The sequence below is a fragment of the Simplicispira sp. 125 genome (assembly GCF_003096555.1).
GTDB lineage: Bacteria > Pseudomonadota > Gammaproteobacteria > Burkholderiales > Burkholderiaceae_C > Simplicispira.
This window is the reverse complement of sequence record NZ_QEKM01000001.1, coordinates 3,808,353-3,865,282: the sequence shown is the minus strand read 5'-3', so window position 1 is coordinate 3,865,282 and position 56,930 is coordinate 3,808,353. Positions and strand designations below refer to the sequence as shown.

51 protein-coding genes, 2 pseudogenes and 1 riboswitch (2 of these 54 cut by a window edge) are annotated in these 56,930 nt (G+C 63.7%); of the genes and pseudogenes, 14 read left to right on the top strand and 39 right to left on the bottom strand.

Going from position 1 to position 56,930, the window contains the following annotated elements:
* On the bottom strand, positions 1–365 hold the 5' portion of the coding sequence (locus tag C8D04_RS18055; RefSeq protein ID WP_116005907.1) for a response regulator transcription factor. Its footprint begins 319 nt before the window's first position; the window shows 365 of its 684 coding nt (coding positions 1–365); the start codon lies at positions 363–365; its stop codon lies off the left edge, out of view.
* Between the two features lie 234 nt (positions 366–599).
* Between C8D04_RS18055 and C8D04_RS18050 the strand changes: the two genes are divergently transcribed.
* Complete coding sequence (locus C8D04_RS18050; protein ID WP_158550268.1) at positions 600–2,384, top strand: alpha/beta fold hydrolase; 1,785 nt, start codon at positions 600–602, stop codon at positions 2,382–2,384.
* Positions 2,385–2,417: 33 nt separating this feature from the next.
* Positions 2,418–4,511 carry a clostripain-related cysteine peptidase gene (locus tag C8D04_RS18045; protein ID WP_116002942.1) on the top strand — a complete coding sequence of 698 codons (2,094 nt, stop codon included), beginning with the start codon at positions 2,418–2,420 and terminating at the stop codon, positions 4,509–4,511.
* A 984-nt stretch (positions 4,512–5,495) separates the two neighbouring features.
* Here the strand turns inward: C8D04_RS18045 and C8D04_RS18035 are convergent.
* From C8D04_RS18035 to C8D04_RS17965, 15 genes and pseudogenes are all read right to left on the bottom strand, one after another.
* A pseudogene (locus tag C8D04_RS18035) lies at positions 5,496–5,747 on the bottom strand (DDE-type integrase/transposase/recombinase); the annotation flags it as partial.
* Positions 5,748–6,088: 341 nt separating this feature from the next.
* Positions 6,089–7,699 (bottom strand): AMP-binding protein, encoded by a 1,611-nt coding sequence (locus C8D04_RS18030; RefSeq protein ID WP_116002941.1) that lies wholly within the window; start codon positions 7,697–7,699, stop codon positions 6,089–6,091.
* Positions 7,700–7,714: 15 nt separating this feature from the next.
* On the bottom strand, positions 7,715–8,953 hold the full coding sequence (locus C8D04_RS18025; protein WP_116005905.1) for a thiolase family protein: 1,239 nt from the start codon (positions 8,951–8,953) through the stop codon (positions 7,715–7,717).
* Positions 8,954–9,030: 77 nt separating this feature from the next.
* Positions 9,031–10,080, bottom strand: a complete 1,050-nt coding sequence (locus C8D04_RS18020) for an MBL fold metallo-hydrolase (RefSeq protein ID WP_116002940.1) — start codon at positions 10,078–10,080, stop codon at positions 9,031–9,033.
* A gap of 23 nt (positions 10,081–10,103) precedes the next feature.
* A complete protein-coding gene (locus C8D04_RS18015) occupies positions 10,104–10,937 on the bottom strand; it encodes an SDR family NAD(P)-dependent oxidoreductase (RefSeq protein WP_116002939.1) in 834 nt (277 codons plus the stop codon).
* A gap of 15 nt (positions 10,938–10,952) precedes the next feature.
* Positions 10,953–12,554, bottom strand: a complete 1,602-nt coding sequence (locus C8D04_RS18010) for an AMP-binding protein (protein ID WP_116002938.1) — start codon at positions 12,552–12,554, stop codon at positions 10,953–10,955.
* A gap of 43 nt (positions 12,555–12,597) precedes the next feature.
* Positions 12,598–13,212, bottom strand: coding sequence for a carboxymuconolactone decarboxylase family protein (locus C8D04_RS18005; protein WP_243405769.1), 615 nt, complete (start codon positions 13,210–13,212; stop codon positions 12,598–12,600).
* 17 nt (positions 13,213–13,229) lie between these two features.
* A complete protein-coding gene (locus tag C8D04_RS18000) occupies positions 13,230–13,937 on the bottom strand; it encodes an ABC transporter ATP-binding protein (RefSeq protein WP_116002936.1) in 708 nt (235 codons plus the stop codon).
* Positions 13,934–14,686: an ABC transporter ATP-binding protein gene (locus C8D04_RS17995; RefSeq protein WP_116002935.1), complete on the bottom strand. Its 753-nt coding sequence runs from the start codon at positions 14,684–14,686 to the stop codon at positions 13,934–13,936. Before C8D04_RS17995 ends, C8D04_RS18000 begins: the two co-directional genes overlap by 4 nt.
* Positions 14,683–15,651, bottom strand: a complete 969-nt coding sequence (locus tag C8D04_RS17990) for a branched-chain amino acid ABC transporter permease (RefSeq protein ID WP_116002934.1) — start codon at positions 15,649–15,651, stop codon at positions 14,683–14,685. The genes C8D04_RS17995 and C8D04_RS17990 overlap by 4 nt, the downstream gene beginning before the upstream one ends.
* Entirely contained in the window at positions 15,648–16,505 is an 858-nt protein-coding gene (locus tag C8D04_RS17985; RefSeq protein ID WP_116002933.1) for a branched-chain amino acid ABC transporter permease, read from the bottom strand. The genes C8D04_RS17990 and C8D04_RS17985 overlap by 4 nt, the downstream gene beginning before the upstream one ends.
* A 70-nt stretch (positions 16,506–16,575) precedes the next feature.
* Positions 16,576–17,772: an ABC transporter substrate-binding protein gene (locus C8D04_RS17980; protein ID WP_116002932.1), complete on the bottom strand. Its 1,197-nt coding sequence runs from the start codon at positions 17,770–17,772 to the stop codon at positions 16,576–16,578.
* A 37-nt stretch (positions 17,773–17,809) separates the two neighbouring features.
* The gene (locus C8D04_RS17975; protein ID WP_116002931.1) at positions 17,810–18,619 is read right to left on the bottom strand and encodes an SDR family NAD(P)-dependent oxidoreductase; all 810 of its coding nucleotides are present in this window, start codon (positions 18,617–18,619) and stop codon (positions 17,810–17,812) included.
* A gap of 10 nt (positions 18,620–18,629) precedes the next feature.
* Positions 18,630–19,817 carry a lipid-transfer protein gene (locus C8D04_RS17970; protein WP_116002930.1) on the bottom strand — a complete coding sequence of 396 codons (1,188 nt, stop codon included), beginning with the start codon at positions 19,815–19,817 and terminating at the stop codon, positions 18,630–18,632.
* Positions 19,818–19,872: 55 nt separating this feature from the next.
* On the bottom strand, positions 19,873–21,438 hold the full coding sequence (locus C8D04_RS17965; RefSeq protein ID WP_116002929.1) for an AMP-binding protein: 1,566 nt from the start codon (positions 21,436–21,438) through the stop codon (positions 19,873–19,875).
* A 216-nt stretch (positions 21,439–21,654) separates the two neighbouring features.
* Here C8D04_RS17965 and C8D04_RS17960 point away from each other — a divergent pair, with 216 nt between their 5' ends.
* Entirely contained in the window at positions 21,655–22,341 is a 687-nt protein-coding gene (locus C8D04_RS17960) for a TetR family transcriptional regulator (protein ID WP_116002928.1), read from the top strand.
* A gap of 373 nt (positions 22,342–22,714) precedes the next feature.
* On the opposite strand, the gene glmS is transcribed toward C8D04_RS17960, so the two are convergent.
* The gene (glmS, locus tag C8D04_RS17955) at positions 22,715–24,640 is read right to left on the bottom strand and encodes a glutamine--fructose-6-phosphate transaminase (isomerizing) (RefSeq protein WP_116002927.1); all 1,926 of its coding nucleotides are present in this window, start codon (positions 24,638–24,640) and stop codon (positions 22,715–22,717) included.
* A gap of 136 nt (positions 24,641–24,776) precedes the next feature.
* Between glmS and C8D04_RS17950 the strand changes: the two genes are divergently transcribed.
* The 4 genes from C8D04_RS17950 (at position 24,777) to C8D04_RS17935 (ending at position 27,899) form a co-directional block, all read left to right on the top strand.
* On the top strand, positions 24,777–25,265 hold the full coding sequence (locus C8D04_RS17950; protein ID WP_116005904.1) for an Lrp/AsnC family transcriptional regulator: 489 nt from the start codon (positions 24,777–24,779) through the stop codon (positions 25,263–25,265).
* Between the two features lie 94 nt (positions 25,266–25,359).
* Positions 25,360–26,343, top strand: a complete 984-nt coding sequence (locus C8D04_RS17945) for a J domain-containing protein (RefSeq protein ID WP_116002926.1) — start codon at positions 25,360–25,362, stop codon at positions 26,341–26,343.
* Positions 26,344–26,345: 2 nt separating this feature from the next.
* The gene (locus C8D04_RS17940) at positions 26,346–26,702 is read left to right on the top strand and encodes a chaperone modulator CbpM (RefSeq protein ID WP_116002925.1); all 357 of its coding nucleotides are present in this window, start codon (positions 26,346–26,348) and stop codon (positions 26,700–26,702) included.
* A gap of 63 nt (positions 26,703–26,765) precedes the next feature.
* Positions 26,766–27,899, top strand: coding sequence for a diguanylate cyclase (locus tag C8D04_RS17935; RefSeq protein ID WP_116005903.1), 1,134 nt, complete (start codon positions 26,766–26,768; stop codon positions 27,897–27,899).
* A gap of 62 nt (positions 27,900–27,961) precedes the next feature.
* On the opposite strand, the gene C8D04_RS17930 is transcribed toward C8D04_RS17935, so the two are convergent.
* Positions 27,962–28,795, bottom strand: coding sequence for an ATP-binding protein (locus tag C8D04_RS17930; protein WP_116002924.1), 834 nt, complete (start codon positions 28,793–28,795; stop codon positions 27,962–27,964).
* On the bottom strand, positions 28,792–30,231 hold the full coding sequence (gene glmU, locus C8D04_RS17925; protein ID WP_116002923.1) for a bifunctional UDP-N-acetylglucosamine diphosphorylase/glucosamine-1-phosphate N-acetyltransferase GlmU: 1,440 nt from the start codon (positions 30,229–30,231) through the stop codon (positions 28,792–28,794). The genes C8D04_RS17930 and glmU overlap by 4 nt, the downstream gene beginning before the upstream one ends.
* A gap of 125 nt (positions 30,232–30,356) precedes the next feature.
* Here glmU and C8D04_RS17920 point away from each other — a divergent pair, with 125 nt between their 5' ends.
* Positions 30,357–31,346: a LysR substrate-binding domain-containing protein gene (locus C8D04_RS17920; protein ID WP_116002922.1), complete on the top strand. Its 990-nt coding sequence runs from the start codon at positions 30,357–30,359 to the stop codon at positions 31,344–31,346.
* A 60-nt stretch (positions 31,347–31,406) separates the two neighbouring features.
* Here C8D04_RS17920 and tyrS read toward each other — a convergent pair whose 3' ends face one another.
* Complete coding sequence (tyrS, locus tag C8D04_RS17915; protein ID WP_116002921.1) at positions 31,407–32,642, bottom strand: tyrosine--tRNA ligase; 1,236 nt, start codon at positions 32,640–32,642, stop codon at positions 31,407–31,409.
* A 193-nt stretch (positions 32,643–32,835) separates the two neighbouring features.
* On the opposite strand from tyrS, the gene C8D04_RS17910 reads away from it, so the two are divergent.
* Both C8D04_RS17910 and C8D04_RS17905 read left to right on the top strand, forming a co-directional pair.
* On the top strand, positions 32,836–34,197 hold the full coding sequence (locus tag C8D04_RS17910; protein ID WP_116002920.1) for a M23 family metallopeptidase: 1,362 nt from the start codon (positions 32,836–32,838) through the stop codon (positions 34,195–34,197).
* 53 nt (positions 34,198–34,250) lie between these two features.
* Positions 34,251–35,360: an anhydro-N-acetylmuramic acid kinase gene (locus C8D04_RS17905; protein WP_116002919.1), complete on the top strand. Its 1,110-nt coding sequence runs from the start codon at positions 34,251–34,253 to the stop codon at positions 35,358–35,360.
* A gap of 55 nt (positions 35,361–35,415) precedes the next feature.
* Here the strand turns inward: C8D04_RS17905 and erpA are convergent, their stop codons facing one another.
* From erpA to C8D04_RS17870, 7 genes and pseudogenes are all read right to left on the bottom strand, one after another.
* Complete coding sequence (gene erpA, locus C8D04_RS17900; protein WP_116002918.1) at positions 35,416–35,778, bottom strand: iron-sulfur cluster insertion protein ErpA; 363 nt, start codon at positions 35,776–35,778, stop codon at positions 35,416–35,418.
* A 58-nt stretch (positions 35,779–35,836) separates the two neighbouring features.
* On the bottom strand, positions 35,837–36,235 hold the full coding sequence (locus C8D04_RS17895; RefSeq protein WP_116002917.1) for a polymer-forming cytoskeletal protein: 399 nt from the start codon (positions 36,233–36,235) through the stop codon (positions 35,837–35,839).
* Between the two features lie 52 nt (positions 36,236–36,287).
* The gene (locus tag C8D04_RS17890; RefSeq protein ID WP_116002916.1) at positions 36,288–37,016 is read right to left on the bottom strand and encodes a DUF6776 family protein; all 729 of its coding nucleotides are present in this window, start codon (positions 37,014–37,016) and stop codon (positions 36,288–36,290) included.
* 176 nt (positions 37,017–37,192) lie between these two features.
* Entirely contained in the window at positions 37,193–37,585 is a 393-nt protein-coding gene (rpsI, locus tag C8D04_RS17885; RefSeq protein ID WP_116002915.1) for a 30S ribosomal protein S9, read from the bottom strand.
* 11 nt (positions 37,586–37,596) lie between these two features.
* Entirely contained in the window at positions 37,597–38,025 is a 429-nt protein-coding gene (gene rplM / locus C8D04_RS17880) for a 50S ribosomal protein L13 (RefSeq protein WP_116002914.1), read from the bottom strand.
* A gap of 310 nt (positions 38,026–38,335) precedes the next feature.
* Positions 38,336–38,551: pseudogene (locus tag C8D04_RS19070) on the bottom strand (LysR family transcriptional regulator); the annotation flags it as partial.
* A gap of 14 nt (positions 38,552–38,565) precedes the next feature.
* Positions 38,566–40,542 (bottom strand): serine/threonine-protein kinase, encoded by a 1,977-nt coding sequence (locus tag C8D04_RS17870; protein ID WP_116002913.1) that lies wholly within the window; start codon positions 40,540–40,542, stop codon positions 38,566–38,568.
* Positions 40,543–40,771: 229 nt separating this feature from the next.
* Between C8D04_RS17870 and rlmJ the strand changes: the two genes are divergently transcribed.
* The gene (gene rlmJ, locus C8D04_RS17865; protein WP_116002912.1) at positions 40,772–41,665 is read left to right on the top strand and encodes a 23S rRNA (adenine(2030)-N(6))-methyltransferase RlmJ; all 894 of its coding nucleotides are present in this window, start codon (positions 40,772–40,774) and stop codon (positions 41,663–41,665) included.
* A gap of 31 nt (positions 41,666–41,696) precedes the next feature.
* Here the strand turns inward: rlmJ and C8D04_RS17860 are convergent, their stop codons facing one another.
* The 5 genes from C8D04_RS17860 to C8D04_RS17840 form a co-directional block, all read right to left on the bottom strand.
* Entirely contained in the window at positions 41,697–42,290 is a 594-nt protein-coding gene (locus tag C8D04_RS17860; RefSeq protein ID WP_233521054.1) for a hypothetical protein, read from the bottom strand.
* 48 nt (positions 42,291–42,338) lie between these two features.
* On the bottom strand, positions 42,339–43,196 hold the full coding sequence (gene metF, locus C8D04_RS17855; RefSeq protein WP_116002908.1) for a methylenetetrahydrofolate reductase [NAD(P)H]: 858 nt from the start codon (positions 43,194–43,196) through the stop codon (positions 42,339–42,341).
* Entirely contained in the window at positions 43,193–44,188 is a 996-nt protein-coding gene (locus tag C8D04_RS17850) for a TlyA family RNA methyltransferase (protein ID WP_116002906.1), read from the bottom strand. Before C8D04_RS17850 ends, metF begins: the two co-directional genes overlap by 4 nt.
* Before the next feature lie 70 nt (positions 44,189–44,258).
* A complete protein-coding gene (gene ahcY / locus C8D04_RS17845) occupies positions 44,259–45,695 on the bottom strand; it encodes an adenosylhomocysteinase (RefSeq protein WP_116002904.1) in 1,437 nt (478 codons plus the stop codon).
* Between the two features lie 65 nt (positions 45,696–45,760).
* Positions 45,761–45,842, bottom strand: a riboswitch (S-adenosyl-L-homocysteine riboswitch).
* A gap of 38 nt (positions 45,843–45,880) precedes the next feature.
* Positions 45,881–47,116 (bottom strand): MFS transporter, encoded by a 1,236-nt coding sequence (locus tag C8D04_RS17840; protein ID WP_116002902.1) that lies wholly within the window; start codon positions 47,114–47,116, stop codon positions 45,881–45,883.
* Between the two features lie 178 nt (positions 47,117–47,294).
* Between C8D04_RS17840 and C8D04_RS17835 the strand changes: the two genes are divergently transcribed.
* Both C8D04_RS17835 and C8D04_RS17830 read left to right on the top strand, forming a co-directional pair.
* Complete coding sequence (locus C8D04_RS17835; protein ID WP_116005901.1) at positions 47,295–48,923, top strand: peptide chain release factor 3; 1,629 nt, start codon at positions 47,295–47,297, stop codon at positions 48,921–48,923.
* Positions 48,913–49,761 (top strand): HAD-IIB family hydrolase, encoded by an 849-nt coding sequence (locus tag C8D04_RS17830; protein WP_243405768.1) that lies wholly within the window; start codon positions 48,913–48,915, stop codon positions 49,759–49,761. The genes C8D04_RS17835 and C8D04_RS17830 overlap by 11 nt, the downstream gene beginning before the upstream one ends.
* 20 nt (positions 49,762–49,781) lie before the next feature.
* On the opposite strand, the gene C8D04_RS17825 is transcribed toward C8D04_RS17830, so the two are convergent.
* A complete protein-coding gene (locus C8D04_RS17825; protein ID WP_116002900.1) occupies positions 49,782–50,990 on the bottom strand; it encodes a GGDEF domain-containing protein in 1,209 nt (402 codons plus the stop codon).
* Between the two features lie 44 nt (positions 50,991–51,034).
* Entirely contained in the window at positions 51,035–51,466 is a 432-nt protein-coding gene (locus C8D04_RS17820; protein ID WP_116005899.1) for an Lrp/AsnC family transcriptional regulator, read from the bottom strand.
* Positions 51,467–51,601: 135 nt separating this feature from the next.
* Here C8D04_RS17820 and C8D04_RS17815 point away from each other — a divergent pair, with 135 nt between their 5' ends.
* Complete coding sequence (locus C8D04_RS17815) at positions 51,602–52,591, top strand: arginine deiminase-related protein (RefSeq protein WP_116002898.1); 990 nt, start codon at positions 51,602–51,604, stop codon at positions 52,589–52,591.
* A gap of 340 nt (positions 52,592–52,931) precedes the next feature.
* Here the strand turns inward: C8D04_RS17815 and C8D04_RS17810 are convergent, their stop codons facing one another.
* The 5 genes in view from C8D04_RS17810 to C8D04_RS17790 are tightly spaced (at most 16 nt apart) and all read right to left on the bottom strand, a layout consistent with a single transcriptional unit that may run on beyond the window.
* The gene (locus C8D04_RS17810) at positions 52,932–53,567 is read right to left on the bottom strand and encodes a hypothetical protein (RefSeq protein WP_233521053.1); all 636 of its coding nucleotides are present in this window, start codon (positions 53,565–53,567) and stop codon (positions 52,932–52,934) included.
* A complete protein-coding gene (locus C8D04_RS17805; protein WP_116002896.1) occupies positions 53,564–54,202 on the bottom strand; it encodes an SCO family protein in 639 nt (212 codons plus the stop codon). Before C8D04_RS17805 ends, C8D04_RS17810 begins: the two co-directional genes overlap by 4 nt.
* Before the next feature lie 7 nt (positions 54,203–54,209).
* Entirely contained in the window at positions 54,210–54,821 is a 612-nt protein-coding gene (locus tag C8D04_RS17800; protein ID WP_116002894.1) for a cytochrome c, read from the bottom strand.
* Positions 54,822–54,837: 16 nt separating this feature from the next.
* Positions 54,838–55,476, bottom strand: coding sequence for a cbb3-type cytochrome c oxidase subunit II (locus tag C8D04_RS17795; RefSeq protein ID WP_116002893.1), 639 nt, complete (start codon positions 55,474–55,476; stop codon positions 54,838–54,840).
* Positions 55,466–56,930: the 3' portion of a cbb3-type cytochrome c oxidase subunit I gene (locus tag C8D04_RS17790; protein WP_116002891.1), read on the bottom strand. 191 nt of this gene lie beyond the right edge of the window; the window shows 1,465 of its 1,656 coding nt (coding positions 192–1,656); its start codon lies beyond the right edge, outside the window; its stop codon occupies positions 55,466–55,468. Before C8D04_RS17790 ends, C8D04_RS17795 begins: the two co-directional genes overlap by 11 nt.

Below are 56,930 nucleotides of genomic sequence, written 5' to 3'. Positions count from 1 at the left end.
ACCTCCATGTCGTCGCGCTCCTTGAGCACATACCCGGTGGCCCCTGCACGCAGCGCGCCCAAAATGGCCTCTTCCGAACTCCAGGCCGACACCACCAGGATGCCCACGCCGGGGTCATCGGCGCGCAATTGCACGATCAACTCGCGCCCATCGCCGTCGGGCAAATGTAAATCCACCAGCACCAGCGCCATGGGTTGCTGCGCCAGGCAGGAGCGCGCCTCGGCCAGCGTGGCGGCGAACAACAGCGCGTCTGGCGGGTAGCCCAGCGCGCTCAGCACCCCGCGCAGGCGCTGCTGCAAGAGCGGCTCATCTTCCACCACCAGCACAGGTGCGGGCAGGATGGGATCGTTGGCGGGGGGAGACATGGTGCTGGCAACCAAAGAGAAACAAGCGCGATGGTAGGCCAGCGGGCCGCCCCCGCGTATCCCTGAGATTGGGTAATTTGCGCATACACCCCCAAATTACCCAATCTCAGGGATACCGCAGCCGGTCACAAGTCCCTACGATTCTTCGCCATGCACACCCATCTTTTGAGGTGTTTTTTGGCCTCTGGCGCTTTACTGCAAAGCGCTGGCTGCTATCAAAAAAGGAATCCGCCGGTGCCCTCCCCCATCGCTCCCCACCCCGCCCGCTGGCTTGCAACCACGGCTCTGGCTGCTGCCCTCACTGCCTGCGGCGGCGGCGGCTCGCCCGACCCACTGAACGAATACCGCACGCAGACCGTGCAATGGGCCGAATGCGACCCCACCATTCTGGGCAGGCCCATGGACGGCCTCGACATCCAGCCGCCCGCCGGGCGGCTGCAGTGCGCCCAGGTGCGTGCGCCGATGGTCTGGAGCGAGCCCCAGCGCGGCGATGTCTCCCTGGCGGTCATGCGCATGGCGGCAGGCCGGACCGAGGCGCGGCGCGGCGTGCTTTTCTTCAACCCCGGCGGGCCGGGCGGCGACGGGCTTTCCATGACGTTGCATCTGTGGGCTGCGTTCGCGGACAGCAATCCCGCCAGTTCCCAGGGCGCACAGCAGTTGCGGCTGCTGGATGAATACGACATGGTGGGCTTCTCGCCGCGCGGCGTGGGGGCCAGCACACGGCTGTCCTGTGCCACCAACGAGCTGACGCGCTTCGTGGACTACAGCGCGGCAGGGTGGGACACGCCCGAGAACATCGCCAACGTGCACTACAACGGCCGCAAGCAGGCCGAAGCCTGCGCGCGCAACCCCGTCACGCCGTACATCAACACCGACGCCACCGCACGCGACATGGATCTGCTTCGCGGCCTGCTGGGCGACGAGAAGCTCAACTATCTGGGCTACTCCTACGGCACCTGGCTCGGTGCGTGGTACGCCAGCCTGTTCCCTGAAAAGGTGAGCCGCATGGTGCTGGACAGCGCGACGGACTTCAGCGCCTCCATGGAGCAAATGCTGCACGGGCAGCCGCCCGCGCGCCAGCGCCTGTTCGACGAGGTGCTGGCACCCTACGCCGCGCGCCACCCAGACGCCTTCCGCCTGGGAGCCACCGAGACTGAGGTGCGCACAGTCATGCCCCGCCTCGCGCCCCGCGTGCAGGCTGTCTTGGGCGGACCCTTGAGTCGGCTGAGCTACAGCCGCGGCAGCGCTGTCGGATACCTGAGCCACATCGCGGCGGCCCAGGGGCTGGACGCAGCGCTGCTCAGCGTGCCGGATGCAGCGGATGCCGATGCGGTGCATGACGCGCTGGCGCTGCACGCCTTCGCCCCCGGCAATGAGCCGCGCGACGTGCTACTGCGCGAGACGGCATGGAAACTCTATGACAACTACCGTAGCACCTGGCTGGAGCCTGAGGCGGAAAGCATCCGGCTCGACGACGCCACCGGCGTTGCGGTCCGCTGCAACGACACGCCCAGCACGACGGACCTGTCGGAGTGGATCGCCAAGGTGCGCCGCATCGCCCGGCAGGCGCCCATGCACTTCGGCGGGCTGCTGGCGCTGGATGCCTGCGCGTTCTGGGGCGGCCCCTCGGTGCGCAAGCCCGATCCGGCGGCCATGCAGCAGCTCCCGGTGCTGTTCGTGCAGTCGCAGTACGACGGGGCCACCAACACCGACGACGCCAACCGCTTCTTCGCCCAGTTGCCCGGTGCCCGCCGCGTGTACGTGGCGGGTGACTTTCAGCACGGCGTTTACCCCTACAGCGACGCCTGCGTGGACCCCAAGGTGACCGCCCACCTGCTGGGCGAAACGCCCGCGCCGCGCGAAACCACGTGCCAGGGCCAGCCGTTGCAGGGCGAAGAGCCCACCGCAGACGCCATGCCCAAGGCCGAGGCGGCGGACAGTCCGCCCCCGGTTTACAAGAACCCCGAGAAGGCGCGTGCGCTCATCGACCGCTTCAAGCGCGGCCTGGTACCGCACTGATCACTTTTTCACCCTATCGCACCAAGGAAAACCATGCACAACCTCTCACGCCGCCACATGCTTGGCACCGCCGCCGCCCTGCTCGCTGGAGGGCTTGCCGCCTGCGGCGGCAGTGGCCCCGACTCCAGCGCGCCGCTCAGCACCACGCTGCTCGTTTACCTGCTGGGCTCCGACCTGGAGAGTGGCGGCGACTTGGGCACCAGCAACCTGCTGGAGATGCTGGCCGCGAAGGGCTCGACGCACACCCGCATCGTCATCACCACGGGAGGGGCCGACAAGGTCGACCCGGCGGGTCTCGTCACCAGCTGGAAAACCGTCAAGCGCTTCGAACTGGCGGAAGGCAAACTCAAGGAGCTGGCAGACCTCGGTGCGCAGAACATGGATTCAGGCAGCACGCTGCAAGACTTTGTGACGTGGGGCGTGCGTACTTACCCAGCCGACCGCACCATGCTGATGATGTGGGACCACGGCGGGGGTTACTACGGCTTTGGCAACGACGAAAACTTCCCTGACGACGGCGAGCCGATGATGCGAATGCACGTCATGGCCGCGGCGCTGCAAGGTGCAAAGGCCGCCACAGGGGTCACGCTCGACTATATCGGCTTCGACGCATGCCTGATGGCCACGCTGGAAGTTGCCAAGATACTCCAGCCCTATGCCCGCTACCTGGGTGCATCGCAGGAGCTGGAGCCCGGCTTGGGCTGGGACTGGACGACTGTGGTCGAGACTGCATCCCGCCAGCCCGCTCCCAGCATCCCGGAATTTGGCCGGGCGGCAGCCATTGCTTACCACGATAAGCAGATGCGCAGCAGCCCCGGCGGCAGCTTGGTGCCTTTTTCGTCAGACAACGTCACCTTTAGCATCATTGACCTGGCGCGCATTCCTGCCTTGCTGGAGCGGCTGGACGAATGGGCCCGTGCGGTACACGCCTACCACGACAGCGCCCCCAAGCTGGCCAAGGCAGGCAGCGCAGGCATCTTCTGGCCGCCCATGTTCAAGCGGCCCCGGCAAATGGCCAAGAGCATCAGTACGACCACAGCAAGCGCAGCCGTCGCAGAGGACGAAACCGTCGAACGCTGGAAGCAGGTCGCCATGGCACGTCTGAGCACCCTTGCCTTCGGGGGAAGTCCGAACATGAAGGAAGCCCTCGACCTGGTGGACCTGGGGCAGTTTGCCGCGCTGCTATTCGACCAGGGCATTGCCGCCGGCCCGCAAGCCGCCCTGCAGCAGGCGCTGCAAGACGCTGTTCTGTTCAACATCACCGGCTCCAAGGCCCGCAGGGCTCAAGGCCTGAGCATTTTCTTCCCTCTGGGCCAGCGCACCGCACAGCAGCGCGTCGTATATGACACATTCCGCATGCCCGCCGGGTACATAGGTTTGGTGGACCGCCATACGCAACAAGCGCAGCAAATGCCTTCGGTTATTTATGTAGCGCCGCTCCAAGCCGATGGCGAACTCATCGCAGGCGAAGTCGCCTCTCGGTATGGTGTGCAGCTGGCCGATCTGATGCAGGTGCAGTCCGTAAATGCCAACGTGGTCAAAGTCACGGGAACCACGCCCCTTGTCGTCTCCGGCGAGGGCAAGCTCGGCAAGGGCTACGGCACGGTCTATTTCAGTACGGATGCATGGTTGCAGCTCGACGGCCAGCCCCTGCTGCTCTACACCCTGAGCGTGCAAACGGCCGAAGACGGCGACCTTGAATCAGCGATGCTCGGCGCACCCGTGCGCCTGCAAAGCCGCACGGGCAACAGCGCTGCGCGCATCGTACTGCTGCTGATCCAATGTGAGCCCGACCCGGACACGGAAGAGCCGAAGTGCACCATCATCGGCGCGCGCGATATCGACCTGGACGACCCCGACAAACAGCCCGATCGCGTGGACCACCACCTCTACGCAGGTGACACGGTGGAGCCGCTCCACCTCCTCTACGACGTGCAGACCCAGGAACCCGTGCAGGAGCCCGGCGGCGGCCTGGCCATCACCTTCGGCAGGCCCATTACCCTGACGCCGGATAGTGCCCTGCGCTCAGAGCCGCTGGCCGCTGGCACGCACACGCTGATCCTGAGCGTGACCGACCTGGCCGACGGGGTGGGCTTCTCGCAGCCACTGAACGTCACCATGTCGTAAATCAAAAAACGACATTGCGCTGTTCCTACGGCGATATGAAGGGCATCCGAACAGCATCGCGTTTCAGGGCGCAAAAATTGCGGACTGGAACGTGCAGAAGCGGGAGCGCTGACGAACTGGACAGTGTTCGTGGCCAACCCGCAGCGGGAACGACAGATTCTCCTGGGCGGAAGACCGCATTGATGAAATTCGGGAAAAGCTCAGATCGGATGAACACGCGCTCGACGTCTTCGATACGCGTCTGGCCCAGCTCGGCTGGCACGAAGGACTTCGGCAGACTGGCGCTCTTCTCAGATTCAACTTTCGCGATGTCTACGTGTTTGAGGTAGCCGGGGCATTTTCGCGACTCCCGGATGGCTACGTACCACCGCTGGGCGTTACGAGCATCAAGTACAGCATCAACCTTTGCAACCTACCATCTCTCGATGTCACGGATGTTCGGCACATTCTCAATGTATGACTGACGCGCACCCCCATACACGCTGAGATGTTCAGTGAATGTGTTGCATCGACCGGTTGTGATCGTAAAAATTAACCCTGTAAAAATTCCTCTCGTGAGGCTTAACTTTTCCTATTCTGTAAAAACTTGCGCCTCAGTCAAATTGGGTAGAGAGCAAAAAATAAAAGCTGTAAAACTGCCATAGCAGACTGGATGTTGACATTCCTCCCCGGCCCGCACGCCCATCAAGGTCGACATCAAGCCGCATTCCATGGAGCAATTTGGAGTTGGAGTTGACCCGGTTCCGTGGACACATCATTCTTTGTGTTCAAGAAGTCGCAAATGTCCAAAGTACGACCGCCGTACCCGGCGCAATTTCGCCAGCAAATGGTCGAGCACGTGCGATGAGTTCGCCTTCCAGACTGGCGAAGAAGCTCTCGGCCATCGCATCGCTGCTCGACAGGTCAACTGTCGTATCCAACTCCCAGGTCAGCCCATAAAAACCTTCACGATTGAAGGTGTTGCGACGACCGGTTGAATCCGCCCTGACTGCCCTGGTCCGAATGGTGGATGACGCCCTTGGGTTTGCGCTGCTCAAGCGCCATGTTCAAGGCCGCCAGCACCAGGTCGGCGGTCATGCGCTCACCCATGGCCCAGCCCACCACACAGCGGCTCCAGACATCGATGACCACAGCCAGATAGAGGAAACCCATCCAGGTCGGCACATAGGTCATGTCGGCCACCCACAGCTGGTTCGGGCCAGTGGCGTGGAAGCGGCGATTGACCAGGTCATTGGCCGGGGTCTAACGTTTGTCGCGACGGGTGGTGACAGTGAAGCCTCTGCGCTTGCTGATGCCGTGGATAACTTCACCACCAACGCCTGGCCTGCGCGAAGATACAAAACAGGCCCGCAACCCAATTCGGGGTGGGGGGTCACTAAGCCTGTGACATCGTCGTTGCCGAACTCATGGCCAGCAATATCTTCAGCACTCCCGCAGGATGACCTTTGCAATCACGAAACCATGCAAGTCTGGCTGCCGGCTCGGGGGGCGTGAAATATGCGGGTAGCGTGCTTACCAACAATGCGTTACCGGTGCCCGCATGGACCCCATGGGCTGAGCGGAAAGGTTCCCGGGTCTTAAACCCCCGTCATACGCCGATGCACGCTCTGCGGCTCGCGCTCGAACGCCTCCATCAGGAAGCGGTCCTGCGGCTTCTCGGATGCCGTCTTGGGGATTTGGGTCAGCACCTGGATGAAGCCAGGCACCATGCCGGCCTCCAGGTGCTCACGGCACACGTCGAAGAGCTGCTGCGCGTCGAAGGTCGCCGCATCCTTGGGTACTACCGCGGCGACGACTTCCTTTTCACCTGGCGCGAGCTGCGTGCTGGCGATGCCGTAGACGTACACATCATCGACCACGCCAGATTCGGCGATCGCCTTCTCGATGAAGGCGGTGGCGATGAACTCGCCGTTGCGCCGGATGCCGCTGCCCTGGCGGTAGTCGAAATACAGCCAGCCATCCTGGTCTGCGTGCACCACGTCGCCCATGTGCAGCCAGCCGCCAGCGCACTTGCGCTGCGAGGCCTCGGAGTTGCCGAAATATTCCACGACAAAGGGCGCGCCGCTGGCGTGGCGCATCAGCAGCTCGCCTTGCTGGCCGGGGGGCACGTCGTTGCCGGCCTCGTTCACGATGCGGTGTTGCAGCAGAGACGGGGGCTTGCCGATGCTGCCCACAGGACCCTGGCCAAAGTGGTTGAAGCTCATCCCGCCTTCGGCCGCGCCGTAGAACTCCACGATCTGTACACCAAAGCGCTGGGAAAACTCGCGCCAGATGGCCGCAGGCATACCGGACGAGACGACAAAGCGCACGGGATTGTCGGCATCGTTGGCCTTGGGCGGTTCTGCGTAGACCGCCGTCGTCATGCCCCCCAGCAGCGTGAAGCTGGTGGCGCCGTATTGGCGCGTGATGTCCCACAGGCGCGATTTGGTGAAGCGCCGCGACAGCACACAGCGCAGGCGGCAGGCCAGGGCCGACCCCAGGGTGACGAGCTGGGCGTTGGCGTGCGTAAGCGACAGGCCCGAATAGAGCACGTCGTCCGCGCGGTAACCGAAAAGGCTCTGGGCAAGCTGCACGGTTTGGCAATAGCGTCGGTGCGTCATCACGATGCCCTTGGGGTCGCCTGTGGTGCCGGAAGTGAATATCAGCTCCAGCGCCGCGTCCGGGTCGGTGGTGAGAATGGGCAGGTCGGGCACATGCACTGGTGCCATCGCCTGCCAGTCAGCTACGCCGTCCCAGGCGGAAAGCGGCCGTTCGCCCTCGTCGGTGGCAAAGGCCATGGCCCAGCGCACGGCGGGCAGGCGCGCGTGCAGCGGTTGCAGGTGGGGCAAGGCGTAGTCGGCAGCAAAGACAGCGCTGCACTGGCTGTTGGTCAGCATGAAGTGCAGCTTGTCGCCCTTGGTGCGCGGATCGATGGGCACTACCGTGGCGCCCACGATTCCCGCCGCCACCATGGCCTCGACGAACTCGGCATGGTTGGCCATCAGCAGAGCCACGCGCTCACCGGGGACGATGCCCAGGTCCAGCATGGCCTGTGCCATGCGCCGGCCGTTGTCCCAGAGCTGGCGGTAGCTGCGCACATCGTCGGGGCGCACGTCACCGCCTTCGATGGTCAGCACGTTGAATTCCGGTAGCTCGGCCGCGCGGTTGGCGACCATGCCAGCGAAGACGTTGTCGGGGTAAAGGCTCATGCCATGGCCTCCTGTTCAACGGCCCAGCAGCGTGAGGCAGGCCACGGCCTCTTCGATGCCGGCCAGCCCGCCGCCGTTTTCCGCCAGCGCGATGCGCACGCCCGGTGCTTGGCGTGCCCCAGCTTCGCCGCGCAGTTGCGTCACCAGCTCAAACACCTGGCCCAGCCCGGTTGCACCAATCGGGTGGCCCTTGCTTTCGAGCCCCCCGGATGGGTTGATGGGGATCCGTCCGCCGAGGCTCGTTTCGCCGCGCTCTGCCGCCGTGCCGCCGTGCCCCATGGGCACCAGGCCCAGCAGCTCGGACTGAAGGACTTCGCCAATCGCCGTAGCGTCATGCACCTCGGCCACGCCCACGTCCTTGGGCGATACGCCGGCCTGCTCGTACAGGCGCTGCACGCCTTTGCGCACGAGATGGTTTTCCAGATCGCTCGCGGCCCGCTCGCTGCCGGTTTGCAGCACGCAGGCCAGCACGCGCACGGCACGGCGTGCATCGCCTTGCAGGCGCTTGAGGCCTGCGGCGTTGCAGACAATGGCCGCCGCCGCACCATCACTCACCGGCGAGCACATGGGCAATGTGAGCGGGTAGCTGATGGGCGGCGCAGCCAGCACCTGTGTCACGCTCATCGCGTCGCGGTACTGTGCCAGCGGGTTGTGCGCCGAGTGCCCATGGTTCTTGGCAGCCACCGCCGCGAACTGCTGCTGCGTGGTGCCGAATTCGCGCATGTGCATGCGGCCCATGGCGGCGTAAATGTCCATGAACAGGCTGTAGGGGCGAGGCGACTGGCTGCCCGGTGGGGGCGTGATGCCTGCACCCATGGCCAGCAGGCGCTCTTTGCCGGCTTCGGTGTCATGCACGTCCCAGGCGCCGTCGAAGGCCGCGAACATGCGGGCCTTGTCGTCGATGCACATCTTCTCCGCGCCCACGGCGAGCACGATGTCGGACGCGCCGCTGCGCACGTGCTGCACGGCCAGGTGCAGCGCCGTGCTGGCACTGGCGCAAGCGTTCTCCACATTGACGACGGGAATGCCCTGCACCCCCATGGCGCGCAGCGCGAGCTGCCCGCGCACCATGTGCTGGCCCTCCATGTGGCCCTGCGTGGCGTTGGAAAAATAGGCGGCCTGCAGTTGCCCGGCGTCACAGCCGGCATCCTGCAGCGCTGCAGTGACGGCCTGGCGTGTGAGGTCTTTGACGCTCCATTGCGGGTGTCGGCCGAACAGCGTCATGCCGACGCCAGCGATGTAGATTGCTTCCACGGGGTGCTCCCAGGTCAATAGAAATGATCAGCCCTGCCATGTCCGGCGTTCCGTGCAGCCGGAGGAGGGCGCAGTCTTCACTTCAGCGCGTACCACGCGACGCCATTTCCATCCACGGTGCAATCCACGGCACGTTCTGCGATGAGGTAGTTCATGCAAGCCACGGCTTCCCCCGTGGCGAGACTCAGTTGCTGTTCATCCTTCTCGCCGATGGAGCGGTGAAACAGGGCGGGGAATACGTCCACGATCCGCTGCGGTCCACCCTGCAACTGCTGGCGCAGCCGCACCAGCGCCTGGGTCTGGTTGGCCTTGAGCGCGTGCAGGCGTTCGTGCAGTCCGTAAAAGGGTTCGTTGTGGGAGGGCAGCACCAGCACATCGGCGGGCACCATCTGCAGCAGCTTTTCCAGCGATTCGTACCACTCCTTGAGCGGGTTGGCCTGGGGTTCGCTGGCGAACACCGAAACGTTGGACGAAATCCGCGGCAGCACCTGATCGCCCGCGATCAGCAGCTTCAGGTCCGGGCAGTAAAGGCTGATATGTTCCGGCGAGTGGCCACTGGTGGTGACCGCCTGCCAGGTATGCGTGCCCAATGAAATCTGTTCTCCATCTTGCAGGCGTCGGAAGCTCTCTGGCAGTGCGTGGATGTGCTTGCCAAAACTGCCGAAGCGGCTGCGATAGCTTTCGATAGCAGCCTCGGACCAGCCGGCGCGCCGACAGAACAGCACGCCGTCGGGCGGTGCCTCACGGCTCGTGTCGGCGTGCATGACGCGGCAGGTGAGGTATTCAAGGCGGCTCATGTAGAGCGGTACACCGGCGCGGCGCGTGAACCAACCCGCGAGGCCGATGTGGTCGGGGTGCATGTGCGTGGCGTACACACCCTGCAGCGGGCGCGCCAGCGGCCCCTGGGCCATGAGTGCCAGCCATGCTGCCACGGTGCCGGGGTCGTTCAGACCGGTGTCCACCAGCACCCAGCCATCGTGCGTTTCGATGGCCCAGACGTTGATGTGGTCCAGCCGGAATGGCATGGACAGCCGGATCCAGTGCACGCCAGGGGCGATTTCCGCCGCATGACCTGGAGCAGGTGGCTCGAAAGGGTACTGTAGTGCGGTGGTTTCGGGCTTCGACATACGAAAAAAGCTGGTGTGAAGGTTCAAATGCCCGTGAGTCCACCCGTGCACAGCACGGTCTGGCCACTCACGTAGTCGGACTCGGGAATGCAGAACAGGTAGGCCGCACCGGCAGCCTCCTGCGGCGTACCAGCCCTGCCCAGCGGGATGCTGCGCTCCATCATGGCCATCAGATCCGGGTTCACGCCCACCTTGATCTCGCGCCCCTCGACCTCGATGGTGGCGTTCCCGTCCGAGGTGGCCTCGGTCGCGCGGGTCTTGATGAGGCCATAGGCCACGCAATTGACCGTCGTATTCAAGCGGCCCCATTCCTTGGCCAGTGTCATGGTCAAGCCCATGATGCCGGCCTTGGCGGCGGAGTAGTTGGCCTGGCCGGCATTGCCGAAGACGCCTGAAACCGAGGAAATATTGACCACCTTGCGCACTACGCGGCGGCCTGCCGCTGAATCGGCATGGCTCAGCGCTCGAATCACCGGCTGAGCCGCCCGCAGAATGCGGAACGGCGCGGTCAGGTGTACGTCGATCATCGCCTCCCACTGTTCGTCGCTCATCTTCTGGATGACGTTGTCCCAGGTGTAGCCAGCGTTGTTGATGAGGATGTCCAGCCCGTCGAACGTCTCGGTGGCGGTGCTGATGAGCCGATCGGCGAAACCGGCATCAGTCACATTGCCGCAGCAGGCCACTGCCTCGCCCCCCAGCGCGAGAATTTCCTGGCGCACGGCTTCGGCGGGCGCATCGTCAAGGTCGTTGAGGACAAGCCTGGCACCTTCGCTCGCAAGCTTGATGGCCATCGCACGGCCGATGCCCCGCCCTGAGCCGGTGACCACAGCCACCTTGCCACGCAACTTTTCCGTCATCGTGTGCTCTCGTGTTTACTGGGGGGGCGCCGCTTCGGCATCGTAGGCGTCGGCGCTGCCTTGCTGGCGCAGGATGGCGCGCTGGATCTTGCCAGTCGCCGTTTTTGGCAGGCTATCCATTTGGCGCAGGTAGCGTGGCTTGGCAAAGCGCGGCAGTTGCGCGCTGGCCTGGCGGACGATGTCCGCCATGTCCAGCGTCGCACCTTCGCTGGGCACCAGGGCCAGCATCACCTCATCTTCGCCGCCCGCACCCTGCGCCGGTACGGCATAGGCCGCCACTTCGTGGATGCCGGGCAACTGTCCGACCACAGCTTCAACTTCAGTGGCCGAGATGTTTTCGCCCCGGCGACGGATGCAGTCCTTGATGCGGTCCACGAAGGTGATGAGTCCTTGCGCGTCCCGTATGCCCGCGTCCCCGGTATGGAACCAGAGGTTGCGCCATGCTTCGACCGTCTTTTCCGGAACGTTCAGGTAGCCTGCCATGAAGCCGAAAGGCACCTTGGGCCGCACCAGGATTTCGCCGGTCTGCCCGGCTGGCACAGGCGCATCGGTGTCGGGGTCGGCAATGCAGATTTCGTAACGGTCCTCGTGCGCCCAGCCTGCGGCATTCGGTGCGGAATGCCCAAGCCGGCCCCAGATGGGAATGCCAACCTCGGTCATGCCAAATCCGGACAGGACGTCTTTCACACCAAAGCGTTCGCGGAACACGGCTTCGTGCTGGGCGGGGTTGGGGCCGCTCATGCAGGCGCGCAGGTTGTGGTTCCGGTCCTGCGCCGTGGGCGGCTGGTTGATGACGAACATGGCCGTTGTGCCCAGGTGGTGGGTCAGCGTGGCGCCGGTTGCACGGATGTCGGCGAGCCAGGTGCTGGCGCTGAAGCGCTGCTTCAGGAAAGCCGGGATGCGCGCCAGCACCGTGGTTCCCAGTTGCATGAACAGGCCATTGGCGTGGAACAGGGGAAGGCAGATGTAGTACTTGTCGTGCGCAGCGACCTCCATGCTGCGCATGGCACCCAGGCCGAACATGGCGCAGTGGCAGTGCGGCATCAGCACGCCTTTGCTTGGCCCGGTGGTTCCGGACGTGTACATGATGCAAAAGATGTCCTGGGGCTGCGGCGCAGGGCCCTTCCAGGGGGGGCTGACCTCGTTGTCCAACCAGGCCACGTGGCGCCAGCGACCGGGCACGGTGGCATGACCCTCGCCCAATACGATCAGGGTCTTGAGATGGGGCAGTTCATCAGCCTGGCTGACAATATGTTCGACCAGTGCTGCGTCCACCACGATGGTTGCCAGTTGGCAATCGTTCAACTGGTGACGCAGGAACGAAGAGCGCAGCTCGGTGTTGAGCATCACTGCAGTAGAGCGCAGGTAACCAATGCCGAACACGGTGGTCGCCATGGCGCAACTGTTGGACATGAAAACGCCCACACGTTCTTCAGGCTGTACACCCAACTGGTGCAGGAAGCCGGCAAAACGCTGACTGTCCGTGAAGGCATGTCCCACGGTGAGGGCGCTGCCCTGGCTGTCGTGCAGCCAGGGCGTGTCGGGTTGGCTGGCGGCCCATTCGCTCAATGCATCGGTGAGCGTGCAGGCGTGGGGTTCATGGATGCGGCTGTACATGGTCCAGATCCTCAGTGGCATGAAATGTCAACGCACAGCATGATCAAACGTCCAATTGCTGGAGCCAGGGGAGATGGGCCATTGCCTCCGCAGGCTCTGGCTCCAGCTCCGACCCCATGAGGCCATTCCAGCGGTTGAACCAGCCGGCCATGGCCACGCAGGACACGATCTCCACGATTTCCTCTTCAGAGAAGACCTGCTTGGCCTGCTCCATAGCCCGTGCCGGTTCGCGCACCGGCAGGCACCCCCCGGCGGTGGCGATGGCCAGCGCCTTTCGTTCCTGTTCCGTGTACCGGGGATCGTTCTGGTACGACGGCAACGCGGCCAGCTTGTCCCAGTCAACGCCCAGGTGGTTGGCAGCATGTACGAGGTGCGTTGTCGTATAGCGGCAGCGCGCACCACGTGCGGCTTCCGCCGCGATCAGAAAGCGCAGGGATTGCGGTAGCAGGCCATCGCCACGCAGTGTCACGCCCAGCAGCTTGAGCAGCGCTGGCACCACACCAGGCTTGCGTGCCATGGTCAGCAGCGCGTTGGGACGGTAACCGACGAAATTCACCAGATCCTCGAGTACCGGATCTTGGGAGCGGGGGTCGCTTTCATGCAGCGGTGCGATGCGTGCGCAGGTGTTGGCGTTCATGGAAGTGTCTGTGTTGGGCATGCGTTGAGCATGTCGGGTCATGTTGCGGAACCTGTCGTGATGAGGCCTTCGACATGGGCGCGCTGGGCATTGAGCTCCTGCGCCGTGCCAGACCAGGCGACCTGGCCGTGGTCCAGCACGTACTGGCGGTGGGCCAGCTTCATGGGAACCTTAAGGTTCTGCTCCACCAGGACGATGCCGGTGCCCTGGCTATGGACTTCGCTGAACACCCGAACCAGTTGGTCCACGATGACGGGCGCCAAGCCTTCGGTGGGTTCGTCAAGCAGGAGGATGCGGGGATTGCTCAGCAAGGCGCGTCCGATGGAAAGCATCTGCTGCTCCCCGCCGGAAAGATGGTCGCCACCGAAGTTCAACCGCTCTGCCAGGCGCGGAAAGACCTCCAGCACCCGCTCAATGGTCCAGTGCCCCGGCTGGTGTGCCAGAGTGCCAATCTTCAGGTTTTCCAGTACCGTCAAGTTAGGGAAGATCCGGCGTGTGTCGGGTACCAGCGCCACGCCGAGCTTGGCAATGGCTTCCACGCCGAATCCTGAAATGTCTTGCTCACCCAGCAGACGTCGACCAGCGACCAGAGGCATCAAGCCCATCAGGGCTTTGAGCAGAGTGGTCTTGCCCGCGCCGTTGCGTCCGACGATGGCGACGATTTCATGGGCATCGATACGTACGGAAATTTCTTCAAGCGCCAGGGCTTGTCCATACTTGACGCTAGCTTTTTCGAGTTCGATCACAGGGCGTCCTCCCCAAGGTAAATCGAGCGCACCGATTCGTTTTTGCGAATGTCCTCGGGAGACCCACAGGCGATGACAGAACCGTTGCTCATGACCACGATTTCGTGGGAAAGAGACATCACCGCATCCATGTTGTGCTCGATCAGGAGCACCGTCCGCCCCACCGCGACCTTCTGGATCAATTCCAGCGCTGCCTGAATTTCATGGTGGCCAATGCCGGCCAGTGGCTCGTCCAACAGCAGAATCTTGGGGTCGGGCAGCAAGGTCACGCCCAGCTCCAACGAGCGTTGCAAGCCATAGGGCAGCGTGCCCGCGATGTCGTCGCGGTGGGCGGCAAGCCCTGTCAGCTCCAGGATGGCATCGAGTTGCTCTTGGAACTGCTTGTCGAAGCTGCTGCTTGCCCAGAAAGGCTGGAATCCCGGTCGGCGGGACTGGGCCGCGATCAGCAGATTCTCAGCAACCGTCATCTCTCCGAAGATCTTGATGATCTGGAAGCTGCGCCCAATGCCCATGCGGGCCCGTTCGTAAGCGGGACGCTGGCTGATTTCCTGGCCGCGGCAGAACACCTTGCCGTCATGGCGCATTTGCCGCCCGGCCAGGACATTGAGCAGCGTCGTCTTGCCCGCGCCGTTGGGCCCGATCAGGCCGTAAATGCGTCCTTCTTGAAAATCATGGCTGACGTCGTTGACGGCCCTCAGGGCGCCATAACTCACGGTCACACCCTCGCATTTGAGTGCTACCTGGCTCATCGTGCACCTCCCCGGCGATTTTTCTGGTAAGTCGCGAAACCCTTCTCCAGTTCACCGATGATGCCGCGCGGGAAGAAGATGGTCGCGAGGATGAACACTGTGCCCAGAACGCCATACCAGTACTCGGTCCAACTGCTCAGCCATTCCTTCAGGAACTCGAAGACCAGCACGCCGACGGTTGCGCCCCAGAGCGTGCCGGAGCCGCCCAGCAGTGTCATGATGATGACGTCCCCAGATGTTGTCCAATGCAGCATCTGGGGGTTCATGTACATCAGCAGCGAAGCCAGCAAGGCACCCGCCAGGCCGCTCAGGGCTCCAGAAATCACGAAGGTGATTTGCTTGTAGCGGTTGACGTTGAAGCCCAACTGATCGGCACGGGTTTCATTGTCCCGGATCGCTGCGATCACGCGTCCGAACGGCGAGCTGCGCAGGGATATCACCGCCAGCATGACCAAGGCATATAGGCCCAGAACAAACCAGTAGTAGTTCACAGGATCGAAGAAGTCGATGCCCAGAAAATTGGGGCGTTCGACGCCGGAGATGCCATCCGAACCGCCCGTGAAGCTTCGCAGCTTGCTGTCGGCCAGGATGAAGATCAACTGCGATAGCGCCAAGGTGACCAGGGCGAAGAAGATGCCGGAGACCCGCAGGGCGAAAAAGCTGAAAAGCAGAGCAAAAGCCGCACCCACGGCAATAGCAAGGACTGCTCCGCCATAGAACGGCAGACCGTATTTCTGGGTTGCCAGGGCCACCGCGTAGCCGCCCACTCCCAGGAAGGTGGCATGCCCGAAGGACACCATGCCCAGCGAGCCGAAGACGAAATCGAATCCGATGGCGAAGATTGCCCAAATGGCCGCCAATGTGAGCAACTGGATCATGGCCTCCCCTGGACTGAGGAAGGGCAGCACGATGCTCGCCGCAGCCAGCAGCAAGCCAAAGTAAATATCAAATTTGGTGAGCTTCATGCCGTCCTCGCCGTCCGGTGGAACAGGCCCTGCGGGCGCGTCAAAAGGGTGCCAATCAGCAGCACGAAAGTCATGATGTCCACCCAGCCTGGCATATACACATAGCCGATGGCGCGGACCATGCCGATCAGCATTGATGCAGCGATCGCCCCACGGATATTCCCGAGGCCACCCAGAATGACAACGATGAAGCAGTCGATGATGGTGTTGGTCGCCATGCCCAGCTCGATCGGGAACAACGGCGCTGCAATGGAACCGGCAAGGCCGGACAGTCCACAGCCGATGGCGAAGACCGCCATGCGGATGGTGCCCACCGGCAGTCCCAGGATGCGCACCATTTCTGCGTCGCTGCTTGCGGCCCGCACAAGCATGCCGAAAGTGCTTTTCTCCAGCACGAGGTAGAGCCCCACCGAAATGAGGGCGCCGAATCCGATCACGAAAAGCCGGTACATAGGGATTGTGCTGCCCAGCATGTCCACCGTGCCACTCCACAGTTGCGGAATCGGTACCTCCTGGTAGCCCGGTCCCCAGAAGAAGCGCACCAGGTCGCTCAGCACCAGGATCAGCCCGAAGGTCAGGATCAATTGGTAGAAATGGGGGCGTTCATAGAGTGGGCGCAGCGTGAGTTTTTCAACCACCGCCCCCACCAGTGCGGTGAAGAGTGTGGCAACCAGCGCCCCCATGAGAAAAGAGCCTGTGCGCCTTCCTGTCTCATACGAGATATAGGCGCCGAGCATGTAAATGGCGCCGTGGGCGAAATTGATCACGCCCAGCATGCCAAAGATGAGCGTCAGGCCCGCTGCCAGTAGGAACAGCAGCATACCCAAGCTCAAGCCAATCACAATAGTTGACATATCGATTCACCGGGTAGGAGTAACCAGGTTGCACGCAGGCTCCCAGCGGAGCCTGCGCGCGGTGCGGTCCTCAGTTTTTGCAGGGTGCGAAAAGCTTCTCTTCGGGGAAGACCTTGGTGACCTTCATCGTCAAAGCCGGGGCTGGCGGGGTGCCATGCACCACCTCACTCCAGAATCCAGGCTGTGCCGCTTGATGGTCGCAGGCACGCATGGTTTTCTTACCTTCAACGGAGTTTTCGCGAACGCTGGTCGCAAATGCGTCAACCCACTTTTCCTTGTCCCAGGAGCCGGTCTTTTCCACCGTGTCGAGCCACCATGCCATGCCGTCGTAGGCCTCTCCTGCCGTCATGCTGGGGAACATGCCGAACTTCTTCCGATAGGCCTCAACGAACTTCTGGTTCGCCGCGTTGTCGACGGTGTAGTGGTAGCGCTGGCCGGAGTTGACACCCACTGCAGCCGGCCCAACGGCCGCCACCATCGTGTCATCGGCAGCCACGGGACCGAAAAGCAGTTTGGTTTTGCCCAGATTGACTTGGCCGGCTTGCTTGAGGAAGGTGACCACGTCGGAGCCGGTCATCATTAGCAACACGCCGTCAGCGTTCGACTTAGCTACCTTGTCAACGATCGACGAGTAGTCGCGGTTGCCAAATGGGGGGAAGTCTTCGCCCACGACCTCTATGCCGTTGGGTTCGAGTTGGGATTTGATCCAAACGTAGCCGTCACGGGTGGCCTGGTAGTCGGCGGTGACCGCGTAGATTCGTTTGAGTTTCTTTTCCTGCATGTACACCAGTGCCATGCGGTTTTCCATGTCCAGGTTGTTGGAGGTGCGGAACGTGTAGCGGGAGCCGCCGGGCACGGTGATCTTGTCGTCTGCCGAAATGGTGACAAGATGGGGGATCTTGCGCTGTTTGGTCACGTTCATGACTGCCAGCGTCGATGAGGAGCTCAGCGCTCCAAAAATCATGTGAGAGCCTTCGGAGATCAGCTTGGTGGCTTTCTGGACGGCTGGTTGAGGCTTGGTCTCATCGTCCTCCCAGGTGATTTCGATCGGAACGCCCAGCACCTTGCCGCCGCGTTCCTCCACGGCGATCTGCACCCCCCGCCGCATGTCCTCGCCCAACAAGCCATATGGTCCGGAGAGGGACAGCACACCGCCGATCTTGAATTTCTCCGGCTTGGACTGTGCGTACCCCGTGGACGCCATTCCGATGGTGGCCGCTGCTGCGACCACCATGCTTTTCCTGAACCATTGCGCAAAATTTCCCATGATTTGTCTCCTGTGGTTGATCTAAAAAATTTCCTGATTAGCCGATACGGGCAGAAATTCCGCCGTCGACCATGATTTCGGCGGAAGTAACGTATTTGGATTCGTCACTCGCCAGCCATAGGGCTGTGTATGCCACGTCCCATGCTTCTCCCATATGGCCCATGGGGCACTGTTTGTCCCGCTTTTCCAGCGTTTCTTCCAGCGATGCTTCTTGGTATCCGTCTGCCAGTTTCAGCAACGGTTGCCGAACCATCGGCGTATTCATCAGGCCCGGCATCAGCACGTTCGAGCGGATGCCCTGTTGGGCATATTGCAAGGCGACGCTGCGTGAAAAGCCGAGCACCGCAGCTTTCGAGGCGCTGTAGGAGACATAGGCCACACCGCTGTCACGCGCGCCGGCCACCGAACCGATGTTGACGATGCTCCCCTTGCCTTTCCTGAGCATGGAGGGAATGGCATGTTTGCAGGTGAGGAACATGGAAGTCAGATTGACGTCGAAAACCATGCGCCAGTCCTCCAGGCTCTGTTCGACGACCCCGCCCATTCGGGCGGTGCCGACGTTGTTCACCAGAATGTCGATGTCGCCAAAGGTAGCGATGCAGTCCTGGATCAACGACTCCACCGCGCCAGGATCGGTCACATCGCATTGGGCGACGCTCATGGTTCCGCCCTCCTGGCGCACGATCGCTTCGGTTTCTCGCGCGGCATCCAGATGAATGTCGCAGCCATAAACCTTGGCGCCCTCGCGGGCGAACAGCACGGCCATGGCCTTGCCATTGCCCCAACCGGGGCCCGACGATCCGCAACCGGTCACCAGGGCTACCTTGCCTTCCAAGCGTTTCGCCATGCCGTACTCCTTACTGTGCTTGGCCATAGAGGGTCACGACGGTGGCACCGCCCAGTCCGGCGTTGTGTTGCAGGGCAAACCGCGCGCCTTCCACTTGGCGCTCTTCGGCGCTGCCGCGGATCTGGTGAACCAGCTCATAGCATTGCGCTAGGCCGGTCGCGCCAAGCGGATGGCCTTTCGACAGCAACCCACCCGAGGGGTTGACGACGACGGCGCCGCCGTAGGTATTGCTGTCGGACTCGACGAAGGCCTGGCCTTCGCCGATGCCGCAAAAGCCCAGGCCCTCGTAGCTGAGCAGCTCGTTCTGTGCGAAGCAGTCGTGCAGCTCGCACACGTCGATGTCCTGCGGCCCAATGCCCGATGCCTCATAGACCTGGCGGGCGGCCTCGCGCGTCATGTCAAAGCCCACGATGGAAATGCCTGACTTGTCGCTGAACGCGCCGGGGCGGTCAGACACCAGCGACTGGGCCAGCACTTGCACACGGGGGTCCAGCCCCATCTTTTGGGCAAACTTCTTGCTCACGAAGACCGCCGCAGCGGCACCGCAGGTCGGTGGGCAAGCCATGAGACGGGTCATGGTGCCGGGCACCAGAGCGGCGCTGGCCAGCACCTCTTCCACTGTTACCTCCCTGCGGAACAGTGCCAGCGGGTTGCGCGCGGCGTGGCGGCTCGCCTTGGCGCGGATACGGGCAAAGGTTTCCAGGGAGGTGCCGTACCGGTCCATGTGCTCGCGGCCCGCTGCAGCGAAGTAGCGAATCGCCATGGGCAGCTCGGGATGACCAAACACCTCATCCATGACCCCGTTGAAGCGGTCGAGCGGGTCGGGCCGGTCATCCCAGTGCGCCTTCAGGGCGCCCGAGGGCATCTGCTCGAAGCCCACTGCCAGTGCGCAGTCGGCCGACCCGTTGGCAACTGCTTTCCGCGCAAGGTACAAGGCGGTTGAGCCGGAGGAGCAATTGTTGTTGACGTTGATCACCGGCACGCCGGTCATGCCGACCTCATAGACCGCGCGCTGGCCGCTGGCCGAGTCGCCATATACATAGCCTGCATAGACGTCCTGAATATCGGAGTACGCCAGTCCTGCGTCCTGTAGCGCCTGGCGGATCGCCAGCGCGGCCATTTCCGGGTACGGCAGGTTGTCGCCAGGTTTCTTGAAAGGGGTCATGCCGACACCGGCGACGAGAACGGGTTCTTGCATTGCGATACCTCCAGGTTGAATTGCCAAACGTGCGTTGAATCGAAGCTTGCTGCGGTCAGGAGACCATCCGCTCCTGCGCGCTCCAGTACTTCTTGCGTACTTCTTTCTTCAGGACCTTGCCCACCGCGCTGCGCGGCAGTTGAGCGACGATCTCGACCTCCTTGGGCGCCTTCACGCTGCCCAAGCGGTCCTTGATGAACTGGATGAGCGCCTGCGGCTCCACGGACTGGTCTGGGCGCAGCTCGATGACAGCTCTGACGGCCTCGCCCCATTTTTCATCGGGCACGCCGATGACGGCGCAGTCCTTCACGGCAGGATGGGCCATCACTGCGGCTTCGACCTCGGACGAGAAGACGTTGAAGCCGCCGGTGACGATCATGTCCTTTTTACGGTCAACGATGAACAGGAAACCCTGCTCGTCGAAGTAACCCACGTCACCGGTGCAATGCCAGCCGTTGCGCTGCACTTCGGCGGTGCCCTCGGGGTTTTTGTAGTAGCCCGCAGTCACGATATCGCCCTGCGCGACGATTTCGCCCACAGCCCCGGGCTGGGTGAGCAAGTGGCCGTCGTCATCCATGATGGCCACCCGCGTGAAGGGAAAGCGGCGCCCCGCGCTCAGTAGGCGCTCGCGGGGTGCCACCTGTCCGTCTATGAAATGGTCCTCGACGCGCAGCACGGAGATGGCGCCAGGCACTTCCGCCTGACCATAGATCTGCAACATGACAGGCCCGAAAACCGCGATGGCCTCGGCCAGCTTGTCGGGTGACATAGGTGCGGCGCCGTACATGAAGTAGCGCAGCGCAGAAAAGTCGAAATCGCGAACGTTGGGCTGGGCCAACAGCGTATAGATGACCGTAGGAGGAAGGAACATCATGTTGACCCGCTCCTGCTCGATCACCTTGAGCAGCTTCTGCGGATCAATCCCATCCATCAGGATGACGCAGCCACCACGCGCCATGAAGGGCAGCGACACCAGCCCTGCGGTATGGGTGATGGGCGCGGCTGCCAGCACGGTCATGCGGTCGGTGACATACATCGCCGACATATGGTTGGCCAAGGTAGCCGTCAGGTTGCGATGGCTGAGCATGACGCCCTTCGAACGCCCCGTTGTGCCACCGGTACCCATGATCATGGCCAGTCCCTGTGGTTGCAGCGGCGCTGCAAACATCTCGGGCGACTGGCCCTGGATCAGTTGGGCAACCGACAGGTCCTGCTCATCAGCCTCGTCCAGGGCGATGTAATGGCGAATGCGGGGAACCTTGCCGCGGATCTCGGCGACTTGGCCGGCATAGCGGGCCTGGTAGAACAAGACGTCGCAGTCCATGTCCTGCAGGAACTCGATGTTACTCTCCACACTGTTGCGCGCATTGACGGGGAGCCAAACGCCCCCAGCGCGTACAACCCCGAGCAACGCCACGAATGCGGCTCCGGAGTTGCCGCTGAGCACCGCGCCGTGGAAGCCAGGCGCGAATCCCAACGCATCCAATCCTCGGGCGACCTGGCAGGTGAGCGCGCCCGCCTGAACATAGGCCATGGGCGGGGTGTCGCGCCCGTAGTCCAAAAAGCATGGGGCGTCCGGGTGGCTGGCGACGCCAGCATCGAAATAGTCGAGCAGATTCATTGCGTTGCTTCTTCGTTCAGGTCAAGTTCAGTGGTCTAGCCTTCGCTGACAATTCGCATGCCTTCAGCACCAACGGGCAAACAGAAATCGTGTGCAGAGCGGCAGGTTGAGCAGGCTGTTCATTTGGTACTAATTGATGTAAATTAGTACCATTAGACATCTGGATTGGTACCGGGTCAATTGTTTTGGTACCGAGTTTTATTGGGAGAAACCCGCATGAAAAAAAAGCTCGCAGACGAGGAGTTCTTCGATGCGTTGACCCATTTGTTCTTAACGGAGGGCATCAAAGGTCTGACGGTGGGTGAAATTGCCGCGCGCATGCATTGCTCGCGGAGGCGTCTCTATGACATTGCGCAGACGAAAGAAGATATCTTTTGCGCTGTCGTGCAACGCTTTTTCGACAACCTCCTGGAACAGGGAGAGGCATTGATCCATAGTGAAAAGGATTTGCCGACGGCACTCGCTGCTTACCTCAGCGTCGGCGTCCATGCGGCCAGCCGCATCGGTGTGCAGTTCCTGAAGGATGTCGAAGACTCTGCGGTTGCCCGAGGCATCTTCGACCACTACCAGCATGCCCGTACCTTGCGAATGTCCCAACTCATCGACGAAGGGGTGCGTCAGGATGTTTTCACCCCTTGCCATGGATTGGTCATGTCCGAGGTGATGCTGGGAGCAGCACTGAGGTTGCGCCGCCCGGCATTCCTTGCCCAGGCCAACCTGACCATCGAGGATGCCTTCCAGGAGTTCTACCGGGTATTGCTGGGTGGATTGCTGACCGATTCAGCTGCGCCTCACGCAGCCAGGAGTGGCAAGCGGGCTGGCGTGCGGCGAGGCGCCGTAAAGCAGGATGCGGACGACGATGAAGTCGGCACCATGCTGATGGCTGCCTGGAATCGCGGATAGGCGCATGTTCGCCAGAGCCAATCCAATGACCGCACAGGGTTGAAAACTGCCGGCTGATGGGGGGGCGCAGCCAGCCTCTTGCAGTCATCACAGGATCTAGCTACTGCTCGAGCCACAAGAACCTTTCGCAAAAACTAAAGAAAAGAGCGCTCAAACTGAGCGCTCTTTTTTACATAGCAACAAGCCCAAACAGGGCTGCGGCTTGCTTCGTATTTCTAGGTTGTCTTCACCCCTCAAGTTCGAGTTTACGACTTTACTGTCACAAATGACCACCCCGCAAACCCGCATGAATGCTGGAGGCTTGTTTACGACTTTAATTGCGTGTTTACGACTTTAATTACCCGGAATAAATGCCGCCCCTAGAGCGCAACGGTCATTCGACCGTCACGCTCTTGGCCAGATTGCGCGGTTTGTCCACATCCGTCCCCCGTGCGCAGGCCGTGTGGTAGGCCAGCAGCTGCAACGGCACCACATGCAATATGGGGCTGAGCAGGCCGTAATGTTCGGGCATGCGGATGACGTGCAGGCTCTCTCCGCTTTCGATACGGGTGCCAGCGTCGGCCACCACGTACAGCTTGCCGCCACGCGCGTGCACTTCCTGCATGTTGCTTTTAAGCTTTTCCAGCAGCGCATCGTTGGGGGCCACCGTCACCACCGGCATGCTGCTGGTGACCAGGGCCAGAGGGCCGTGCTTGAGTTCGCCTGCAGGGAATGCCTCAGCGTGGATATAGCTGGTTTCCTTGAGTTTGAGCGCGCCTTCGAGCGCAATGGGGTAGTGCAGGCCCCGGCCCAGGAACAGGGCGTTTTCCATGCGGGTAAAGTCGTCGGCCCAGTTGATGATCTGGGGCTCGAGCGCCAGCACCGCTTGCAGGGCCACTGGCAGGTGCCGCATGGCTTTGAGGTGGGCAGCTTCTTGCTCGGTACTCAAGCGTCCTTTGGACTGTGCCAGCGTCAGTGTCAGCAAAAACAGGCCTGCCAGTTGCGTGGTGAAAGCCTTGGTGCTGGCTACGCCAATCTCGATCCCGGCGCGCGTAATGTAGGCCAGCTTGCATTCGCGCACCATGGCGCTGGTGGCCACGTTGCAGATGGTGAGTGTGTGCTCCATGCCCAGGCTTTGTGCGTGGCGCAAGGCGGCCAGGGTGTCGGCGGTTTCGCCCGACTGGCTGATGGTGACGACCAAGGTGCGCGGGTCGGGCACGCTGGTGCGGTAGCGGTATTCGCTGGCCACCTCCACCTGGGTGGGAATGCCCGCCAACTCTTCGAGCCAGTACTTGGCAGCGCAGCCGCTGTAGTAGCTGGTGCCGCAGGCCAGGATAAGCACGCGGTCGATTTCCTTGAACACGCGCCAGGCAGCCGCGCCTGGCACACCCTGCTGCGCGATGCCGTCAAACAGCTCGGGCACGATGCCTTCCACACCTTCCAGGGTGTCGGCGATGGCACGTGGCTGCTCAAAAATTTCCTTTTGCATGTAGTGCCGATAGGGGCCCAGTTCTACCGCGCCGCTGTGCGCCTGCACGGTGCGCACCGGGCGCTGCGCAGGCGTCAGGGCTTGGCGGTCTTTGCCGACGATCCAGTAGCGGCCGGGCTGCAGGTCGACCAGGTCGCCTTCTTCCAGATAGACGATCTGGTCCGTCACGCCGGCCAGGGCCATGGCGTCGCTGGCCAGGAAATACTCTGTGGGCACCGTAGCTTCTGGGGTAGCGCCCTGCCCCACGCCCAGGATCAGTGGCGAACCGGCGCGTGCGCCCACCACGCGCTGCGGCTCGTCCTTGTGCATGACGGCGATGGCGTAGGCGCCATGCAGTTCGGCCACTGCCGCCTGCACCGCCTCGAACAGGTCGCCGCTGTAGTGGCTGTCCACCAGGTGGGCGATGACCTCGGTGTCCGTCTGGCTGGCAAACACATAGCCCCGGCCCTGCAACACTGCACGCAGCTCTTCGTAGTTTTCGATGATGCCGTTGTGCACCAGGGCGACGCGGGCGCTGCCTTCAGCGTTGGTGTCTGTGCCGTGGCTGAAATGCGGATGGGCGTTGTGCACGGCCGGCGCGCCATGCGTGGCCCAGCGGGTGTGGGCAATGCCGGTCGTACCTTCGATGCGCTCGGTCTGCACCTGCGCGAGCAGTTCAGCCACGCGGGATGTGCTGCGGGCACGCTGCAAGCCAGCCGACAGCCCCGCCCCGCTGGCCGCGTGCACGGCCACGCCGCAAGAGTCATAACCCCGGTACTCCAGCCGCTGCAGGCCTTGCACCAGGATGGGAACGATGTTGCGCGTAGAAACTGCGCCGACGATGCCGCACATAGGGATGGTCTCTTTTTGAATAGATGCGGCATCCTATGCCTCTGACCCAAAAATTATGGATTGAATTTTTAGTTTTTATGATCAAATATTTCATCAATTGAATCGCGTGAACTTTGGTTTCATTTATATTGAAATTATGGAATCAATCACACTCGACAAAGTAGACCTGCAACTGCTGGACCTGCTCCAGCACGATGCGGGCCAAAGCAATCAGCAGTTGGCTGCACTGGTGCATGTGTCGCCCCCGACCTGCTTGCGACGCATCAAGCGCCTGCACGATTCGGGCCTGATCGAGCGCCAGGTGGCCATCGTGCAGCCCGACCAGCTTGCCGCCCTGCAGGGCCACGGGCTGGCGTGCATTGTGGAAGTGACGCTGGATCGCCAAGGTACCGAGCACCTCGACGCCTTCGAGACCGTGGCCGTGGCAGACGACTGCGTGCAGCAATGCTGGCGCGTCTCGCCCGGGCCTGATTTTGTGCTGGTGGTGCATACGCGCGACATGCCAAGCTACCTGGCGCTGTCGCAGCGCCTGTTCACGGGCGTAGCCAATGTGCGCAATGTGCGTGCCTTCTTTGCCACCCACCGGGCAAAATTTACGACAAAAGTGCCTGTAACGCACGACTGACAAGCGCTAATAGCTTTTATTTTTATAGCAAAATCACCTGCACACCTTGCCATCCCAGGCCATGCGCGTAGAGTGGCTATCAGGAGGCTCCTACATGGAATTCAAGGACTACTACCAGGTGCTCGGCGTGGACCCGGGCGCCACGGCCGACGAGATCAAAAAAGCCTTTCGCAAGCTGGCGCGCCAATACCACCCCGATGTGAGCAAGGCGCCCGATGCAGAGCAGCGCATGGCGCAGCTCAACGAGGCCTATACCGTGCTGTCCGACCCTGAAAAGCGCGCAGCCTACGATGCCTTGAGTGCGCAGGCAGCCGCCCAGGGCGCACGCAGCGGCGGCGACTTTCACCCGCCGCCCCACTGGGATGCCGGTTTCGCCTTCTCCGACGCCAGCGACCCCTACGATGGCGCAGGCAGTGGGCAGCACAGCGATTTCTTCGAGCAACTCTTTGGCCAGGCCGCACGGGCGTACCGCAGGCAGGGCTCACCGGCAGGCGGCGCGCAGCGCGGGGCCGACCAGCACGCCCGCATCGAGCTCGACATCCCTGACGCCTACCAGGGCGGCACGCGCACCATCCATCTGCGCACAGCGCACCTGGACGCTGGCGGACATGTGGTACCCGAGCAGCGCAGCCTGGAAGTGAAGATTCCCAAAGGTATGCGCGAAGGCCAACTGATCCGCCTGGCAGGCCAGGGCAACCCGGGGCTGGGCGGCGCCCCAGCGGGTGACCTTTTTCTGGAGGTGCTGTTCCGCCCCGACCCGCGCTGGCGCGCCGAGGGCCGCGACATCTACCAGCCCTTGCTGCTCGCCCCCTGGGAGGCCGCGCTGGGCGCCAGCGTCGAAGTACAGACACCGGCGGGCAACCTGGAAGTGACCGTGCCCGCGGGCTCCCACGCGGGGCGCAAGCTGCGCCTCAAAGGCCGGGGCATCCCCAGCAGCACGCCGGGCGATCTGTACCTGGAACTGGGCGTAGCCCTGCCGCCCGCCGACACCGACACCGCACGCGCCGCCTGGGCTGCTCTGGGCAAGGCCTTTCCCCATTTCAATCCGCGCCAGGCGAAAGCCGCGCAAGGAGCCTGACCATGCCGCATGCATTCCACACCCCGGCGCAACTGGGCGAATTGCTGGACGATGCCTCCCTCACGCTGGAAGACCTGGCCCGCGCCTGCTGCCGCGCCCCGGAATGGGTGAGCGAGCGTGTCGAGGCGGGGGTGCTCGAAACCACCCCGCCCAGCAGCCCCGCCGCCGGGTTCGTCACCTGGCGTTTCAGCAGCGCCACCCTGGTGCGCGCACGGCGCGTGGCCCAACTGGAAGCTACCTTCGACGCCGACCCCTACCTGGCGGCCATGACCACCGATCTGATGGAAGAAGTGGCCCACCTGCGCCGCCGTCTGCGCCATCTGGAAGAAGGCACAGGCACGGCACGTGGTGTGCGGTAAGCCCTTGTTGGGCAGCGTCTGTTAGCCTTGACCATTGCCAGGAACCACCCCGCCCAGCACGCCATGTCCGCAGCAACCGACACCCAGCATCCGCCGTCCCACCGTGGCGACAGCGGCCCCGCTTCGCGCCGCCGCGTCTTCCACCGCATTTACCCGCTGCGCATTCTGGGCATGGGACTGGGCGGCTTGCTGATAGGCAGCGTGCTGCACCAGCACGGCATGCTGGGGCACTATGGATGGCTGGCGGTGGTGTCCTTTTTTCTCTGGCCGCACATCGCCTATCTGTTGGCCCGCTACAGTGCCGACCCGTTTCGCGCTGAAATCCGCAATCTGCTGATCGACTCGGCCCTGGTGGGCCTGTGGGTGCCGCTGATGCAGTTCAACCTGCTGCCCAGCGTGGTGCTGGTCGCCGTGACCACCTACGACAAGTTCAGCAGCGGCATCAAGCGCCTGTGGCTGTATTCGCTACCGGGCATGCTCGGCGCCGGGCTGCTGACCACCCTGCTGGTGCGGCCCGAACCGAGCCTGGAAAGCGGCCTTTGGGTGGTAATTTTCACGCTGCCCATCATTGTTGTGCACACCATGGCCGTCAGCATCGCCAGCTACCGGCTCATTCGCACCGTAGCGCGGCAAAACCGCCAGCTCGATGAACTGCGCCGCACCGACGCCCAGACCGGACTGGCCGCACGCAGCCACTGGCAGGAAGTGGCCAGCGCCAGCCTGGAGCGCTTTCATACCCATGCCGAACCGGCCTGCCTGCTGATGATCGACATCGACCATTTCAAACACATCAACGATCTGCACGGCCACACGGTAGGCGATGAAGCGATCCGGGTCGTGGGCCGCGTGATCCGCGACTGCGTGCGCGCCCAGGACCACGCCGGCCGCTACGGCGGCGATGAATTCGTGGTGGTCTGCAGCAATGCCAGCACCGCCACGGCGCAGGCCATGGCCGAGCGCATCCGCGAACAGATTGCCACCGTGCGCCTGCGTGAGCTGCCCGGCCTGCGTCTGACCAGCAGTATTGGCCTGGCCGAGGCCACAGACCGACAACTCCAGTTGCGTGACTGGATCAACGATGCCGATGCTGCCCTCTACCGCGCCAAGCACCTGGGGCGCAACCAGGTCAGCGCCTTCCCGGCGCCTGCGGTGGCCGCAAACGCACCTCTCTCTGTGGCGCCTGCACCAGGCCTCTGAAATTTGAAAGAAAAGTGACTCCAGCGCTTACCAGTCAAGCGCTGGTAGCTCTCATTTTTGCATCACTCGAAGAACGGCGTGGCCCCAGAGCCCGGCCAAGACACGCGCACCGTGCAGCCTTCACCCGGCACGGCCGTAGCCTGCACCTGGCCACCATGGCGCCGTGCCACGGCGCGCACCAGGGCCAGGCCGGTGCCCACGCCTTCAAACTCGTTCTCGCGGTGCAGGCGCTGGAAGATGCCGAACAGCCCTTTCGCCTGCGCAGGGTTGAAGCCCACGCCGTTGTCCTGCACCCAGAGCGTGCACCCCCCATCGGCAGCGCGCTCGGCCCCTACGGCGATGCAGGCCGGTGCCCGCCCCTGCGTGAACTTGAGCGCGTTGGACAACAGGGCATCGAGCAGAGCGCGCAGCAGTGCCGCATCGCCCTGCACGGTCGCTGGCGCCACCTGCCACTGCACGGCGCGTCCTTGCAGCGCTGCGGCCAGCGGCGCGCGGGCCTGCTCTAGCAGCGCCGCCAAATCCACGGGTTCCAGGCGCAGCGGCGCTCGGTCAATGCGGGCCAGGGCCAGCAGGCCATCAAGCATGCGGCCCATGCGCCGGGCCGATTGGTCCATGGTGCCCAGAAAGGCCAGCGCCTCCTGCCGCGCTTCGGGCTCCAGGCCCTGCACCTCCTCCAGCAGCTCGCGCACCAGCGGCCCATAGGAGGTGATGTGGCGCAGCGGCGCACGCAGGTCGTGCGATACGGCGTGCACCCATTCGTCCTGTGCAGCCGCCTGCGGCGCCCACTGCTGGTCGCGCTGTGCCAGCAGGGCACGCAGCGCAGGGGCATCGAGCGCGGCGTAGGCGTCCGCCCCCGGCACGCCGGGAGGGGCTGCGTCCAGGGGGGGCGTGCTCATGGCTTGGGCTGCTTGACAGGACGCTGCCAGTCGGCAATGCTGACCTGCCGTCCGCGCGCCACGCCCAGCGCGCCGGGGGGTACGTTTTTGGTGATGGTGGAGCCCCCCCCCACCGTGGCCCCGGCGCCAATGCGTACCGGCGCCACCAGCACGCAGTTGCTGCCAATGTGCACATCGGCACCCAGCACGGTGCGGTGCTTGTTGGCACCGTCGTAGTTGGCGGTGATGCTGCCCGCGCCGAAATTCACGCGCTCGCCCACGGTAGCGTCGCCCAGGTAGGCTAGGTGGTTGGCCTTGGCGCCGTCGGCCAGGGTGGCGTTCTTCACCTCTACAAAATTACCGATGTGCACCCCGCGGCCCAGTTGTGCACCGGGGCGCAGGCGGGCAAAGGGGCCCACCAGTGCGCCCTCGCCTACGGTAGCGCTCATCTGTTCGCCGTCAATGTGGGTGTAGGGGTGGATGACGGCCCCCGCGTCAATGCGGGCGTTGGCAATGCAGCAGTGCGCGCCAATCTGTACGCCCTCGCCCAGCACCACGCGGCCGGTAAAGATACAGCCGACGTCGATTTCCACATCCTGCGCGCACAGCAGCGCGCCGCGCACGCCGGTGCGCGTGTCGTCGCGCAGGTCAAAGCGCGCCGGGTCGGCCAGGCGCACGCCCTGCTCCATCAGCGCAGTGGCCTGGCGCAGTTGGTGGGCGCGCTCCAGTTCGGCCAGTTGCAACGGGCTGTTGACGCCCGCCACCTGCAGCACATCCACGATGCGGTGCGCCACCACAGAAGCGCCGTCCTGCACGGCCATGGCGACGATGTCGGTCAGGTAGTACTCGCCCTGGGCGTTGTCATTGGTCAGGCGTGCCAGCCAGCCGCGCAGCAGACGTGCGGGCACGGCCATGATGCCGCTGTAGATCTCGGTAATCGCGCGCTGGGCCTCGCTGGCGTCCTTGTGCTCGACGATGCCCTGCACCGCGCCGTCGGCATTGCGCACGATGCGGCCATAGCCCGTGGGATCGTCCATGGTCACCGTCAGCAGCGCCAGCTGCCCGCCGGGCACCGCCTGCGACGCGGCCACCAGCGCGCGCAGCGTGTCGGCCTGGGTCAGCGGTACATCGCCCGAGAGCACGACCACGGTGCCGTCGTCCTGCAGCTGCGGCACGGCCTGCTGCACGGCGTGGCCGGTGCCCAGTTGCGGCTCCTGGCGCACAAATTTCAGGTCAAAACCACCTCCAACGCTTGCTGCACCTGCGGTAGCAGCTTCTACTTCTGTAGCGCAGTGGCCGGTGATGACGATGGCGCTGCGCGCCTGCAGATGGGCGGCCTGGTCCAGCACATGGTGCAGCAGAGCCCGCCCGCCCAGGCGCTGCAGCACCTTGGGAATGCGGCTTTTCATGCGCGTGCCCTTGCCGGCCGCCATGATGAGGATGTCGATGGGTGTCATGGCAATCTGTGGTCGTCCGGCGCAGGACCGTCCCCGCCGGGAAAAGCAGCCGATTATCCTGAATCCGGCACGTAGTGGGTGCGCTACGCTATCGATTCATCCAGCGCATCAATACAGCTCTTCACATGCCTACCCCCTACGCACCCACCTCCCTGCTGCGCACCCGTCCTGTGGCGGCGGGCCACTGGCGCGCGTTCCTGGCCGTGGCGCGGCATCTCAGCTTTCGTGCGGCCGCAGAAGAACTGTCACTCACGCAATCCGCCGTGAGCCGCCAGATCCAGGCGCTGGAGGACGAAGTGGGCGTGCCGCTGTTCCTGCGCCACACCCGTGCCGTGGAGTTGACAAGCGCCGGCGCACAACTGCAGCGCGCCGTGACGCCCGCACTGGAACGCATAGACGCCGCCGTGCGCATGGTGCGCCAGACAGCAGGGCGCAAGAACGTGGCCATCGCCACCTGGGCCAGTTTTGCCTCGACCTGGATCATCCCGCGCATGGAAGCCTTCCAGCGCGACCACCCCGACATTGACCTGCGTATCGACGCCAGCGATGTCCCGGTCGACCTGGACACCGCCGACATTGACCTGGCGCTGCGCTACAGCCTTCCCAACGTACGCTTGGCGAGCGCTGAGCGCTTGTTTGGCGAGCAACTGGCAGTGGTGGCCAGCCCCTGGCTGCTCAAAAGCATGCCGCCCGTGCGCGCACCCGTCGATGTAGCCCGCTTCACCCTGATCGAAGCAGGCGATGCGCACCGCAGCCTGCACCTGGAATGGCTGTCCTGGCGCCGCTGGTTCAACACCCAGGGCTGCCCCCAACTGCAGCCCCAGCGCTGGCTGTCCTTCAACCACGCGCACCAGATCGTGCAGGCCGCGCTCAGCGGCCAAGGCCTGGCGCTGGCGCGCCTGCCCTTGGTGGCAGACGCGCTGGCCCGGGGCGACTTGGTGGAGGTGCTGCCCGGCCACCGGCTCGATTCGCCGCTGGCCTACTGGCTGCTCGTCGGCCCACGCAGCCAGCAGCGCCCAGAGGTGCAGGCCTTTTGCACCTGGCTGCGCGCCGAGGCTACGGCCACGCGCACTGCTCTGGGGGAGGCGGCAGAACCCAGAGCGCCAAGCCCCTGAATATCAAATCAATAGCTACAACCGCTTGATGGATAAGCGGTTGAGGCATTTTTCATCCAATTATTCACCCAGCAACACGCGCGCAAACTTGCGCTTGCCCACCTGCACGACGTAGCTTCCCGCCGTGAGCTTGAGGCCCTTGTCGGAAACCACCGCCCCCTCGACGCGCACGCCGCCACCGTCGATCAGGCGGTTGGCCTCGCTGGTAGACGGCGCCAGGTTGGCCTGCTTGAGCAAGGCACCGATGCCCAGCGGCGCACCCGACAGGTTCACCTCGGGAATCTCATCCGGCACGCCGCCCTTGCTGCGGTTGGTGAAATCCTGCTCGGCTGCATCGGCGGCTGCCGCACTGTGAAAGCGCGCGGCAATCTCTTTGGCGAGCATCACCTTGGCGTCCTTGGGGTTGCGGCCACCCGCCACCTCGGCCTTGAGCGCGGCAATCTCGGCCAGGCTCTTAAACGACAGCAGCGTGTACCAATCCCACATCAGCGTGTCCGAAATACTCAGCACCTTGGCGAACATGGTGTTGGCGTCTTCGGTGATGCCGATGTAGTTGTTCTTGGACTTGGACATCTTGTCCACGCCGTCCAGACCGACGAGCAGCGGCATGGTGAGCACACACTGCGGCTCCTGGCCGTATTCCTGCTGCAGGTGGCGCCCCATCAGCAGGTTGAATTTTTGATCGGTGCCGCCCAGCTCCAGATCGCTCTTGAGTGCCACCGAGTCGTAGCCCTGCAGCAGCGGGTACAAAAACTCATGCAGGCTGATCGAGCTGCCGACGGTAAAGCGCTGGTGAAAGTCGTTGCGCTCCATCATGCGCGCCACGGTGTACTTGGCCGCCAGCTGGATCATGCCGGCCGCGCCCAAGGGTTCGCTCCACTCGCTGTTGTAGCGGATCTCGGTGCGCGCAGGGTCGAGCACCTTGGCCGCCTGGGTGTAGTAGGTTTCGGCGTTGGCCTTGATCTGCTCGGGCGTGAGCGGCGGGCGCGTGGTGTTGCGTCCAGACGGATCGCCGATCAGCGTGGTGAAGTCGCCAATCAGGAAAATCACCTGGTGCCCCAGGTCTTGCAACTGGCGCATCTTGTTGAGCACCACGGTGTGGCCGATGTGGATGTCGGGTGCCGTCGGGTCCAGCCCCAGCTTGATGCGCAGCGGCTGACCCTTGGCCTGCGAGCGCGCCAGCTTTTGCACCCACTCGTCCCGGGGCAGCAGTTCCTCGACGCCGCGCAGCGACACTTCGAGCGCCTGTGCCACGCCATCGGTGACCGGGAAAGTTGTAACAGCGGAATGATTCATAAGGGTTTTCCAGGGTGTCGCACCAAAAGTGTTCGCTATACTTGCGGCCACATCGCAGTGGCGGATTCTAATTGGCCCGCCATTCCAGACGACTTCTGGAGCACTGCGGCACTGACAGTTCGTGTGTCGTGCAGCCCCTGGCCCCCGCGCCCAGTGCCTGCAGCAGGCCCACACTTACCCTGGGGATTGCATCTTGAATCATGGCTTGACCACCACCGGCGCCGCATTGCTCGATCGGATTTCCCAAGGCATTCAGAAACACCCCAAACGCATCACCGCCCTTTTGGCCGCGCTCCTGCTGACCGGCGGCGGCGGTGCTTTTGCCGTTGCCTCCCTGGCGCCCGATCCGGCCGACCTGCCGGTGCGCATGATCGAGCAACCCATTGATTCGCTGGTCAGCGGCACTTCGCTGGCCACTTTGACCGAGCAACCGGGTTTCTCGCTGTTTCGCTCCGAGCAGGTGCGCAGCAGCGATACGGCAGAATCCCTGCTGCAGCGCATGGGCGTGGCAGACCCTGCCGCAGCCGCCTTCCTGCGGCGCGACAGCGCCGCGCAGCGCAACCTGCTGGGCCGCACCGGCCGCCTGGTATCAGCGGAAACCACCGACGACCACCGCCTGCTGCGCTTGACTGCCCGCTGGGCCCACGATGACAGCGGCGATTTCAAGCGCCTGGTGATCGAAAAATCCGATACAGGGTTCACCTCACGCATCGAAACAGCCCCACTCACCACCTCCAGCCGACTGGCCGGTGGCGTGATCCAGAGCTCGCTCTTTGCTGCAACCGACGAAGCACGCATTCCCGACGCCGTGGCCGTACAAGTGGCCGAGCTGTTCTCGGGCGACATCGATTTTCGCCGCTCCCTGCGCAAGGGAGACCGGTTCTCCATCGTCTATGAAACCCTGGAAGCCGATGGCGAGCCGCTGCGCAGTGGCCGCGTGATCAGCGCAGAGTTCCTGAACAATGGCAAATCCCATCAGGCCCTCTGGTTCCAGGAGCCGGGCTCCGCCAAGGGGGCCTATTACACCCTTGACGGCCAAAGCATGCGCCGCGCTTACCTGGCCACGCCTCTGGAGTTTTCCCGCGTGTCCAGCGGTTTTTCCATGCGCTTTCACCCCATTTTGCAAAAATGGCGGGCCCACCTGGGCACCGACTTTGCAGCCCCTACCGGCACCGCCGTGCGTACCGTGGGTGATGGGGTGGTCGAATTTGCAGGTGTCCAGAACGGCTTTGGTAACGTCATCTACGTCAAACACCGCAACCAGCATGTTACGGTCTACGCCCATTTGAGCCGCATCAACGTGAAACAGGGCCAGTCGGTCGCACAAGGCGAAAACATCGGTGCCGTCGGCTCTACGGGCTGGGCTACCGGCCCGCATCTGCACTTCGAGTTCCGCGTCAACGGCCAGCACCAGGACCCCATGACCATCGCACGCCAGAGCGAGGCCGCCACGCCGGTGTCCGCTGCAGCGCGCCCGGCGTTTGACCGCTTGGCCGCAATAATGCGCATGGAGCTGGCGTCCGCCGAGTCCATACAGCAGGCCAGCGCTGAATAAGCACAGCATCTGCGCGGAGCCTCTTCCCGGCACTGCGGCCCACGAGCATACCTATGTCCGAGCTTTACATCGGCCTGATGTCGGGCACCTCGCTCGACGGCGTCGATGCTGTATTGGCCGATTTTTCCGGCCCGCGCTGCCGTGTGCTGGCGCACCATGCAGCCCCCTTTGACGACACCACCCGCGCCGAGCTTCTGGCGCTCAACAGCCCTGGTGCCAACGAACTGCACCGCGCAGCCCTGGCCGCCAACGCTCTGGCTCTCCACTACGCCAGGGCCGTGCGCGACCTGTTAAAGAATACTGACGTACCCGCCCATGCGGTGCGGGCCATTGGAGCCCATGGCCAGACTGTGCGCCACCGTCCTGGGGAATTCGACGGCACGGGCTATACCCTCCAGCTCAACAACCCTGCCCTGCTGGCCGAACGGACTGGCATTGCCGTGGTGGCCGACCTGCGCAGCCGCGACGTGGCGGCTGGCGGCCAGGGCGCGCCTCTGGTGCCCGCCTTTCACCAGCACATGTTCGGCCAACCGGGGCAGGACTTGCTGGTGCTCAACATTGGCGGGATTGCCAACCTCAGCGTACTGACTGCTGGCGGCCATGTATTGGGTTTTGATTGCGGCCCGGGCAACGCCCTCATGGACCATTGGTGCCAGCGCCATACGAAGCAGCCATTCGATCGGGACGGTAGCTGGGCGGCCAGCGGCCAGGTGCTACCCGGTTTGCTGGCCTTGTTCAACGAGGAGCCTTACCTGCACCGGGCGCCACCCAAAAGCACGGGGCGCGACCTGTTTCACCCCCAATGGCTACAGAAGCAACTGGCAGGTTTTGGCTCCGCATCTCCCGTCGATATCCAGGCCACACTCACCGAATTCACTGCAAGCGCTTGTGCAGCAAGCGCATCAAGCTACAAAAACAATAGTAAATCTTTGGCAGTCTGTGGCGGTGGTGCATTCAACCAGCACCTGATGAAACGCTTGCAGGCACTGCTGCCTTCGCTGCGGGTGCAGGCGACCGATGCTTTTGGCTTGCCGGCCCTGCAGGTGGAGGGTGCTGCCTTTGCCTGGCTGGCCCGCCAAGCCATGCTGGGCCTGCCGGGCAACCTCCCAATGGCAACGGGCGCCCAAGGCGCCCGTGTGTTGGGGTGCATCTACCCTGCGTGACACTCTGCAGGAGCCTGCGCACCCGGCGGCACGAGCGGCCCTGGCAAAGCCAGGCTCAGGAGAAGCTGGAACCGCAGCCGCAGGTCGAGGTGGCACCCGGATTCTTGATAACAAACTGCGCGCCCTGCAGATCTTCCTTGTAGTCGATCTCGGCACCCACCAAGTATTGGAAACTCATGGCGTCGATCAGCAGCGAAACGCCGTTCTTGGTCATCACCGTATCGTCTTCGTTGGTGATTTCGTCAAAGGTAAAGCCATACTGGAAGCCCGAGCAGCCACCGCCTTGCACAAAAACGCGCAGCTTGAGCTCCGGATTGCCTTCCTCGGCAATCAAATCTGCCACCTTGGCCGCCGCACTTTCGGTGAAGATAATAGGATCAGGCATCTCGGTGGGGATATTTTCGGCAACGGCACTCATGGGCGAACTCCAATTCTGGTTGGGTACGATGCTACTGCAATCTCCCCGTTTCTTCTGTTCACTGCTTGCTTGACGCCAATTTCAGTGTGGGCATTTCTTCCACCACCATATCGGCAGGAATCATCTTCCCGCAGATGGTGGCCCCCTGGTGCATTTCCAAGGTTTTGTAGTGCACATCACCAGCAATACGCGCCTTGGGCTGCATCTCCAGCATGGTGCCCGCATGCAACGGGCCATTGATATGACCGTTGACGATCACATGGTCGGCATAGACCGCGCCGTCGACCCGTGCCGAGGCCGAGATGACCAGCAGCCCGGGTTTGTCTGAAGCGGCTCGCACGTCGCCCACCACTTCACCATCAATGCGCAAGCCATCCGTAAAGTGCACATTACCTTCGATGCGGGTGCCTTCGGCGATCAGGCTCTTGATGGGTGGTTGCTTGTTGCGGGAAAACATGGGTCGGACTCCTTGGCGTGCACGGGCACGCATTCGAACAAATCGGTGTGCATCAGTGCGCGGCGGCGGCCTGGCCCAGTACTACGGTCTGCGTAGCATGGAGGGTGGCCCCCTCCATGACGCGAGCGGTGACGGTTTTTACCATGGCCCGCAGCGGCAAATCGACCACCCCCTCCAGGCGGCGGTACTGGCGCAACTGCAATACTGCTGCATCGGATACTGTCTGGCTCCAGGGCTTGCCGTCGCGCGTGCCAGACAGCACCAGCTCTAGCCGGCCCTTGAATTCCGGGGCATTCTTGGTTTGGCGCATCACCAACACCTGCCAGCGCAGATGGGAGTCCGCCCGCATTTCCGCCTGCAATCCCCGAATGGCCATGCTAAGGCTGCCAGTGTTGGCGGGGATGAGCTTCTCAAAAAACCCCAAGTCTTCCCGCAGGGCCATGTTTTCAGCTTCGGCTTGCTTTAGACGGGCCATCAGTTGCTGCATCGCCGTGCGCTCGGCGACCAGCAAGCTGTCCGAGCTGTTAGCCACCGACTGCTGGAGCTGATTGTCTTCACGCAGACGGTCCAGCTCAGAACGCAATCGAATCAATTCTTCACGGCTCACCGTGTCAATACCGGCAATGGAGCGACCAAATTCAAAAGCCCACAAGGCCACGGCAGCACAAAGACCGAGTACGACCGCCAGAAACAACCAGCGCAGCGGCCAGGGCATGGCACTGCGCACCGCCATGCGGGGGGCACTGATGGTCAGGCGGCGGCGCAACAATCGCAAACGCATGGGGGCGTCGTTCTCCTGTGCAGTGGTTCGGGCTCGGGCAGTGCACGCCCTGCGAGGCGAGGCATGCGGCGCGTGCCGCAATATACCCTGGCTACTGGGCTCCATCCGCCAGAAAAGAAAAAACCGCAAACGGGATAACCCGGATGCGGTTTGGGGCAAAACAGTAAAAAAGCGGATTAACGCTTAGAGAACTGCTTGGCGCGGCGTGCAGAGCGCAGACCGACTTTCTTACGCTCGACTTCGCGCGCATCGCGCGTCACGAAACCAGCCTGGCTCAGGGCCGACTTGAGCGTTGCGTCATAGTCGATCAGGGCGCGGGTGATGCCGTGGCGGGCCGCGCCGGCCTGGCCGGACTCACCGCCGCCATGCACATTGATCATCACGTCGAAGGTTTCGGCGTGGTTGGTCAGCAGCAGGGGTTGCTTGGCGATCATGATCGAGGTTTCACGGCCGAAGTAGGACTGGATGTCCTTGCCGTTGACTGTGATCTTGCCAGAGCCTTTTTTCAGAAACACGCGGGCGACGCTGGATTTGCGACGGCCGGTTCCATTGTTCCATTCACCAATCATCTCAAGGCTCCTTACAGTTCCAGCACTTTGGGCTGTTGGGCGGTGTGGGGATGCTCAGCACCACCGTACACCTTGAGTTTCTTGATCATCGCGTATCCGAGCGGGCCCTTGGGCAGCATGCCCTTGACAGCCTTCTCCAGCGCGCGGCCGGGGTGCTTGGATTGCATGTCGCGGAAGTTCGTGGCCGTAATACCGCCGGGATAACCCGAATGACGGTAGTACACCTTGTCGATCGACTTGGTGCCGGTGACCTTGATTTTTGCGGCGTTGATGATGACGATGAAATCACCGGTATCAACGTGAGGCGTGTAAATGGCTTTGTGTTTGCCGCGCAGACGGAGGGCAACTTCGCTGGCTACCCGGCCGAGCACCTTATCGGTGGCGTCAATCACAAACCACTCGTGCACGACCTCAGCGGGTTTGGCGCTGAATGTAGACATGAGTTTTCTCTTTCGAGGGCTTGACCGGCCTAAAAAGGGGCCGGTGTCCTTGGCGCTCTTTTCCACGGTCGGCGTTTCTCTGAGCGGAAACCTCTTAGGTGGTACTTGCAAACACGGCCCAAGGACCGCGCTCACACTTCGCCGCGGAGCACGCAAGCGCTGCGAAGCCTGCCATTATACAAAAACTGCGCACTTATACCAAGTGACTTGCAAAAGCAGTCACGCTGTGCGTGCGCACAGCGCTCTCTGGCGTTGTCAGAACCGGCAAACCCAGCGCATCGCGCACGGCAGACGCGGCACGGGCCATGCTGAACAGCCTGTCCACCAACGGGAACAGGCTGCGCGCCTCAGCCGTGGCCACAAGCCGCCCCCCCACCCGTTCAAACAACGGGAAGCCCAATTGCAATTCGGCGTGTTTGAGGGTGCGGCTGACGGCCGGCTGGGTGATGTTGATCAGACGCGCAGCGCCGCTGACGCTGCCGGTGACCATGACCGCGTTGAAAACTTCAATATGGCGCAGACGCATCGACAGCAGGCGGCTCAATTGGCAAAGTTACTACGCTCCAGAGGCTCCATGGCCTTACGGAACTCAACACAGGCCGCGCGGCCTGCATTGCCCGGCTTGCGACACTCTTCACGCAGACACATGCTGCGGGTGAACACATTGGTGTTCTCGCACAGGGGTGCTGGCGGACGCGGTGCAGGCTTAGGTGCTGGCGGCTCCGGGGGTGGGGCGGGCGCAGGCTCGGGGGCTGGTGCAGGGCTGGACACCGGCGCGGGCTGCTCTTTGGCGACTTTGGTTGTTCGGGCCGCTCGCGGCGGCGACTTGGAGACCGCGCGTGGATCGTCCGTGGCCACAAAGGCGGGGGACGGTTCCACAATGACCGCAGGCTCGCTGGCGGCCGCTTGTGCGGCTGTGGGATCAGAAGTCGGCTCAGCGACGCTCTGCTGCACCGCCAGGGGTGGCGATGCTTCTACCGGAGGTTTTAACTCGGTAATGATCGCTTCCACAGATGCCGGGGCACGGCTGCGCCAGCCATAGGCTGCAGCCGCCGCCACGACGACAAAGACGCCGGCAATGACCAGCCACGTCATGCCCAAGGGACGTGCTGCGGTTTTTTCGCGCGTGCGACCTGCCTCCTTGGCCGCCCGTGCGGCCGCCTTTTGCGAGGGGCTATGGGCATGCACTTTCTCGAGGCCTGGCTTTTGCCGTCCCGCCACACCGGCCGCGTGGATACCGTGCGCCGGATCCGGATCCAGAAAACGGCTGTCGGCAATGTCTTCCATGGCCACCGTATCACCCGCATCCAGGAACACTGTATCGGCTGCGTCAGGGAGAAGGATGGCGTCCTGCACCGGGCTGCGCACCTTGGCGGTATCCACCGGTACCGACAGTGGTGCAGCCACCGCTGCGGCAGGAGCCAGGGGCCCAGGAGAGGATGATTGCCGGAGTTTTTCTTTCATCTCCGAGGTCACATCCACCGTAGGCACCACATGGCCCGGGCCTGGCTGGTCGGTGGGTTCGACCCAGATGTCACCCAGATCGGAGCGAAAATCAAAATGCTCCACCCCTTCAGGTGGGGTCGTCATCTCCATGATCTGCAGGAAGGCATCGATGCTCTGCGGACGGTCCCGAGGATTGAGTGCCAGAGACTGGGAGATGGCTGCCACGAAGGCGGGCGAATATTCTTGCCCGAACTGGCGAAAAACTGTTTTGGCTACACGGGAGAACGGCACCATACGGTCCCGGATCGAACGCAGGGTGGAAGGCAGTGGCGTATCGTTGCACAGGCAACCGTGCACTACGGCGGCCAGTGAGTACAGATCACTCCAGGGCCCCTGGGCCAGATCGGCATCGCCATCAGCGTATTGCTCGATGGGCGCGTAGTTCACCTTCAGAACGGCGGTGTGTTTGTGGTCCCGGTCATTGATCGCATGGCGCGCAGCCCCCAGATCAAGCAGCACCGGGGGCCCGATATCCTGCAGAAAAAGGTTGTCAGGCGACACATCGCGGTGCAAAGTTTGCCCATCATGCAGTTCACGCAGCGCCCCCAGCACGCACCACAGCACCTTGCGCAGCCAGGCCTCGGGCGGCGGGGTGCGCATTTGCGCGCGCGCCTGCTTGAAGGTCATGCCGGTGTACAAAGGCATGACCATGTAAGCGGTGTTGTTGGCTTCCCAGAAGCGGAACACCTTGACCAGCGATGGATGATCGAACTGTGCCAGCAGGCGCGCCTCGCCCACAAAAGACTTCAAGCCGGCCATAAATGCCGACTGGTCGGCGGGCGAGCGCGCGAGCAGTGAGCCATCGTCCGTACGAGCGACCAGCGCCGCAGGCATGAACTCCTTGATAGCCACGGCCCGGTGCAGAGAGTGGTCGAACGCCCGGTACACCATGCCGAATCCTCCCACGCCCAGCAGCGCGAGGATCTCGAACTCGCCAAGGCGCGTGCCCACCGGCAGTGCATCAACATGGAGCGCCCCTGGAGCGGGCGCAGAAGTGGAGCGAACATTCATGGCAGAAGGACAAGGGATGGATGGGCAACCCAGAAGATGATTAAGGCGCAATCATCGCCTCACAGAAACCCGCCCGACGCAACAAAACGCATCTTGGCTGCAAAAAAACGTCAGTGACAGCGAAATAGTGCCGATTGTGCCCACCCTTGAGCCTCACACACACAGGGTCATCCCACCCTCAAGATTCGGAGCAAACAGCAAACACCAGCCGCATGGTTACCATTGGAGCATGTTCAGTTACCGCCACGCCTTCCATGCAGGCAACCACGCCGATGTGCTCAAGCACACAGTGCTGATTGCCGCCCTGCAATACCTGACCGAGAAGGATGCCGCCTTGACCGTGCTGGACACCCATGCCGGCGCAGGCCTGTACCGACTGGACGGTGACTACGCACGCACCAGTGGCGAGGCCAGAGAGGGCATCCTGCGCCTCACCGCCGCCGACACTCCGGGCGAAGCCTTGGCGCCGATGCTGCAAAACTATGTGGACCTGGTGCGCGCATTCAACCAGGGCAGCAGCACCAAAGTCTATCCGGGCTCACCCTTCATCATCCAGCGCCTGCTGCGCGCGCACGACAAGCTCAAGCTGTTTGAACTGCATCCCACCGACTTGCGTGCTCTGGCAGGCAATGTGGCCCAGCTTGACGCGGGGCGCCAGGTGGCCGTGCTGCACGAGGATGGTTTCGAGGGGGTCAAGAAATTTTTACCTCCACCGGCCCGCCGCGCTTTGCTGTTGTGCGATCCCAGCTATGAAATAAAGAGCGACTACAGCAAGGTGCTGGACATGGTGCAAGACGGACTCAAGCGCTTTGCCACAGGCACCTATGCGGTCTGGTACCCCATCATTCCGCGCCCCGAAGCCCACGACCTGCCCCGCAGACTCAAGACCATGGCGCAGAAGGCAGGCAAGAGCTGGCTGCACGCCACGCTCACGGTGAAATCCAGCAAAATCACCGAGAACGCTCAGGGCGAAACGCAGCGCCCGGGCTTACCCGCCAGCGGCATGTTCCTCATCAACCCGCCCCACACCCTGAAAGCGGGCCTGCAACAGGCGCTACCGCAGTTGGTGGAACGGCTGGGGCAGGATCGCAACGCGACCCACACGCTCGAATCAGGCAGCTGATCCGCCCCACAGGCCAGGGCGGGCCTGTCGATCAGCGCTTGCAACGAGCGAGGAAGGCGTCCTCGAAACGGCTGAGCTCATTGCGCTCCCCCGCAGAGAGGTCCGTGCGCGCGCGTTTGGTCGCAATGATGCGACGCGATTCGGCACACTGTTCCGCGAAACGCTGCTCCTGCTCACGCTGGCTCTGGCCGACCAATTGGGCCGATTTTTCTTCCTCGCGGCGCTGCTTTTTCACCTCTCGCCGTTCATCCGACAGCTGTGAATAAGCCTCCTGCTCCTGCTCACGGCAGTCGCGCTTGTATTCGCGCCGCATGCCTTCCACCACATCAGGTTTGATGCCACGCGAATAAGCGGAACGGATGCCGCTGTCCAGCGAACGGCAGCGCGCACTCATGTACTGGTAGTGTTCCGGCTCTTCGGTGGGCACCCGCACCGCGGTGGAGTAGCTATTGCTGCTGCGACCATAGGACGACGGCGCCGACCCGGACACCGCAGCCGTCGTGCGTGCGTTCGGCGGACAGGGGCGGGACAGAACGAAAGTATTTCCGCTGTCATCCCGGCAGTGGTAGCGCGTTTGAGCGGTGACATCAGACGCTGCCAGGCCACCACCAGCGGCCAGCAGCAAAGCAATTACAGATCTCATCGGAGCACGGCAAAAATCAAAACCGGCATGTTACCGGAGCAGACCAAGGCGGCGGCTGATTTCCAGGGTGGCCGCGCTCTGGTTCATGGTGTAAAAATGCAGCGCCGGTGCGCCTTCAGCGCGCAGGCGCTCACACAGGGCCGTGACCACGTCCAGCCCGAACGCACGGATCGAGGCCACATCGTCGCCAAAACCCTGCAGACGCAGACGCACCCAACGGGGGATCTCGGCACCGCAGGCATCCGAAAACCGCATGAGTTGCGTGGAGCTGGTGATCGGCATGATGCCGGGCACCACGGGCACATCGGCGCCCAGGCGCCGCGCCTCGTCCACAAAGCGCAGGTAGGCATCGCCGCTGTAAAAATACTGGGTAATGGCGGCATCGGCACCCGCCTGCACCTTGGCGGCATAGGCCTTGAGGTCGGCCTCGGGCGAGCGGGCCTGCGGATGTATCTCGGGGTAGGCGGCCACTTCGATGTGGAAGTCGCGCCCCGTTTCAGCCCGGATGAAGGCCACCAGGTCGCTGGCGTAGTGAAACTCTCCACCCATGCCATAGCCGCTGGGCAAATCACCGCGCAGCGCCACCAGGCGCCGCACACCCATGGCTTTGAGTGTTGCCAGCTGTTCCCGCACCGAGGCGCGCGTGGCACCAATGCAAGAGAAATGCGAAGCTGCGTCGACGCCCTCCTGCAAAATGGCCTGCACCGTGTCAAAAGTGCCCTGCTGGGTGGAGCCACCCGCGCCGTAGGTGACGGAGCAGAACTGGGGCTGCAGCGCATAAAGCTGCTGGCGCACGGTGCGCAGCTTGTCGGCGCCTTCGGGTGTCTTGGGGGGGAAAAACTCCACGCTCACCGGCAGGCCGGGGCGTGCTGCATTGGTGGCGGTCATGCGGCCTTCCTTGCAAAAACAAAAAATTCGCGGTTACCATCGCCGCCCGCAATCGGGCTGTCGAACCAGTCCTGTACGGCAAGACCCACATCGGCACAGCAGGCGCGCAGGCGCTGCTCCACCACCGTATACAGCGCGGCATCCCGCACGATCCCCCCCTTGCCCACTTGGCCCGGCTGCAGTTCAAACTGTGGTTTGACCAGCATCAGCACATGGCCGCCCGGGGCCAGCAGCGGCACCAGCGCAGGCAGTACCAGCGTGAGCGAGATAAAGGACAGGTCACCCGTAATCAGTTCAAACAACGGCGTAATGCCGTGGCCTGCCAAGGCAGCTTGGCGGCGGGAAGCCTCTGCCGCCACAGGGCTTTCCTGCGGGGCTTGGCCACGGGCCAGCGCGAGCTCGACTTCTTCGTCACGCACATCATCGCTGTCGTCGTAGTCCGACACCTCGCCATCGCCCGACATCCAGCGATAGGGGTTATCGGGCGGTGTGTCGTCTTCTTTTTCCGCTGGCGCCACCGTATCGGACCATTCGGCCTCCCATGCCTCTTGCAGTGAGGCCGGTGTCAGCGCCCGCGCATTAAGCCCTTCGAGGCACACCACGCGCGGGTCCTGGCGCAGTTGCGCATGCAACTGGCCATGGCCCACATCGACGCCCACCACCCGGTGTGCACCGCGCTCCAGCAGGCAATGCGTAAACCCCCCGGTGGACTGGCCCACATCCAGGCACTGAAAATCCTGCACCGCCAGCCCGACGTGCCGCAGTGCGGCTTCGAGCTTGAGCCCGCCACGCGAGACAAACCGCGCCTCGGCCTCGGCCTCCTGCAGCAGGCACACCTCGGCTCCGGCCGGAATCTCGTCGCCATTTTTGACCACGCGGTTCCAGGGTGCGGACGCAGCCAGGCGCCACTGCACCCCGCTGGCGATCAGGCGCTGGGCCTGCGAGCGGGTACTGGCCAGCCCGCTCTCCACCAAAAAGACATCAGCACGCATAATATTTTAAGAAAAATTCGACTCAACCGCTTGCGCAGCAAGCGGTTGCAGCTATTACATCAATAGCAAATCAATAGCGGTAAGTATCGGGCTTGTAGGGGCCTTGCTTGGGCACGCCGATATAAGCAGCCTGCTCGTCGCTCAACTCGCTCAGCATGGCACCCACCTTCTTGAGGTGCAGGCGTGCCACCTTTTCATCCAGATGCTTGGGCAACACGTAGACCTTGCCGCTTTCGTAGAAATCGCTGTGCGTGAACAGCTCGATCTGCGCGATGGTCTGGTTGGCAAAGCTCGACGACATCACGAAACTCGGGTGGCCCGTGCCGCAGCCCAGGTTCACCAGACGGCCCTTGGCCAGCAGGATGATGCGTTTGCCATCGGGGAAGATGACGTGATCGACCTGGGGCTTGACCTCTTCCCATTCGCATTTTTCTTCGAGCTTTGCAACCTGGATTTCGTTGTCGAAGTGGCCAATGTTGCAGACGATGGCCTGGTCCTTCATGGCGGTCATGTGCTCGAAGGTGATCACGTCACGGTTGCCGGTAGTGGTCACAAAAATGTCGGCCTTGTCGGCCGCGTATTCCATGGTCACGACCTTGTAACCTTCCATCGCGGCCTGCAGCGCGTTGATGGGGTCAATCTCGGTCACCCAGACCTGGGCCGACAGCGCACGCAGCGCCTGGGCGCTGCCCTTGCCCACGTCGCCGTAGCCCGCAACGCAGGCCACTTTACCCGCAATCATCACATCGGTGGCGCGCTTGATGCCGTCCACCAGCGACTCGCGGCAGCCGTACAGGTTGTCGAACTTGCTCTTGGTGACCGAATCGTTCACGTTGATGGCGCGGAACATCAGGCTGCCCTTGGCGGACATTTCCTTGAGGCGGTGCACGCCGGTGGTGGTTTCTTCGGTGACGCCGATGATCTCCGCACTCTTGCGGCTGTACCAGGTGGGGTCCACGGCCAGCTTGGCCTTGATGGAGGCAAACAGGCAGGTTTCTTCTTCGCTGGTAGGGTTGGCAATAAGGGATGCGTCTTTTTCAGCACGCTTGCCCAGGTGCATGAGCAGCGTGGCGTCGCCGCCGTCGTCCAGAATCAGGTTCGGGCCTTCGCCGGGCGTGCCTGCAACGCCGAAGTCAAAAATACGGTGCGTGTAGTCCCAGTAGTCGGCCAGCGACTCGCCTTTGATGGCGAACACCGGTGTGCCGCCCGCAGCAATGGCGGCGGCGGCATGGTCTTGCGTCGAGAAAATGTTGCACGAAGCCCAGCGCACCTGCGCGCCCAGCGCCTGCAGCGTCTCGATGAGCACGGCGGTCTGGATGGTCATGTGCAGGCTGCCGGTGATGCGCGCGCCCTTGAGCGACTGCTTGGCAGCGAATTCTTCGCGGATGGCCATCAGGCCGGGCATCTCGGTTTCGGCGATGCGGATTTCTTTACGGCCCCAGGCGGCCAGGCCAATGTCGGTAATGGCGCAGTCGGTGAGGACGGGGGCGTTGACGCGTGCGTTCATGGTTTGCTCCAAAGCATGTTTGAAAAACCACTCGCCGGGGGAAGGTACAGGCTCACCACACGGAAAGTGGATGAGCGTCGTTGCGGGATGACTCCGAGCCTCACGTCCCGCATACACAATGGGGCCGCTGCAACGCTCCTCGGAGGAAGGGGCGATTATATCGGCACCGCAGGCGGCGCGCTGCCTCACCCCTTGGCGGCATCGGCCCTGCTGCGCAGGCGCAGCGCGAGCCACAGCGCGCCCGCCAGCAAGACCAGCGAAAAGACCACCAGCGCCGGCCACTGGCCATGCTCCCAGAACCAGCCCCCGGCCGACCCCAGCAGGCTCGACCCCAGGTAGTACGCCAGCAGGTACAGCGACGAGGCATGCCCCTTGGACTGCAGCGCCAGCCGCCCTACCCAACCGCTGGCCACGGCGTGCGCCACAAAGAACCCGAAAGTCAGCACCGCAATGCCCGCGATCACCCCCGCCAGGGGCGCCACCAGGGTCAGCAACACGCCCGCCGACATCAGCACCACACCGCCGACAAGCACCGGCGCACGGCCCAGACGGTCTGCCAGCGCGCCCGCGGTGGGCGAGGCCACCATGCCGAACAGGTAGACACTGAAGATCAGCCCGATCTGCGTCTGGCTCAGGCCATAGGGCGGCAGGGCAAGCCGGAAACCGGCGTAGTTGAACAGCGAGACAAACACCCCCATCAGCGCAAAGCCCGAGGCAAACAGCAGCGGCAGGCCCGGCGTTTGCAGATGGGCGCGCCAGGCGCCCAGGTGGTACCGCAAACCCAGGGCCCTGCGCACCGCCGGGGCGCCCGGCCTGTCGGCGCGCGGCAGCAGCAGCACAAAACCGACCGCAGCCACCAGGCCCAGCACCCCCATGGTGGCCAGGGCCACGCGCCAACCAAAGTGGTCTGCCAGCGCGCTCATGCCAATGCGCCCCGCCATGCCGCCAAAGGCCGTGCCACCGATATACAAGCCCATGGAAAACCCCAGCCCGCGCGGGTGGATGTGGTTTGACAGGTACGCCATCGCGACGGCAGGCACGCCGCCCAGCAACAGACCTTCCAGCGCCCGCGCCGCCAGCAGCGCGCCCCAGGAGGGCGCCAAGGCGGCCAGAATGTTGAACAGGGCCGCCAACGCCATCGATACGAACATCAGGCGGCGCTGGTCGCGCCCCTCGGACAGCGCCCCCGCGGCAAAGATCGCCACCGCCAGGCAGCCCGTGGCCACCGAAAGCGCCAGCGAACTGCTCGCCGCGCCCAGGCCGAAATGCGCGGCCAGCTCTGGCAACACCGGCTGCACGCAGTACAGCAGTGAGAAAGTGGCAAAACCTGCCAGAAAAAGCGCCAGGCTGATGCGCCGGTAAGCCGGCGTGCCCGCCTGCACCCAGGTCGATGCAGGAGAGGCAACAGAGTCGGAATGCATAACCGCCACTGTGACATGTTTGGGGCACAAACACAGCAAAGGCCTGCCTGGCCTGCGGCGGCGGAAGGCCCGATGGTCCCCCTTTCCGGCCCCACCCGTAAAATCCCGCCTTTCACCACCCCACCGCCCCCACAGGGCGCGGGGGTGCCAACGCTTTCCCCTGTTGCTGGATTACCCCTTGTCCTACGCCTCTGAGACCCGGCGCCGCCGCACCTTTGCCATCATTTCCCACCCCGACGCTGGTAAAACCACGCTGACGGAAAAGCTGCTGCTGTTCTCGGGCGCCATTCAAATTGCTGGCGCCGTCAAGGGCCGCAAGGCCAGCCGCCACGCCACGTCCGACTGGATGGAGATCGAGAAGCAGCGCGGCATTTCGGTCGCGTCCAGCGTGATGCAGATGGCCTACCGCGACCACGTGGTCAACCTGCTCGACACCCCCGGCCACAAGGACTTCTCGGAAGACACCTACCGCGTGCTCACTGCCGTCGACTCGGCGCTGATGGTGATCGACGCGGCCAACGGCGTGGAAGCGCAAACCCGCCGCCTGATCGAGGTCTGCCGCCAGCGCGACACGCCCATCATCACCTTCGTCAACAAGATGGACCGCGAAGTGCGCGACCCGCTGGACATCCTCGACGAGGTGGAGCGCGAGCTGGGCATGCCCTGCTGCCCCATCACCTGGCCGGTGGGCCAGGGCAAAAGCTTTGGCGGCATCATCAACCTGCGCACGCAGACCATGACCGTGTTCACTCCCGGCAGCGACCGCGGGCCGAAAGACTTTGAAGTGGTGCCGCTGGCCGAGGCCGAGCGGCTGCGCAAACGCTTTGGCAAATCGTTTGACGACGCACTGGAGAGCATGGAACTGGCCGTGGGCGCCTCGGCCGCCTGGAACCATGCAGATTTCCTGGCCGGCAAGCTCACGCCCGTGTTTTTCGGCTCCGGTGTGAACAACTTCGGTGTGATGGAGGTGCTCGACGCCGTGGTCGACATGTCGCCCCCGCCCGGTCCGCGCATCAGCACGCTGCAGGTCAACAAGCAGCCGGTGGTCAAAACCATCCAGCCCGAGGACGAGGGCTTTTCCGGCGTGGTGTTCAAGGTGCAGGCCAACATGGATGCCAACCACCGCGACCGCATCGCCTTCGTGCGCGTGGCCTCGGGCAAATACACGCCGGGCATGAAGCTCAAGGTGCAGCGCACCGGCAAAGAGCTGCGGCCCACCAGCGTGGTCACCTTCATGAGCCAGCGGCGCGAGGCGGTCGAGGAGGCCTACGCCGGCGACATCATTGGCTTTACCACGCACGGCGGCGTGCAGCTGGGCGACACCATCACCGACGGTGCCAACCTGCAATTTACCGGCCTGCCCTTCTTCGCGCCCGAACTGTTCATGACCGTGGTGCTCAAGAACCCGCTGCGCACCAAGCAGCTGCAGCAAGGCCTGGCCCAGCTGGGCGAAGAAGGTGCGATCCAGGTCTTCAAACCCGACACCGGGGGCAACATGCTGCTGGGCGCCGTGGGCCAGTTGCAGTTCGAGGTGGTGCAGCACCGTCTGAAAGCCGAATACGACGCTGATATCCGCCTGGAAGGCTGCCAGTACACGGGCGCGCGCTGGATCACCGCCGACACCCCCGCCGAGTTGCGCGAGTTTGAAAACGCCTACCCGCTGCGCATGGCGCACGACGCGGCCGAGACGCTGGCGTATTTGTGCACATCGCCCTACGACGTGCGGCTGGCGCAAGAGCGCTTCCCCAAGATCCACTTTCACCCGCTGCGCGAGCATGCGGGCCTGGCCCTGGGCCATGCCAGCTGACATGGCGCCTTTGGCAACCTGGTCCGCGCCCCGCGGCGCGGGCCTGGTGGGCGTGTTGACCGACATCGATGACACCCTCACCACCGAAGGCGCCATCACACCCGATGCACTGCAAGCCCTGGGTGCGCTGAAGGCGGCGGGCCTGCATGTCGTCCCCATCACCGGGCGCCCGGTCGGCTGGAGTGCGCCCTTTGCCGCCACCTGGCCGGTCGATGCCATCGTGGCGGAAAACGGTGCGGCGGCCCTGCTGAATACGACAGAAAATTTACATCAAAATGGCTTGCAGCGCTTATCTGACAAGCGCGAACAGCTATCAAAAATATACCAACAGGATGCCGCCACCCGCGCCGCCAACTTCCGCGCCATGCAGCAGGTGCTGGCGCAGATCGAGGCCGAGGTGCCGGGTGCACGCCAGGCCACCGATTCCCCGGGGCGCGAGACCGACATCGCCATCGACCACAGCGAGTTCAGCCACCTGCCGCAAGAGGCCATCGACCATGCGGTGCGCATCATGCGTGCGGCAGGCATGACGGCCACGGTCAGCAGCATCCACATCAACGGTTGGTTTGGCGCGCACAACAAGTGGGAAGGTGCGCGCTGGATCGTGCAGCAACTCTTCGGGCGCACGCTGGAGAGTGAAATCGACCGTTGGGTCTATGTGGGCGACTCGACCAACGACCAGATCATGTTCCAGCACTTTACGCACAGCGTAGGCGTAGCGAACATTGCACGCTTTGTACCCCAGCTTGTTCATCTGCCGCGCCATGTGACAGCGGGCGAACGCGGCGCCGGGTTTGCCGAGCTGGCGCGCCACCTGCTCGCCGCACGCGCAGGCTGACCCGAAACGATTGCACCGCTTCAACCCGGCGCGGGCGCCAGCACCACGCGGTTGCGCCCCGCCTGTTTGCCGGCATACAGGGCGACATCGGCCCGGGCCATGAGCGCATCCAGCGACTCACTGTCCTGCAGCTGCGCCACACCCGCCGTGGCGCTAATGCGCAGGCTCTGGGTACCGATTTCAATATCCATACCGGCCAGGGTGTTGATAAAACGCTCCATGACAACGCCCGCCTGCTGCACAGAAGCGCCGGGCAACAGCACCGCGAACTCCTCGCCCCCCACCCGCGCCACCATGTCCACGCCGCGAAAACTGCGGGTGCACAGTTGGCCCACACCGCGCAGCACGGCGTCCCCAGCGGCGTGGCCGTAACGGTCGTTCACCTGCTTGAAATGGTCCAGGTCAAACATGACCAGCGAAAGCGCTTCACCGGTGCGCTGCGCACGTGCCGCCTCGATCGGAAAGCGCTCCGCCAAGGCGCGCCGATTGGGCAGCCCGGTCAGCAAGTCGGTGGCGGCCTGGCGTTCGAGTTCGACCTGCAGGGCCACACGGCGCGCTACTTCGCCCTGCAGTTCGCGGTTGGCATCCTGCAGTTGCTGGCGCAGCCAGAACTCCTGTCTTTCGGTTTTTTGCTGGCGCAGCGCAGCCACATAGCCCATGACCGCAGGCATCGTGACCAGCAAAACGGTGGCCGCCTTGGTGGCTGCATCTGCCGGGCTGGTCCACCAGTAACTCACGGTGGTCCCGACAGCCCCAAACAACGCGACGGGTATGGTCAGCTTCACCCGTGAAGGGATGAAAAGAAACATGGTGAGCTGCACCACCATGATGACGCCGGTATTGATCGCACGCACGTCCGGCCGCACGGCGTAAAACAGAAAAAAGAAGGGATAGGCCAGCAGGCCCAGCCACATCAGGATATGGTTGTGAAGAGCCAGTGTCGGCACACGCCCCAGCGCGTGCATATATCCCAGCAGCAGCACAGCCATACCCGCTCGATAGCCCATCAGAACCCAGAACCACGGCACGGGACCCATCGCGAGATAGTCGGGCACGGCAAACAGCAAAAGCAGGATCGCCCAGACCAACAGGCTGGTGCGCTGTTGCGACACCACCTGCTGCAACGTGCTCTCGCGAAAGGATTGCTCTAGCGCGGCGTCAACAAACTCACCCCGTAGCGGCCAGATACGGTCAGGAGGCATTGCGGGCGACGGGGGCGTGGTCGGCATGGTGGCTCTATCCTAGATGAACGACAGGCGCCGTACTGCCAACATCAAGCCTTGTAGGTGGAGAGCAGGATGCTGGTCTCCGTGTTGGCGATACCTGGCGTGAGACGGATGCGGCCCAGGGCGCTGTCGAACGCCTCCAGGCTCTGGGCGCGCACCTCGGCCACGATGTCCCATCGGCCGTTGGTGGTGTGCAGCGTGCCCACCATGGGCTCGCCGCGCAGCGCACGAATCACCTCGGGTGCGGCATTGCCTTCCACGGCGATGCTCATCCAGGCGCGAATGCGGTGCGGCTCCGAGTCGGGCCGCAGGCGCACGGTGTAGCCCACGATCACCCCGCCTTCCTCCATCTTGCGCAGGCGGTTTTGCACCGTGCCACGCGAGACGCGCAGTTTTTGCGCCAACGTGGCCACAGGCGTACGGGCATCGGCACGCAGAATGCTGAGGATTTCGCGATCGGTGTCGTCCAGTTTGGTCATAGTGTTTTTCATGGCTGACAATGCGCTAATTTTCAGCGCATTTTGGTCAGTTTGGGGGCTTTTTGTTAGCAATGGCCTTGCGCAAAATCAGTTTGCACCGCCCTTCTGCACTCCACTTCACCCCCGCCCGCAAAAATGCCCTCCATATCCCTCCAGTCCCCCGCCGCCGTGGTGATGGTGCGCCCGCAGCGCTTCCATCCCAACCCCGAAACTGCCGCCGACAACGCCTTCCAGGCGCGCACCAGCGGTCAGCCGCCCGACGCAACGGCCCGCAGCGCCCACGCCGAGGTCTGCGCAGCCGCCGCCCGGCTGGAGGCCGCCGGGGTGCACGTGCACCTGTTCGACGACGATGGCGCGCAGGACACGCCCGACAGCGTTTTTCCGAACAACTGGTTCTCCACCCACGCCGGGGGCCATGTGGCGCTCTACCCCATGTTTGCACCCAACCGTCGGCGCGAGCGGCGCAGCGACATCATCGAGATGCTCAAACGCGAGTACCGCGTGCAGGACGTCATCGACTATTCGGGTTTGGAACACGACGACATGTTTCTCGAAGGCACGGGCGCCATGGTGCTGGACCACATAGCCCGCATCGCCTACACGGCGCAGTCGAACCGCGCCAACCCGGTCGCGCTGGAACGCTTTTGCACGCATTTCAACTTTGAACCCATGGTCTTCGCCACCGCAGACGCGCAAGGCCAGCCCTGCTACCACACCAACGTGATGCTTTGCGTGGGCACCGACTTTGCGCTCGGGGGCTTTGGCCTGATTGCCGACCCACGGCGGCGCGAGGCCGTGCGCGCACGCCTGCGCGAAAGCGGGCGTGTGCTCATCGAACTGGACGCCCGGCAGATTGGCGAATTTGCCGGCAACGCGCTCGAACTCACCGGCCGGGACGGGCAGCGCCTGCTGGCTTTGTCCGAACGTGCTTGCGCCAGTCTGAGCACCGCACAAAAAGCCGTCATCGAACGCAGCGCCACGCTGCTGCCGCTGCGCGTGCCCACCATTGAACTGGCGGGCGGCTCGGTGCGCTGCATGCTGGCGGGTATTCACCTGGCACGGCGGCCTTCTGTGCCAGCGCAAGCCATGGCGGGGCGGGATCACGTGCTGGCATGCGCGGTGTAGCGCTGCTTTGGGACTTGTGTTTTGTGCTGCCGACGGAGGCCGGGATGTGCGCCCGGCGGCGCGTTAGGGCCGAGCGCAGCGATGGCCCGTGCGGGCTTCAACCCCCTTCTGGCTGCGCCGAGGAGCGCAGAGGATGGCGGATCAGGGCTCGCGATTGTTTGAGCGCCGCAGGCGCGAGTTCGAGCGAGACCCCGCCAGCACCGAGCACCGCTGCCTGCGACCCCGGCCTCCGCCTTCAGCACAAGCGGCGCGGCCCAAGGCGCAGAGCGCACAAAAACCCAACAAAAAACCCATCTAACGCCCGTGAAACAAGCGCAACAAGCTATAAATTAAATAGCAATCAACCCTTGTCAGACACCCACACCGCCGACGCCCCCTCACGCCGCGCCACCCACCAGGCCACCTGCGCCAGCCAGCCCACCGCCACCAGCGCTGCCGCGCCCACCAGCCACTGGCCCAGGCGGGCCTGGTCGTCCAGCAGGTAGGCGTTGCACAGGCGCAGAGGGCTGTCGATGTACAGCTGTCCGACCACCGCGGTCATGGGCAGCATGTTGCCCAGAAAAAATCCCTGGACCACCAGCCCCGCAGCGCGCCACGACAGCCGCAGCGCCGTGCCAGCCACTACCAGCGCCACACATTTGGCCGCCTCGATGGGCGCAGACACCAGCGCCAGGTCGAGCACACGCGGCACCATCAACACGGCCAGAACAGTGCCGGTGGCGACCAGCCCGCTGATGCCGTGCGCATTCCAGCGCGCCGCGCAGGTGCGTACAGCGGGGGGCAAGCCTGCTGCCAGCCAAGCACCCGCCAGCATCCACAACGGAAACTGCAGCGCCATGTGCCGCCACATGCTGGCCGTGAGCCACTGGCGCACCGCAGGCACAAGCAACAACGCCATCCATGCAAGCGCCACCAGCACCTGGCGCCGGGGTGTGCACCCGATGGCCACCGAAGCGCGCAGGTGGTACCGGTTCACAGCCGCCCCCCTTTTGCCAGGTGGCGCGCAGAGTCCAGCGCCAACTGCTGCTCGGCCAGGTCAAACACCCGCACCATGCGGCCCTGCGCGTCCAGCACCAGAAAGGCCGCGTTGTGCTCGTAGTCGCCGCGCCCATCGGGCACCACCACCACACCCAGGCGCTGCAGCAGCGCTTGCTGCTCTGCTGCGTCGGGCACGCGCACCCAGTGCCACAGCGCCGGGTCGGCCTGCAGTGAGCGCGCATAGGCCTGCAACACCGCAGGCGTGTCATGCGCGCCATCAAAGCTGATGGACAGCAGGCGCACCTTGGGTGTGGCCCCTGCGTTGCGGTCGGCCTGCAGGGCCGCCTGCAACTGCTGGAAGCTGCTGCCCAGCGACAAGCACACCGTCTGGCAGCGGGTGTAAACGAAGTCGACCAGGGTGACACCGCCGCCCTGCGCCAGCAGCGTGGGCAGGCTCTGCGCCGCGATGCCCGGGCCTTCCACCGTGACCGGCGGCACGGGCACGGGGTGCTGCGCCACCTCCAGGCGGCGCGCGCCTTCGGCCGTCCAGACCTGGAAGTCGTGCGTCAGCCAGGCAGCGCTGGCATAGCCTGCCAGCACCAGCAGGGCGCTGAGCAAGGCGGTGCGCAGCATGGCGTGCTCAGGCCGGTTTACCCGCCAGCGCCTTGAGCGCCGCGCCGCCCTCAAAGGGCGTGGTGCGGGCGCTGCCGGCCTGGCGTTCTTGTTCAAACAGCGTGGTCGGCAGGGCCTCGGCCTTGTTCGACCAGGCGCTGCGGATGTAGCTGGCCACGGCGGCCAGCTCGGCGTCGCCCAGTTGCTGGAACGCGGGCATGGCGCCGTTGTAGCTGGCACCCGCCACGCTGATCTCGCCAGTGACGCCGTGCAGCAGGATGTTGGCCAGGATGCGCGTGTCGCCCTGCACCCATTCCGACCCATCGAGCGGCGGGAACACGCCGGGCAGGCCCTTGCCGGTCGCCTGGTGGCACGCGGCGCACTGCGCAGCGAACACGGCTTTGCCATCCACTGCGGCACCCGCAGCGGCAGGCACCGGGCCTGACAAGTCGGCTACCGTGCGGCGGTCACCCAGGCTGGCGTTGCCGAAGGGATCGGAGATGAAGATGTAGACCACGCCAAACAGCACCATGGCCAGGGTGATGGCAGCCGCGGCCAGCGGCACGGGACGGATGCGCTCCTCGGGTTCGGCGTTTTCGCGCTCCTGGGCCCGGTGGTCGGTATCGGATTCTTGGGTCATGGGGGCCTCGCAGTGTTCAGGACGCGGGTGGTGCAGCGGTTGCAGAGGGTGCCGTCGCGGCCGGGGCCGCCTGCACGGCGGGCGGCAGCACCGGGTAGGTGTGGTTCAGGCCCTGCAGGTACTTCACCAGATCCAGCGCCTCGGGCCGTGCCACCACCACCTGCCCGGCAGGGGTCTGGCCGGGCGGAAGCTTGACCACCTCGTCGCCCGGCTCCGCTGCGGCCTTGGTCTCGAACAGATAGGGGTACGACGGCATGATCGATCCCGGCACGTAGGCCCGGGGCTGGTACAGGTGCCCCAGTTGCCAGTCTTTGCTGGGCTGGCGTGCGCCGATGTTGAACAGGTCAGGCCCGGTGCGCATGCTGCCCAGCAGGTGCGGCTTGTCGTAAAAATAGTCGCCCGGCACCGATGCCCGGCCCCAGCCGCGCTCGCCGTCGGGCCCCAGGTTGCGGTCGCGCGGTTGCTGTGTATGGCAGTACACGCAGCCATTGGCGATGTACACCTGCCGCCCGCGCAGCTCGGCGCTGCTGTAGGGCTTGAGGCCTTCGGGCGGCGTGATGTCGCGCACCTGCATATAGGGCATGACGACCAGTGCAGCCGTGGCGACAGCCAGCGCCACCATGGCACCGGCAGCGAGTTTGACTTCATTCTCCATGTGCGAACTCCATGCCCTTGGCAGGCGGCGTGAACAGGGCCGCACCGGTACGTGTGGGGCCAAAGCGCAGCGCCATGGCCAGGAAATGGCCGACAAAGACGAGGTGGCTGAGCACCATCAGCGAGCCCCCCACGCTGCGCCACTGCAGGTAAGGCACGGTGAGCGCCACCGACTCCATGAAGGGCCGCGAGGCATCGAGCATGGCCAGGCCCTGCAGCCAGCCACCGATGGACAGGCCCACGAAATAGATACTGATGCCGACCACCGCCAGCCAGAACTGCAGCGTGATCAGGCGCGGATACGGCCACTCCCAGTGCAGCACGCGCGGCAGCATGAAGTAGATGGCACCAAACAGCACCATAGTGACGAAGGCATAGGCCCCCAGGTGGGCGTGTGCCACGGTGAAATGCGTGAAATGCGCCACCTGGTTCACGCTGCGCAGCGCCTCCAGCGAGCCCTGCAGCGACGACAGCATGTACATGAAGCCGCCAAACATCATGAAGCGCAGCGTGGGCGAATAGCGCGCCAGGTGCATGCGCCCCCACATGGTGCCGGCCATGTTGATGGTGAAGGCCGCCACGGGAATGATCATCATCATGCTCTGCACAATGGACAAGGTGGTCAGCCAACCCGGAATGGGCCCGCCGATCAGGTGGTGGCCGCCCACCTGGCCGTAAAAGAAAGCCAGCGTCCAAAACCCGAGGATGGACAGGTTGTACGAGCGCACCGGCCGTCCGATGATTTTGGGCAAGAAGTAGTAAATGGCCCCCACACTCACCGGCGTAAACCACAGGCCCAGCACGTTGTGGCCGTACCACCAGTTGGTGGTGGCCTGCTGCACGCCGGTGTGCACGCCGGGCAGCTTGGCAACGATGAACAGCAGCGCAATCCAGAGCAGCGCCGCGACGTGGTACCAGACCGTGACATAGAGCGACTCGACCTTGCGGTTGACCAGGGTGTAGAGCACCGGGCCAATGATGCAGACGAACCCGGCGACGATGAAGAGCCCGATCTGCCATGGGATCTCCAGGTATTCCATGCCGTCCGTCCAGCCCGAGCCGATGGCGCCAATGGCGCTGGCAATGCCGGTATTGATGAGCGCACCGCCCAGCATCACCCACATGGCGCCCACCAGATGCGTGCGCAGCAGGCGCGGCAGCAGCCAGATGATGACGGCCAGCGCGGCATTGGTGATCCAGCCATACAGCACGGCAGTGAGGTGCACCGTGCGGATGCGCCCAAAGGTTTGCCACGCCTCGCCCACCATCCAGTCGGGCATGTGCAGCTTGAGCGACGCGGTGAGCCCCGCCAGGGAGCCGAGCACCAGCCAGAAGCAGGCAAACGCAATGAACATGAACACCGGGAACGCGGTGGAGTGGTCGGCCTCGATGCGGTGGCGCAGCTCGTCCGGGTCGGCAACGTGGTCGCTCTCGCCCGGGGCAGCGGCAGCGCCC

What these genes read in the sequence shown, in the direction of transcription:
- C8D04_RS18045 (WP_116002942.1), top strand. Translation starts at nt 2,418, where the DNA reads ATGCACAACCTCTCACGCCGCCACATGCTTGGCACCGCCGCCGCCCTG.
- C8D04_RS18030 (WP_116002941.1), bottom strand. Translation starts at nt 7,699, where the DNA reads ATGAGCCTTTACCCCGACAACGTCTTCGCTGGCATGGTCGCCAACCGC.
- C8D04_RS18020 (WP_116002940.1), bottom strand. Translation starts at nt 10,080, where the DNA reads ATGTCGAAGCCCGAAACCACCGCACTACAGTACCCTTTCGAGCCACCT.
- C8D04_RS18015 (WP_116002939.1), bottom strand. Translation starts at nt 10,937, where the DNA reads ATGACGGAAAAGTTGCGTGGCAAGGTGGCTGTGGTCACCGGCTCAGGG.
- C8D04_RS18010 (WP_116002938.1), bottom strand. Translation starts at nt 12,554, where the DNA reads ATGTACAGCCGCATCCATGAACCCCACGCCTGCACGCTCACCGATGCA.
- C8D04_RS18005 (WP_243405769.1), bottom strand. Translation starts at nt 13,212, where the DNA reads ATGCCCAACACAGACACTTCCATGAACGCCAACACCTGCGCACGCATC.
- C8D04_RS17995 (WP_116002935.1), bottom strand. Translation starts at nt 14,686, where the DNA reads ATGAGCCAGGTAGCACTCAAATGCGAGGGTGTGACCGTGAGTTATGGC.
- C8D04_RS17990 (WP_116002934.1), bottom strand. Translation starts at nt 15,651, where the DNA reads ATGAAGCTCACCAAATTTGATATTTACTTTGGCTTGCTGCTGGCTGCG.
- C8D04_RS17985 (WP_116002933.1), bottom strand. Translation starts at nt 16,505, where the DNA reads ATGTCAACTATTGTGATTGGCTTGAGCTTGGGTATGCTGCTGTTCCTA.
- C8D04_RS17980 (WP_116002932.1), bottom strand. Translation starts at nt 17,772, where the DNA reads ATGGGAAATTTTGCGCAATGGTTCAGGAAAAGCATGGTGGTCGCAGCA.
- C8D04_RS17975 (WP_116002931.1), bottom strand. Translation starts at nt 18,619, where the DNA reads ATGGCGAAACGCTTGGAAGGCAAGGTAGCCCTGGTGACCGGTTGCGGA.
- C8D04_RS17970 (WP_116002930.1), bottom strand. Translation starts at nt 19,817, where the DNA reads ATGCAAGAACCCGTTCTCGTCGCCGGTGTCGGCATGACCCCTTTCAAG.
- C8D04_RS17965 (WP_116002929.1), bottom strand. Translation starts at nt 21,438, where the DNA reads ATGAATCTGCTCGACTATTTCGATGCTGGCGTCGCCAGCCACCCGGAC.
- C8D04_RS17960 (WP_116002928.1), top strand. Translation starts at nt 21,655, where the DNA reads ATGAAAAAAAAGCTCGCAGACGAGGAGTTCTTCGATGCGTTGACCCAT.
- glmS (WP_116002927.1), bottom strand. Translation starts at nt 24,640, where the DNA reads ATGTGCGGCATCGTCGGCGCAGTTTCTACGCGCAACATCGTTCCCATC.
- C8D04_RS17950 (WP_116005904.1), top strand. Translation starts at nt 24,777, where the DNA reads ATGGAATCAATCACACTCGACAAAGTAGACCTGCAACTGCTGGACCTG.
- C8D04_RS17945 (WP_116002926.1), top strand. Translation starts at nt 25,360, where the DNA reads ATGGAATTCAAGGACTACTACCAGGTGCTCGGCGTGGACCCGGGCGCC.
- C8D04_RS17940 (WP_116002925.1), top strand. Translation starts at nt 26,346, where the DNA reads ATGCCGCATGCATTCCACACCCCGGCGCAACTGGGCGAATTGCTGGAC.
- C8D04_RS17935 (WP_116005903.1), top strand. Translation starts at nt 26,766, where the DNA reads ATGTCCGCAGCAACCGACACCCAGCATCCGCCGTCCCACCGTGGCGAC.
- C8D04_RS17930 (WP_116002924.1), bottom strand. Translation starts at nt 28,795, where the DNA reads ATGAGCACGCCCCCCCTGGACGCAGCCCCTCCCGGCGTGCCGGGGGCG.
- glmU (WP_116002923.1), bottom strand. Translation starts at nt 30,231, where the DNA reads ATGACACCCATCGACATCCTCATCATGGCGGCCGGCAAGGGCACGCGC.
- C8D04_RS17920 (WP_116002922.1), top strand. Translation starts at nt 30,357, where the DNA reads ATGCCTACCCCCTACGCACCCACCTCCCTGCTGCGCACCCGTCCTGTG.
- tyrS (WP_116002921.1), bottom strand. Translation starts at nt 32,642, where the DNA reads ATGAATCATTCCGCTGTTACAACTTTCCCGGTCACCGATGGCGTGGCA.
- C8D04_RS17905 (WP_116002919.1), top strand. Translation starts at nt 34,251, where the DNA reads ATGTCCGAGCTTTACATCGGCCTGATGTCGGGCACCTCGCTCGACGGC.
- erpA (WP_116002918.1), bottom strand. Translation starts at nt 35,778, where the DNA reads ATGAGTGCCGTTGCCGAAAATATCCCCACCGAGATGCCTGATCCTATT.
- C8D04_RS17895 (WP_116002917.1), bottom strand. Translation starts at nt 36,235, where the DNA reads ATGTTTTCCCGCAACAAGCAACCACCCATCAAGAGCCTGATCGCCGAA.
- C8D04_RS17890 (WP_116002916.1), bottom strand. Translation starts at nt 37,016, where the DNA reads ATGCGTTTGCGATTGTTGCGCCGCCGCCTGACCATCAGTGCCCCCCGC.
- rpsI (WP_116002915.1), bottom strand. Translation starts at nt 37,585, where the DNA reads ATGATTGGTGAATGGAACAATGGAACCGGCCGTCGCAAATCCAGCGTC.
- rplM (WP_116002914.1), bottom strand. Translation starts at nt 38,025, where the DNA reads ATGTCTACATTCAGCGCCAAACCCGCTGAGGTCGTGCACGAGTGGTTT.
- C8D04_RS17870 (WP_116002913.1), bottom strand. Translation starts at nt 40,542, where the DNA reads ATGAATGTTCGCTCCACTTCTGCGCCCGCTCCAGGGGCGCTCCATGTT.
- rlmJ (WP_116002912.1), top strand. Translation starts at nt 40,772, where the DNA reads ATGTTCAGTTACCGCCACGCCTTCCATGCAGGCAACCACGCCGATGTG.
- metF (WP_116002908.1), bottom strand. Translation starts at nt 43,196, where the DNA reads ATGACCGCCACCAATGCAGCACGCCCCGGCCTGCCGGTGAGCGTGGAG.
- C8D04_RS17850 (WP_116002906.1), bottom strand. Translation starts at nt 44,188, where the DNA reads ATGCGTGCTGATGTCTTTTTGGTGGAGAGCGGGCTGGCCAGTACCCGC.
- ahcY (WP_116002904.1), bottom strand. Translation starts at nt 45,695, where the DNA reads ATGAACGCACGCGTCAACGCCCCCGTCCTCACCGACTGCGCCATTACC.
- C8D04_RS17840 (WP_116002902.1), bottom strand. Translation starts at nt 47,116, where the DNA reads ATGCATTCCGACTCTGTTGCCTCTCCTGCATCGACCTGGGTGCAGGCG.
- C8D04_RS17830 (WP_243405768.1), top strand. Translation starts at nt 48,913, where the DNA reads ATGCCAGCTGACATGGCGCCTTTGGCAACCTGGTCCGCGCCCCGCGGC.
- C8D04_RS17825 (WP_116002900.1), bottom strand. Translation starts at nt 50,990, where the DNA reads ATGCCGACCACGCCCCCGTCGCCCGCAATGCCTCCTGACCGTATCTGG.
- C8D04_RS17820 (WP_116005899.1), bottom strand. Translation starts at nt 51,466, where the DNA reads ATGACCAAACTGGACGACACCGATCGCGAAATCCTCAGCATTCTGCGT.
- C8D04_RS17815 (WP_116002898.1), top strand. Translation starts at nt 51,602, where the DNA reads ATGCCCTCCATATCCCTCCAGTCCCCCGCCGCCGTGGTGATGGTGCGC.
- C8D04_RS17805 (WP_116002896.1), bottom strand. Translation starts at nt 54,202, where the DNA reads ATGCTGCGCACCGCCTTGCTCAGCGCCCTGCTGGTGCTGGCAGGCTAT.
- C8D04_RS17800 (WP_116002894.1), bottom strand. Translation starts at nt 54,821, where the DNA reads ATGACCCAAGAATCCGATACCGACCACCGGGCCCAGGAGCGCGAAAAC.
- C8D04_RS17795 (WP_116002893.1), bottom strand. Translation starts at nt 55,476, where the DNA reads ATGGAGAATGAAGTCAAACTCGCTGCCGGTGCCATGGTGGCGCTGGCT.